The organism is Streptomyces sp. NPDC059785 (genome assembly GCF_042732375.1).
Lineage (GTDB): Bacteria > Actinomycetota > Actinomycetes > Streptomycetales > Streptomycetaceae > Streptomyces.
Window position 1 is genome coordinate 1 of record NZ_JBHWHV010000054.1, and the last position, 57,671, is coordinate 57,671.

The 57,671-nt window shown below is 71.4% G+C and carries 44 protein-coding genes, 1 pseudogene and 1 riboswitch (1 of these 46 running past the window's edge); of the genes and pseudogenes, 13 read left to right on the plus strand and 32 right to left on the minus strand.

Features of this window, described 5'->3' with window-relative positions; all coding sequences use genetic code 11:
* Positions 1-1,765, minus strand: a 1,765-nt coding sequence (locus tag ACFV6E_RS32280; protein WP_385466461.1) for a GNAT family N-acetyltransferase, incomplete at its 3' end; no start/stop codon positions are given.
* Between the two features lie 193 nt (positions 1,766-1,958).
* Between ACFV6E_RS32280 and ACFV6E_RS32285 the strand changes: the two genes are divergently transcribed.
* The gene (locus ACFV6E_RS32285) at positions 1,959-2,240 is read left to right on the plus strand and encodes an HPr family phosphocarrier protein (protein ID WP_385159725.1); all 282 of its coding nucleotides are present in this window, start codon (positions 1,959-1,961) and stop codon (positions 2,238-2,240) included.
* Between the two features lie 193 nt (positions 2,241-2,433).
* Here the strand turns inward: ACFV6E_RS32285 and ACFV6E_RS32290 are convergent, their stop codons facing one another.
* The 4 genes from ACFV6E_RS32290 to ACFV6E_RS32305 all read right to left on the minus strand — a co-directional run bounded on the left by ACFV6E_RS32290 (position 2,434) and on the right by ACFV6E_RS32305 (position 7,289).
* Positions 2,434-3,138 (minus strand): GntR family transcriptional regulator, encoded by a 705-nt coding sequence (locus ACFV6E_RS32290; RefSeq protein WP_385159723.1) that lies wholly within the window; start codon positions 3,136-3,138, stop codon positions 2,434-2,436.
* Positions 3,139-3,364: 226 nt separating this feature from the next.
* Positions 3,365-4,129: a M23 family metallopeptidase gene (locus tag ACFV6E_RS32295; protein WP_385159721.1), complete on the minus strand. Its 765-nt coding sequence runs from the start codon at positions 4,127-4,129 to the stop codon at positions 3,365-3,367.
* A 12-nt stretch (positions 4,130-4,141) separates the two neighbouring features.
* Positions 4,142-4,302, minus strand: a riboswitch (cyclic di-AMP (ydaO/yuaA leader).
* A 237-nt stretch (positions 4,303-4,539) separates the two neighbouring features.
* Positions 4,540-5,928, minus strand: coding sequence for a M16 family metallopeptidase (locus tag ACFV6E_RS32300; RefSeq protein WP_385466464.1), 1,389 nt, complete (start codon positions 5,926-5,928; stop codon positions 4,540-4,542).
* Complete coding sequence (locus tag ACFV6E_RS32305) at positions 5,925-7,289, minus strand: M16 family metallopeptidase (RefSeq protein WP_385159717.1); 1,365 nt, start codon at positions 7,287-7,289, stop codon at positions 5,925-5,927. Before ACFV6E_RS32305 ends, ACFV6E_RS32300 begins: the two co-directional genes overlap by 4 nt.
* Before the next feature lie 420 nt (positions 7,290-7,709).
* On the opposite strand from ACFV6E_RS32305, the gene ACFV6E_RS32310 reads away from it, so the two are divergent.
* Complete coding sequence (locus ACFV6E_RS32310) at positions 7,710-10,166, plus strand: DNA topoisomerase (ATP-hydrolyzing) subunit A (protein WP_385159715.1); 2,457 nt, start codon at positions 7,710-7,712, stop codon at positions 10,164-10,166.
* 25 nt (positions 10,167-10,191) lie between these two features.
* On the opposite strand, the gene ACFV6E_RS32315 is transcribed toward ACFV6E_RS32310, so the two are convergent.
* On the minus strand, positions 10,192-11,367 hold the full coding sequence (locus ACFV6E_RS32315) for a CobW family GTP-binding protein (protein WP_385466467.1): 1,176 nt from the start codon (positions 11,365-11,367) through the stop codon (positions 10,192-10,194).
* 233 nt (positions 11,368-11,600) lie between these two features.
* Entirely contained in the window at positions 11,601-12,749 is a 1,149-nt protein-coding gene (locus tag ACFV6E_RS32320; protein WP_385159712.1) for a citrate synthase/methylcitrate synthase, read from the minus strand.
* A 124-nt stretch (positions 12,750-12,873) separates the two neighbouring features.
* Between ACFV6E_RS32320 and ACFV6E_RS32325 the strand changes: the two genes are divergently transcribed.
* From ACFV6E_RS32325 to ACFV6E_RS32340, 4 genes are all read left to right on the plus strand, one after another.
* Positions 12,874-14,136 (plus strand): citrate synthase, encoded by a 1,263-nt coding sequence (locus tag ACFV6E_RS32325; RefSeq protein WP_385159710.1) that lies wholly within the window; start codon positions 12,874-12,876, stop codon positions 14,134-14,136.
* A 138-nt stretch (positions 14,137-14,274) separates the two neighbouring features.
* The gene (locus ACFV6E_RS32330) at positions 14,275-15,219 is read left to right on the plus strand and encodes a sucrase ferredoxin (RefSeq protein ID WP_385466470.1); all 945 of its coding nucleotides are present in this window, start codon (positions 14,275-14,277) and stop codon (positions 15,217-15,219) included.
* A 156-nt stretch (positions 15,220-15,375) separates the two neighbouring features.
* Entirely contained in the window at positions 15,376-17,067 is a 1,692-nt protein-coding gene (locus ACFV6E_RS32335; RefSeq protein WP_385466473.1) for an ATP-binding protein, read from the plus strand.
* The gene (locus ACFV6E_RS32340) at positions 17,067-17,747 is read left to right on the plus strand and encodes a response regulator (protein ID WP_385466475.1); all 681 of its coding nucleotides are present in this window, start codon (positions 17,067-17,069) and stop codon (positions 17,745-17,747) included. Before ACFV6E_RS32335 ends, ACFV6E_RS32340 begins: the two co-directional genes overlap by 1 nt.
* Before the next feature lie 19 nt (positions 17,748-17,766).
* Here ACFV6E_RS32340 and ACFV6E_RS32345 read toward each other — a convergent pair whose 3' ends face one another.
* The 3 genes from ACFV6E_RS32345 to ACFV6E_RS32355 form a co-directional block, all read right to left on the minus strand.
* Positions 17,767-18,831, minus strand: a complete 1,065-nt coding sequence (locus ACFV6E_RS32345; protein WP_385159702.1) for an ABC transporter substrate-binding protein — start codon at positions 18,829-18,831, stop codon at positions 17,767-17,769.
* Positions 18,832-18,916: 85 nt separating this feature from the next.
* Positions 18,917-19,810, minus strand: coding sequence for an ABC transporter permease (locus tag ACFV6E_RS32350; RefSeq protein ID WP_385159700.1), 894 nt, complete (start codon positions 19,808-19,810; stop codon positions 18,917-18,919).
* Positions 19,800-20,615 carry an ABC transporter ATP-binding protein gene (locus ACFV6E_RS32355; RefSeq protein WP_385159698.1) on the minus strand — a complete coding sequence of 272 codons (816 nt, stop codon included), beginning with the start codon at positions 20,613-20,615 and terminating at the stop codon, positions 19,800-19,802. Before ACFV6E_RS32355 ends, ACFV6E_RS32350 begins: the two co-directional genes overlap by 11 nt.
* A 160-nt stretch (positions 20,616-20,775) precedes the next feature.
* Here ACFV6E_RS32355 and ACFV6E_RS32360 point away from each other — a divergent pair, with 160 nt between their 5' ends.
* Complete coding sequence (locus ACFV6E_RS32360; protein ID WP_385159696.1) at positions 20,776-21,468, plus strand: response regulator; 693 nt, start codon at positions 20,776-20,778, stop codon at positions 21,466-21,468.
* Between the two features lie 23 nt (positions 21,469-21,491).
* Here the strand turns inward: ACFV6E_RS32360 and ACFV6E_RS32365 are convergent.
* The 5 genes and pseudogenes from ACFV6E_RS32365 to ACFV6E_RS32385 all read right to left on the minus strand — a co-directional run.
* Positions 21,492-22,446: pseudogene (locus ACFV6E_RS32365) on the minus strand (cation acetate symporter); the annotation flags it as partial.
* Positions 22,447-22,632: 186 nt separating this feature from the next.
* Positions 22,633-23,310, minus strand: coding sequence for a response regulator (locus tag ACFV6E_RS32370; RefSeq protein WP_385159694.1), 678 nt, complete (start codon positions 23,308-23,310; stop codon positions 22,633-22,635).
* Positions 23,307-24,458: a sensor histidine kinase gene (locus ACFV6E_RS32375; protein WP_385466478.1), complete on the minus strand. Its 1,152-nt coding sequence runs from the start codon at positions 24,456-24,458 to the stop codon at positions 23,307-23,309. The genes ACFV6E_RS32370 and ACFV6E_RS32375 overlap by 4 nt, the downstream gene beginning before the upstream one ends.
* Positions 24,455-25,069 (minus strand): DUF1453 domain-containing protein, encoded by a 615-nt coding sequence (locus ACFV6E_RS32380; RefSeq protein WP_385466481.1) that lies wholly within the window; start codon positions 25,067-25,069, stop codon positions 24,455-24,457. Before ACFV6E_RS32380 ends, ACFV6E_RS32375 begins: the two co-directional genes overlap by 4 nt.
* 333 nt (positions 25,070-25,402) lie before the next feature.
* A complete protein-coding gene (locus ACFV6E_RS32385) occupies positions 25,403-27,526 on the minus strand; it encodes a type IIA DNA topoisomerase subunit B (protein WP_385466483.1) in 2,124 nt (707 codons plus the stop codon).
* Positions 27,527-27,965: 439 nt separating this feature from the next.
* Between ACFV6E_RS32385 and ACFV6E_RS32390 the strand changes: the two genes are divergently transcribed.
* A complete protein-coding gene (locus ACFV6E_RS32390; RefSeq protein WP_385159686.1) occupies positions 27,966-28,196 on the plus strand; it encodes a hypothetical protein in 231 nt (76 codons plus the stop codon).
* 110 nt (positions 28,197-28,306) lie between these two features.
* Here ACFV6E_RS32390 and ACFV6E_RS32395 read toward each other — a convergent pair whose 3' ends face one another.
* From ACFV6E_RS32395 to ACFV6E_RS32425, 7 genes are all read right to left on the minus strand, one after another.
* Positions 28,307-29,131 carry a serine protease gene (locus ACFV6E_RS32395; RefSeq protein WP_385466486.1) on the minus strand — a complete coding sequence of 275 codons (825 nt, stop codon included), beginning with the start codon at positions 29,129-29,131 and terminating at the stop codon, positions 28,307-28,309.
* Positions 29,132-29,263: 132 nt separating this feature from the next.
* Positions 29,264-30,802 carry an RNA polymerase sigma factor gene (locus ACFV6E_RS32400; protein ID WP_385466489.1) on the minus strand — a complete coding sequence of 513 codons (1,539 nt, stop codon included), beginning with the start codon at positions 30,800-30,802 and terminating at the stop codon, positions 29,264-29,266.
* Between the two features lie 429 nt (positions 30,803-31,231).
* Positions 31,232-32,119 carry a FadR/GntR family transcriptional regulator gene (locus ACFV6E_RS32405; RefSeq protein WP_385159680.1) on the minus strand — a complete coding sequence of 296 codons (888 nt, stop codon included), beginning with the start codon at positions 32,117-32,119 and terminating at the stop codon, positions 31,232-31,234.
* Positions 32,120-32,281: 162 nt separating this feature from the next.
* Complete coding sequence (locus tag ACFV6E_RS32410; protein ID WP_385466492.1) at positions 32,282-34,036, minus strand: ATP-binding cassette domain-containing protein; 1,755 nt, start codon at positions 34,034-34,036, stop codon at positions 32,282-32,284.
* Positions 34,037-34,165: 129 nt separating this feature from the next.
* On the minus strand, positions 34,166-34,924 hold the full coding sequence (locus ACFV6E_RS32415; protein ID WP_385159676.1) for an NUDIX domain-containing protein: 759 nt from the start codon (positions 34,922-34,924) through the stop codon (positions 34,166-34,168).
* Between the two features lie 129 nt (positions 34,925-35,053).
* A complete protein-coding gene (locus tag ACFV6E_RS32420; RefSeq protein ID WP_385159810.1) occupies positions 35,054-36,967 on the minus strand; it encodes a glycogen debranching N-terminal domain-containing protein in 1,914 nt (637 codons plus the stop codon).
* 551 nt (positions 36,968-37,518) lie between these two features.
* Positions 37,519-39,108: a DUF4192 family protein gene (locus ACFV6E_RS32425; RefSeq protein ID WP_385159674.1), complete on the minus strand. Its 1,590-nt coding sequence runs from the start codon at positions 39,106-39,108 to the stop codon at positions 37,519-37,521.
* Between the two features lie 460 nt (positions 39,109-39,568).
* Between ACFV6E_RS32425 and ACFV6E_RS32430 the strand changes: the two genes are divergently transcribed.
* On the plus strand, positions 39,569-41,749 hold the full coding sequence (locus tag ACFV6E_RS32430) for a RecQ family ATP-dependent DNA helicase (protein ID WP_385466495.1): 2,181 nt from the start codon (positions 39,569-39,571) through the stop codon (positions 41,747-41,749).
* 223 nt (positions 41,750-41,972) lie between these two features.
* A complete protein-coding gene (locus ACFV6E_RS32435; protein WP_385159670.1) occupies positions 41,973-42,608 on the plus strand; it encodes a hypothetical protein in 636 nt (211 codons plus the stop codon).
* A 289-nt stretch (positions 42,609-42,897) separates the two neighbouring features.
* Here the strand turns inward: ACFV6E_RS32435 and ACFV6E_RS32440 are convergent, their stop codons facing one another.
* From ACFV6E_RS32440 to ACFV6E_RS32450, 3 genes are all read right to left on the minus strand, one after another.
* Positions 42,898-43,518, minus strand: a complete 621-nt coding sequence (locus ACFV6E_RS32440; protein ID WP_385466498.1) for a hypothetical protein — start codon at positions 43,516-43,518, stop codon at positions 42,898-42,900.
* 68 nt (positions 43,519-43,586) lie between these two features.
* Complete coding sequence (locus ACFV6E_RS32445; RefSeq protein WP_385159658.1) at positions 43,587-44,288, minus strand: ribonuclease HII; 702 nt, start codon at positions 44,286-44,288, stop codon at positions 43,587-43,589.
* Positions 44,289-44,613: 325 nt separating this feature from the next.
* On the minus strand, positions 44,614-45,237 hold the full coding sequence (locus tag ACFV6E_RS32450; RefSeq protein WP_385466501.1) for a TetR/AcrR family transcriptional regulator: 624 nt from the start codon (positions 45,235-45,237) through the stop codon (positions 44,614-44,616).
* Between the two features lie 171 nt (positions 45,238-45,408).
* On the opposite strand from ACFV6E_RS32450, the gene ACFV6E_RS32455 reads away from it, so the two are divergent.
* The gene (locus ACFV6E_RS32455; RefSeq protein WP_385159654.1) at positions 45,409-46,956 is read left to right on the plus strand and encodes an MFS transporter; all 1,548 of its coding nucleotides are present in this window, start codon (positions 45,409-45,411) and stop codon (positions 46,954-46,956) included.
* A gap of 115 nt (positions 46,957-47,071) precedes the next feature.
* On the opposite strand, the gene ACFV6E_RS32460 is transcribed toward ACFV6E_RS32455, so the two are convergent.
* From ACFV6E_RS32460 to ACFV6E_RS32475, 4 genes are all read right to left on the minus strand, one after another.
* Complete coding sequence (locus ACFV6E_RS32460; RefSeq protein ID WP_385159808.1) at positions 47,072-48,529, minus strand: DUF4153 domain-containing protein; 1,458 nt, start codon at positions 48,527-48,529, stop codon at positions 47,072-47,074.
* A 612-nt stretch (positions 48,530-49,141) separates the two neighbouring features.
* On the minus strand, positions 49,142-50,047 hold the full coding sequence (locus ACFV6E_RS32465) for an ADP-ribosylglycohydrolase family protein (RefSeq protein WP_385466504.1): 906 nt from the start codon (positions 50,045-50,047) through the stop codon (positions 49,142-49,144).
* Between the two features lie 11 nt (positions 50,048-50,058).
* Positions 50,059-50,718: a histidine phosphatase family protein gene (locus tag ACFV6E_RS32470; RefSeq protein WP_385466506.1), complete on the minus strand. Its 660-nt coding sequence runs from the start codon at positions 50,716-50,718 to the stop codon at positions 50,059-50,061.
* Between the two features lie 113 nt (positions 50,719-50,831).
* A complete protein-coding gene (locus ACFV6E_RS32475) occupies positions 50,832-51,437 on the minus strand; it encodes a DUF4937 domain-containing protein (protein ID WP_385159648.1) in 606 nt (201 codons plus the stop codon).
* Positions 51,438-51,591: 154 nt separating this feature from the next.
* Here ACFV6E_RS32475 and ACFV6E_RS32480 point away from each other — a divergent pair, with 154 nt between their 5' ends.
* Positions 51,592-52,125, plus strand: a complete 534-nt coding sequence (locus tag ACFV6E_RS32480) for a TerD family protein (protein WP_385159646.1) — start codon at positions 51,592-51,594, stop codon at positions 52,123-52,125.
* Between the two features lie 84 nt (positions 52,126-52,209).
* Here ACFV6E_RS32480 and ACFV6E_RS32485 read toward each other — a convergent pair whose 3' ends face one another.
* Positions 52,210-55,119: a vitamin B12-dependent ribonucleotide reductase gene (locus ACFV6E_RS32485; RefSeq protein ID WP_385466509.1), complete on the minus strand. Its 2,910-nt coding sequence runs from the start codon at positions 55,117-55,119 to the stop codon at positions 52,210-52,212.
* A gap of 161 nt (positions 55,120-55,280) precedes the next feature.
* A complete protein-coding gene (nrdR, locus tag ACFV6E_RS32490) occupies positions 55,281-55,832 on the minus strand; it encodes a transcriptional regulator NrdR (RefSeq protein ID WP_385466511.1) in 552 nt (183 codons plus the stop codon).
* A 585-nt stretch (positions 55,833-56,417) separates the two neighbouring features.
* Between nrdR and lexA the strand changes: the two genes are divergently transcribed.
* The gene (gene lexA / locus ACFV6E_RS32495) at positions 56,418-57,191 is read left to right on the plus strand and encodes a transcriptional repressor LexA (RefSeq protein WP_385159640.1); all 774 of its coding nucleotides are present in this window, start codon (positions 56,418-56,420) and stop codon (positions 57,189-57,191) included.
* 149 nt (positions 57,192-57,340) lie between these two features.
* Here lexA and ACFV6E_RS32500 read toward each other — a convergent pair whose 3' ends face one another.
* Positions 57,341-57,671, minus strand: the final stretch of a protein-coding gene (locus ACFV6E_RS32500) for an ATP-dependent DNA helicase (protein ID WP_385159638.1). The gene runs 1,646 nt beyond the window's last position; the window shows 331 of its 1,977 coding nt (coding positions 1,647-1,977); its start codon lies beyond the right edge, outside the window; it ends in the stop codon at positions 57,341-57,343.

Sequence of the window (57,671 nt, forward strand, 5' to 3'; positions counted from 1 at the left end):
GCAGCGCCTCGGCCAGCGCTGCGTCGGCCGCCGAGGTCTCCCCCACCGCCGGGATGGCGGTCACCACGACCGCGTCGCAGGCGTCGTCGGCGAGCGCCCCGGCCAGCGCGCGGTGGAAGTCCTCCGCCGAGGCGGCCGTGGTCAGATCGGCGGGCGGCAGCGGCCGCAGCCCCTCGGCGAGGCAGGCGTCGTAGGTGAGCAGTCCCAGGGACTCCGAGTTCCCGAGGATCGCCACCCGGGGGCCGCGCGGGAGGGGCTGGCGGGCCAGCAGCAGGCCCGCGTCGACCAGCTCGGTGATCGTGTCGACGCGGATGACGCCGGCCTGGCGCAGCAGCGCGGAGACGGTCGCGTGCGGCAGCCGCGTGGCCCGGATCGCGTGTCCCTGGGGGGCCGCTCCGTGCCGTGCGCCCTGGACGACGACGACCGGCTTGACCGCCGCGGTCCGCCGCGCGAGCCGGGTGAACTTGCGCGGGTTGCCGATGGACTCCAGGTACATCAGGGCGACGTCGGTGTCCGGGTCCTCGTACCAGTACTGGAGTACGTCGTTGCCCGAGACGTCCGCGCGGTTGCCGGAGGAGACGAACGTGGACACGCCCGTGACGCCCGTGACGCCGCCGCCGCGGCGGTGCAGCCGGGAGAGCAGCGCGATGCCGATCGCGCCGGACTGGGCGAACAGGCCGGTGCGGCCGGTGCGCGGCATCTGAGGCGCGAGGGAGGCGTTGAGCCGCACGGTGGGCGAGGTGTTGATGACCCCGAACGCGTTCGGCCCGATGATGCGCATGCCGTACGTGCGGGCCTGGCGGACCAGGGCCCGCTGGCGCTCGCGTCCCTCGGGGCCGCTCTCCGCGTACCCGGCGGAGACGACCACGAGTCCTTGCACCCCGTGGGCGCCGCACTCCGCGACGGTCTCGGGCACCTGCTCGGCGGGGACGGCGACGACCGCGAGGTCGACGGGCTCGGCGATGTCGCGGACCGAGCGGTGCGCGGGGACGCCGTCGAGCTCCTTGTCCGCCAGCGCCCGGTTCACCGCGTACAGGCGGCCCGTGAAGCCGGCGTCGCGCAGGTTGTCCAGGACGCTGCGGCCCACCCCGCCGGGTGTGCGGCCCGCGCCGATGACGGCGACCGAGCCGGGGGCGAGCAGCCGCTGCACGGAACGGGCCTCGGCGCGCTGCTCGCGGGCCCACTGCACGGCGCGCGAGCGGTCGGTCGGCTCCAGGTCGAACTCGAGCCGTACGACGCCGTCCTCGAAGCTGCGCTTCTGGGTGTACCCGGCGTCCGTGAAGACCTTGATCATTTTGGTGTTGGCGGGCAGGACCTCGGCGGCGAAGCGGCGGATGCCGCGCTCCCGGGCGACGGCCGCGATGTGTTCGAGCAGGGCGGAGGCCACCCCGCGGCCCTGATGCGCGTCCTGCACGAGGAAGGCGACCTCGGCCTCGTCGGCGGGCGCGGAGGCGGGCAGGCCCTGGGCGTTGATCCGGTCGTAGCGCACGGTCGCGACGAACTCGCCGCCGATGGTGGCCGCGAGGCCGACCCGGTCGACGAAGTCGTGGTGCGTGAAGCGGCGCACGTCCTTGGCGGACAGCCGCGGGTAGGGCGCGAAGAATCGGTAGTACTTGGACTCGTCCGAGACCTGCTCGTAGAAGCTGACCAGGCGGTCCGCGTCGTCGACGGTGATCGGCCTGACGCGCGCGGTGCCGCCGTCGCGCAGCACCACGTCGGCCTCCCAGTGGGCGGGATACTCGTGCCGGTCCGACGAGGTCTGCATGGGCCCCAGAGTACGGCTCGCGTATGACAACGGCGCGGGGCAGGCTGGGGAGGCCCGGTCCCCCCGGGCGCGTACGCGGAGTGGACCCGCGCGGCCGGCGGCGGCCGGGAGCCCGCTCGGGGGCCGTCCGGGCATGCCGTACGGTATGGAACACTGGTCTAGACAACTTGAGTCACCTGAAGGGCAGCATCACATGGCTGAGCGCCGCGTCAACGTCGGCTGGGCCGAGGGCCTTCACGCCCGCCCCGCCTCCATCTTCGTCCGGGCGGCCTCGGCCTCCGGCGTCCCCGTGACCATCGCCAAGGCGGACGGCAACCCCGTCAACGCCGCGTCGATGCTCGCGGTCCTCGGCCTGGGCGCCCAGGGCGGCGAGGAGATCGTCCTCGCCTCCGACGCGGACGGGGCGGACGCCGCCCTCGACCGTCTCGCCAAGCTGGTCGCCGAGGGACTCGACGAGCTCCCCGAGACCGTCTGAGGCCGGACGCGGCACCGGCCGGGAAACACCGGCCGCACGCACGGCGAAGGGCCCGCCCGAATTACCGGGCGGGCCCTTCGCTTTTCCGCGCACCGGACGCACTTCCCGGCGAAAAGCGGACGAACGCAGAGCGGGAAAGGGCAGCAGAAATTATCCCCCGCGAATTACTTCCCCTTTGTATACGGCGCTTTTGTTAATGCCGCAGACCCGTCATGTTTACGCCAGGTTGCGAAGTCCTCACACGGTCCTGGCGGTCCGCGGCGTCGCCCCTGCCGGTGAAGCGGAGCCGGTGCGCGGCGCTCGCGCGCTCCGTGTGCAGCGCGGTCGCCGCCCGCGCCCGCTCGCTGTCCCCGCGCGCCACGGCGTCCACGATGCCGCCGTGCTCCGTCCAGGACTCCGCCGGGTCGGCGGGCGTCTCCACCGCGTACATCCAGGCGATCTTGCGCCGCAGCTGGGCGAGCGTCGCGGTCAGGGCGGGGCTCCCGGACGCCTGGGCGAGCGTCTCGTGGAACCAGTTGCCCAGGGAGCGCAGATCCTCGCTGTGGCCCCGCCTGGCCCGCTCCTGCCCCAGCCTGACCAGGCCGCGCAACACCTTGAGGTGCGCCTCGGTGCGGCGCTGGGCGGCCCGGGCGGCGGCCAGCGGCTCCAGCAGGATGCGCATCTCCAGCAGGTCGGTGCCCTCCTGCTCGGTGGGTTCGGCCACGCACGCGCCGGCGTGCCTGCGGGTCACGACGAAGCCCTCGGCCTCCAGGGTGCGCAGCGCCTCGCGCACGGGCACCCGGGAGACGCCGTAGCGGCGCGCCAGCAGTTCCTCGGTCAGGCGGCTGCCGCGCTCGTAGACACCCGCGACGATGTCATCACGGATCGCCGTGCATACCGAGTGCGCCGGAATGCGCATGAGCGGACCTCCGCCTTAATCCCCGCGAAACGCGGTCGATTGACGCTTGTTCGGCGACTCTATTGCAACGTCGCGGTATTTCCGATGGCGGGCTTGAATCCATGGATATTTTTTGGACATTCGGCGGCCGGAAACGACGAGGACCCCGGCCCAGGGGGCCGGGGTCCTGCGATGTCGTCCACGCGCGCGTGGGCGGGTGCGGGGCACCCGCGCGTGCGGCCGTGCGTCAGAGGGACACGCCGTGCGAGCGGAGGTAGGCGACGGGGTCCACGTCGGAGCCGTACTCGGCGGTCGTCCGGGCCTCGAAGTGGAGGTGGGGTCCGGTGACGTTGCCGGTGGCCCCGGAGAGGGCTATCTGCTGGCCGGCGGTGACGGTCTGCCCGACGGAGACGCCGATGGACGACAGGTGCCCGTACATCGTGTACGTGCCGTCGTGCATCTTCAGGACGACCTGGTTCCCGTACGCGCCGCCCCAGCCGGTCGTGACGACGGTGCCCGCGCCGACGGCGTGCACGGCGGTGCCGGAGGCGGCGTGGAAGTCGACGCCGGTGTGGGTGCCGGAGGACCAGAGGCTGCTGCTGCTCTGGTAGGCGGTGGAGACGTACGATCCGGTGATCGGCAGCACGAAGGTGTTCAGGCGCTTGCGCTCGGCGGCGCGGGCGGCCCTGGCCTCGGCCTCGAGCTTGCGCTCCGCCTCCGCCTCGGCCCGCTTCCTCGCGGTCTGCTCGGCCTTCTCCACGGCGGCGGCCTGCTCGGCGGCGTACTGCTGGGCGGTGGCCTGCGCGCCGACCTCCTCGGCGACCGAGTCGCCGATGGTGACGGCCTTCGTCAGCCCGGTCTGCTGGACCGACTCGCTCGCGGCGAACGCGGGGGCGGCCAGGGTTCCGATGACACCGGTGGTGGTGAGCGCCGCGACGCCCGCCGCACTCTTGGTCGTGCGGTTGATCCGGCTCGGACGACGATGCTTCCCGGTGACACGGGTGAGCGCCATGTAGGGGCTGGTCCTTTCCTTCCCTCTCGCCTACCGGGTTAGCTGACGGGTTCGGAGCAGGAAGGTCTCCTACGGGCCCCCTGTGGGGAGGGTGCCCGATTCACCCCAGGGACGTGATGCGGGTCCCCGGCTCCCCTGGCTCGCGCCGTACGGGGACTCGGCGATGACTGTCCGGTGCCGCGGGTGCGGCGCACTGCCCGACGAACAGCCGGACTGACGCTAAGCGAGGCGCCTTTCGATCAACAAACGGATCAGCGTTTTTGTAGCGCACGCCACAGGGCGGAAAGGCAACTCCCCTGCCAATACGGACAAAGCGAGGGCCCGGCCCGGGCCCCATTCCGGGCAGAACGGGGCCCTGGTGACCGATCGGTCACCAGGGCCCCCGGGGGACGGCGTCTTCCCGGCGGCTCCTACTCTGCCGTCACGACGCTCACTTCGCCGATGCCGAGCGCCCTGACGGGCTCCGCGATCTGCACGGCGTCGCCCACCAGGACGGTCACCAGGCGGTCGACCGGGAAGGCGTTCACGACGGCCGCGGTGGCCTCCACGGTGCCCGCCGCGGCCAGCTCCCGGTACAGCGCCGACTGGTAGTCGTCCGGCAGGTGCTGCTCGACCTGGTCCGCGAGCGTGCTCGCCACGGCCGCCGCCGTCTCGAACTTCAGGGGCGCGACACCCACCAGGTTCTGCACGGCGACGTCCCGCTCCGCGTCGGTCAGGCCCTCGGCCGCCAGGGTGCGCAGCACCTTCCACAGGTCGTCGAGGGCGGGACCGGTGTTGGGCGTGTCCACGGAGCCGCTGATGGCGAGCATCGCGGCGCCCGAGCCGTCCGGGGCCGAGCGCAGCACCTGGCCGAACGCCCGCACCCCGTAGGTGTATCCCTTCTCCTCGCGCAGGACGCGGTCGAGCCGCGAGGTGAGGGTGCCGCCGAGGCAGTAGGTGCCGAGCACCTGCGCGGGCCACACCCGGTCGTGCCGGTCGGCCCCGACGCGGCCGATGAGGAGCTGCGTCTGCACGGCGCCCGGACGGTCGACGATGATCACGCGGCCCCGGTCGTCGGCGGTCACCGGCGGCACCGGGCGCGGCTGGGCGGACGAGCCGGTCCAGCTCCCCAGGGTGTCGGCGAGGAGCGCGTCCAGGTCGACCCCGGTGAGGTCGCCGACGACCACGGCGGTGGCCGTGGCCGGGCGTACGTGCTTCTCGTAGAAGGCGCGCACGGCCGCCGAGTCGATGTTCTTGACGGTCTCCTCGGTGCCCTGGCGGGGGCGCGACATGCGCGAGCCGGCCGGGAACAGCTCCCGGGAGAGCTCCTTGGCGGCGCGGCGGGCCGGGTTGGCGGTCTCGTGCGGGATTTCGTCGAGGCGGTTGGTCACCAGCCTCTCGACCTCGCCGTCCTCGAACGCCGGGGCCCTGAGGGCGTCGGCGAGCAGACCGAGGGCCTTGGGCAGCCGGGAGACCGGCACTTCGAGGGAGAGCCGCACACCCGGGTGGTCGGCGTGCGAGTCGAGCGTGGCGCCGCAGCGCTCCAGCTCGGCCGCGAACTCCTCGGCGGAGTGCTTGTCGGTGCCCTCGGAGAAGGCCCGCGCCATGATCGTGGCCACGCCGTCGAGACCGACGGGCTCGGCGTCCAGGGGCGCGTCGAGAAGCACCTCGACGGCCACGACCTGCTGGCCCGGGCGGTGGCAGCGCAGCACCGTCAGGCCGTTGTCCAGGGCACCACGGCCCGGGGCCGGGAACGCCCACGGCCTGGCCTCGCCGGCCTGGGGCTCTGGGTGGAAGTCCATGCTCGCGAGCTCGGTCACTTGGCCGACTCCTCGTCCTCGTCGGTGGCCTCGGCAGCTGCCGCCTCGGCCTCTTCCGCGGCGACCGGCTCGTAGACGAGCACCGCGCGGTTGTCGGGGCGCAGCCGGGCCTCGGCGACCGCGCGCACCTCTTCGGGCGTCACTTCGAGGACGCGCTGTACGGCCGTCAGCGCGAGCTGCGGGTCACCGAACAGGACGGCGTACCGGCACAGTTCGTCGGCGCGCCCCGCGACCGTGCCGAGGCGGTCCAGCCACTCGCGCTCCAACTGGGCCTGGGCGCGCTCCATCTCCTCCGCCGTCGGGCCCTCCGCGGCGAACCGGGCGAGCTCCTCGTCGACGGCGGCCTCGATGACCGGCACCTCGACGTCGCCGGAGGTCTTCACGTCCAGCCAGCCCAGGGACGGCGCCCCGGCCAGCCGCAGCAGCCCGAACCCGGCCGCGACGGCGGTGCGGTCGCGGCGGACCAGCCGGTTGTACAGCCGGGAGGACTCGCCGCCGCCGAGGACGGTGAGCGCCAGGTCGGCGGCGTCCGACGCGCGCGTGCCGTCCTCCGGGAGCCGGTAGGCGGCCATCAGCGCGCGGGCCGGGACCTCCTCCTCGACGACCTCGCGCAGCTCCTGGCCGATGACGTCCGGCAGGGAGCCGTCACGCGGGGCGGGCTTGCCGTCGTGCCCCGGGATGGAGCCGAAGTACTTCTCGATCCAGGCGAGCGTCTGCCGCGGGTCGATGTCACCGACCACCGACAGGACGGCGTTGTTGGGCGCGTAGTACGTGCGGAAGAACGCGCGGGCGTCCTCCAGGGTGGCCGCGTCCAGGTCCGCCATCGACCCGATCGGGGTGTGGTGGTACGGGTGGCCCTCCGGGTACGCGAGCGCCGTCAGCTTCTCGAAGGCGGTCCCGTAGGGCACGTTGTCGTAGCGCTGGCGGCGCTCGTTCTTGACGACGTCGCGCTGGTTCTCCATCGACTCGTCGTCGAGCGCGGCGAGCAGCGAGCCCATGCGGTCGGCCTCCAGCCAGAGGGCGAGCTCGAGCTGGTGGGCGGGCATGGTCTCGAAGTAGTTGGTGCGCTCGAAGCTGGTGGTGCCGTTGAGCGAGCCGCCCGCGCCCTGGACCTTCTCGAAGTGGCCGTTGCCGTGCACCTGGTGAGAGCCCTGGAACATCAGGTGTTCGAAGAGGTGGGCGAGGCCGGTGCGGCCCGCCACCTCGTGGCGGGAGCCGACGTCGTACCAGAGGCACACCGCCGCGACCGGGGTCAGGTGGTCCTCGGAGAGCACCACGCGCAGGCCGTTGGCCAGGCGGTGCTCGGTCGCTGTCAGGCCGCCGGAGCCTGCCTCAGCTGTGGCCGTGTGACCCATGGGCATGTACGTCCCTTCGATCGCGGGAAACTGCCGAATCCCTGTCGGTCCTGCCACTGTATGCAAGCGCGCGGACGGCTGGCGAAGTTCCCGCACCAGCTACGCCGTGAGCGAGACCCGGGTGCCCCGCGAACAGGACTCACGTACGACCGCGGCGGGACGCGCCTACGCGCGCGCAGGTGCCTCCGGGGCGTTCCGGAGGCGGGTGCCGGGGGCTCGGTCGGGGGCGGGGACGGGTTGGTCCGGGGGCGTGGCCGCCGGACGTGGAGGGACGGGTTCCGGGAGGCGGTCCGGGGTGGGAACGGACGGGTTCCGGGAGCCGGTCCGGGGTGGGAACGGACGGGTCGTGGTCCGCGTTGTCAGTACGGCGGTCCACAATGGTGCGCGTCAGATCCCGTTCATGTTGGTGAAGGAGCCGCAGCAGCGATGGCCCGCCGCAGCACGAAAACCCCGCGACCCGACGACGACGCTGCCTTCGAGGAGCGGATCCTCGACATCGACGTCGTCGACGAGATGCAGGGCTCCTTCCTCGAGTACGCCTACTCGGTCATCTACTCCCGAGCCCTGCCGGACGCCCGCGACGGCCTCAAGCCCGTGCACCGCCGCATCGTCTACCAGATGAACGAGATGGGCCTGCGCCCCGACCGCGGCTACGTGAAGTGCGCCCGCGTCGTCGGCGAGGTCATGGGCAAGCTGCACCCGCACGGCGACGCGTCGATCTACGACGCCATGGTGCGCCTCGCCCAGCCCTTCTCCATGCGCCTGCCCCTGGTCGACGGCCACGGCAACTTCGGCTCGCTGGGCAACGACGACCCGCCGGCCGCCATGCGGTACACCGAATGCCGGATGGCCGACGCCACGTCCCTGATGACGGAGTCGATCGACGAGGACACCGTCGACTTCGCCCCGAACTACGACGGCCAGGAGCAGGAGCCCGGCGTCCTCCCCGCGGCGTACCCGAACCTGCTGGTGAACGGCGCCTCGGGCATCGCCGTCGGCATGGCGACCAACATGCCGCCGCACAACCTGGGCGAGGTCATCGCGGCCGCCCGCCACCTGATCCGCCACCCGGGCGCCGACCTCGACACGCTGATGAAGCACGTCCCGGGCCCCGACCTGCCCACGGGCGGGCAGATCGTCGGCCTCCCCGGCATCCGGGACGCGTACGAGAAGGGCCGCGGCACCTTCAAGATCCGCGCCACGGTGGCGGTGGAGAACGTGACGGCGCGCCGCAAGGGCCTCGTCGTCACCGAGCTGCCCTTCACCGTCGGCCCGGAGAAGGTGATCGCCAAGATCAAGGACCTGGTCGGCAGCAAGAAGCTCCAGGGCATCGCCGACGTCAAGGACCTCACGGACCGCGCGCACGGCCTGCGCCTGGTCATCGAGATCAAGAACGGTTTCGTGCCGGAAGCGGTCCTGGAGCAGCTCTACAAGCTGACGCCGATGGAGGAGTCCTTCGGCATCAACAACGTCGCCCTGGTGGACGGCCAGCCCCTCACCCTGGGCCTCAAGGAGCTGCTCGAGGTCTATCTGGACCACCGCTTCGACGTCGTGCGCCGCCGCAGCGAGTTCCGGCGCACCAAGAAGCGTGACCGGCTGCACCTGGTGGACGGCCTGCTGATCGCCCTCCTCGACATCGACGAGGTCATCCGGCTGATCCGCTCCAGCGAGAACTCCGCGCAGGCGAAGGAGCGCCTGATGGGCCGCTTCTCGCTCAGCGAGGTCCAGACGCAGTACATCCTGGACACGCCGCTGCGCCGGCTCACCCGGTTCGACCGCATCGAGCTGGAGAGCGAGCGCGACCGGCTGAACGGCGAGATCGACGAGCTAACCGGCATCCTCGAGTCGGACGCCGAGCTGCGCAAGCTGGTCTCCGGGGAACTGGCGGCGGTGGCCAAGAAGTTCGGCACGCCGCGGCGCACGACCCTGCTGGAGTCCTCCGGCGTCCCCGCCGCGACCGTCCCGCTCCAGGTCGCCGACGACCCCTGCCGGGTGCTCCTGTCGTCCACGGGCCTGCTCGCCCGTACGGCCAACGGGGACCCCTTCGAGAAGGGCGGCAAGCGCGCCAAGCACGACCTGATCGTCTCCGCCGTCCCCGCTACGGCGCAGGGCGAGATCGGCGCGGTCACCTCCGGCGGGCGGCTGCTGCGGATCAACGTCATCGACCTGCCCCAGCTCCCCGAGACGGCCACCGCGCCGAACCTGTCGGGGGGCGCGCCGATCTCCGAGTTCCTCACGCTGGAGGGCGACGAGAGCGTGGTCTGCCTGACGACGCTCGACGAGTCGTCGCCGGGCCTGGCCCTCGGCACGCAGCAGGGCGTCGTCAAGCGCGTGGTGCCCGACTATCCCTCGAACAAGGAGGAGCTGGAGGTCATCACGCTCAAGGACGGCGACCGGATCGTCGGCGCGGCCGAGCTGCGCACCGGCGAGGAGGACCTGGTCTTCATCACGGACGACGCCCAGTTGCTGCGCTACCAGGCCGCACAGGTCCGCCCGCAGGGCCGGCCCGCCGGTGGTGTGGCGGGCGTCAAGCTCACCGAGGGCGCCAAGGTGATCTCGTTCACGGCGGTCGACCCGGCGGTGGACGCGGTCGTGTTCACGGTGGCGGGCTCCCGCGGCACCCTGGACGACTCGGTGCAGACGACCGCGAAGCTGACGCCGTTCGACCAGTACCCGCGCAAGGGCCGTGCCACGGGCGGCGTGCGCTGCCAGCGGTTCCTGAAGGGCGAGGACTGCCTGTCGCTGGCCTGGGCGGGACCCGCCCCGGCGCGGGCCGCGCAGAAGAACGGCGCGCCGGCCGAGCTGCCCGAGGTGGACCCGCGCCGCGACGGCTCCGGGGTGTCCCTGGCGAAGACGGTGTCGGTGGTGGCGGGACCGGCGTGACCGGCAGGGCCGGCGTGACCGGGGGTCAGCCCTCCGGGTCCGGCTCGGCGCCGTCTTCCGGCTCCGCGCCGCCGGGCTCGTGTACGTCCGGCTCCTGAACGTCCGGCTCCTGAACGTAGCGGAGGACGCCCCACATGCTGTGCTCGTCGGCGTGCGGGACGTCCTCCTTGCATGCCTGGAGTCCCTTGAGGAGGGCATCGGCGTCGATGCCGGAGCCGATGAGCACGAGCTGGGTGACGCGCCCGGCGGCGCCGTGGGGGTCACGGGCGCTGCTCCAGGGCTCCGGGTAGAAGCGCAGGAACCGGCCGACGGCGTGCACGGCGTAGCGGTTGCGGGGGTCGTGGGCGCCGAAATCGACGTACCCCTTGATGCGGTACAGGCCGCCGGGCCGGCTGTCCAGGAAGTCCATCAACCGGCGCGGGTGCAGCGGCACTTCCGAGGTGAAGGAGACGGCGTCGTACGCGCTGTGCAGATGGGCGTGGGAGGCGTGCACGCCCTCGTCGGGGCCGGTGTCACCGGGTCCGGGGCCGGTCCCGCCGGGCTCGTCGCCGTGGAGGTGCAGGTCGTCGAAGGAGAGCTGCCCGATGCGCTCCCGGGACGGCCGGCAGTCGAAGAGGAACTCGGGGTCGATACGTCCGTAGGTGGCGGGGACGACGGCGGCGCCCGCGGTCAGCTCCCGGACCAGCCGGAGCACCGCGTCGCCGTCCGGCGCCCGGTCGACCTTGTTGACCACGACGAGGTCGGCGATGCCGAGGTGGCGTTCGATCTCCGGGTGCCGCTCGCGCGTGCTGTCGAACTCCGCGGCGTCCACGACCTCCACGAGCCCGCCGTACACCACTCGCGGGTTCTCGCTGGCGAGCACCATCCGCACCAGTTCCTGCGGCTCCGCGAGTCCGCTCGCCTCGATGACGACGACGTCGACACCGGCTGACGGCCGGGCCAGCCGCTCCAGGTAGACGTCGAGCTCACTGGCGTCGACGGCGCAGCACAGGCAGCCGTTGCCGAGGGACACGGTGGAGTCGCCGAGCGCCCCGGCGACCGCCATCGCGTCGATCTCGATGGCTCCGAAGTCATTGACGATCGCGCCGATCCGGCTGCCTCCGCTGCGGTGCAGCAGTTGGTTGAGCAGCGTGGTCTTGCCGGAACCGAGGAATCCGGCGAGGACCACGACGGGGATCTGATGCGGACTCGGCTGGCTCAACGTGCGCCCTTCCCGTGCCGCTGCGTGCACCGGCTCGTGTACCTGTGCCCGTGCACGGGAAGCTCCGTGTGCCTGTTTCCGCGCGCGGGACGTATGCCGACCAAGGATACGAGGGCGGAGCGGGCGCGAGACGGGCGCGAGGCGACGGAGTGCCAGGGGCGGCGCCGGGCGGCGTCAGGGGCGTCGAGGCATGTCAGAGGCGTTGAGGCGGTCAGGGCGTTGAGGGCGTCGGCTCATGCCGCCGGTACGGCGGTCGGCGCGCTCGGGCCCACGTAGCGGGCCGCCGGGCGGATGATCTTCGAGTCCTCGGCCTGTTCGAGGATGTTGGCGCTCCAGCCGACGACCCGGGCGGCGGCGAAGGTCGGCGTGAACATCTCCCGGGGCAGCCCGCACAGCTCCATGACCACACCGGCGTAGAACTCCACGTTCGTGTGCAGCTCACGGCCGGGCTTGAGCTCGGCGAGGATCGCCTCCACCTGGCGTTCGACCTGGACCGCGAAGTCGACCAGCGGGCCGCCGAACCGCTGGGCGATCTCCCGGAGCATGCGGGAGCGGGGGTCCTCGGTGCGGTAGACGGGGTGGCCGAAGCCCATGATGCGGTCACCGGCGAGGACGCGCTCGCGGATCCAGGGGTCGATGCGTTCGGGGGTGCCAATGGCGTCGAGCGTGTCCAGGGCGCGGCTGGGAGCACCACCGTGGAGAGGCCCTGACAGTGCCCCGACCGCGCCGGTCAGACAGGCGGCGACGTCCGCTCCGGTGGAGGCGATCACCCGCGCGGTGAAGGTGGACGCATTGAACCCATGGTCAATGGTTGAGATGAGATATTGCTCGACCGCACGCGCACGCTCCGCGTCCGGCTCCGAACCCGTCAACATGTACAGGTAGTTGGCCGCGTACGACAGGTCGTCACGCGGCTCGACCGGCTCCAGCCCCTGCCCCAGCCGGTACAGCGCGGTGAGCAGCGTCGGTACGGCGGCGGACGCGGCGAGGGTGTCCGCGCGGCGCCGGCCGGCGTCGATGTCGTACAGCGGCCGGAAGCCGAGGGAGGCGCCGAGCAGCGACAGCGCCGTGCGCATGGCGGCGAGCGGGCCGCTCCGGCCGCCGGCGGCGGCGAGCGCGGGCAGTGCCGCCCGTACGTCGTCGGGCAGGCGGCGCAGCGCGGCCGTCTCGCGGGTGAACACGTCCCGGCGGGCGGCGTCGGGCAGTTCGCCGAGGACCAGCAGGTGCCAGACATCCTCGAAGCAGCGGGTGCCGGCGAGTTCGACGGCGGAGTACTGGCGGTAGTGGTAGAAGCCCTCGAGTCCTCTGACGTCTCCGAGCACGGTGTCGGTGACGACGACGCCGGCGAGTCCACGGGGCACGTCGACTGTGTGGTTCGGCATTGTTTCTCCTCCTCGACTTGATCAGACTGTCCATCCTTGACTAAATTGCTGTCAATATTGATTGAATCAATGCAAATAACTGGACAGGCAAGACAGTGCACCTCGACATGGATACGGTGGCGCCATGAGGGATCAGGAAGCGTCGCCCCACGCCCGCGACACGGCACGGCGGCTCACCACCAGAGAGACCGCCGACCTGCTCGGCGTGAAGCCCGAGACCGTGTACGCGTACGTGAGCCGCGGCCTGCTCGGCAGCCGACGCGACCCGGGCGGCCGGGGCAGCACCTTCGACGCCAAGGAGGTCGAGGCGCTGGCCCGGCGCAACAGGCGCGAAGTGTCCGGCGGTTCGGGCACGGGCGGCGAACTGTCCGTCCGTACGCGCATCACGCTGATCGACAAGGACCGCTACTACTTCCGCGGCGTGGACGCGACCGAGCTGGCCGCGCGGCACTCCTACGAGGAGATCGCGGAGTGGCTGTGGACCGGACGGCTGCGCCCCGGCGTCACCTTCACCGCGCCCGAGGCGTCCGTCGCCGTGGCCCGGCGCGCCGTGCAGGCCCTTCCCGAGCACAGCGGTCCGACCGACCGGCTGCGGGTCGCGGCGATCGCCGCCGCCACCGCGGACCCGCTGCGCTTCGACCTGTCCGAGGACGTGGTCCTCGGTACCGCGCGCGCCCTCATCCCCACCCTCGTCCACGCCCTGCCGCCGCTGCGCCACGACCACCGCGACGAGGGCCCGCTGGCCCGCCGCCTGTGGGCGCGGCTCACCGGCCGGCTGCCCGACGAGAAGTCGCTGCGGGTGCTCGACCTGGCGCTCGGGCTGCTGGTGGACCACGACCTCGCCGCGTCGACCCTGGCGGTCCGCGTCGCCGCCTCGGCCCGTGCCCACGCCTACGCGGCGGTGTCCGCGGGCCTCGGCGTCATCGAGGGGCCGCTGCACGGAGCGGCCAGCGGGCTGGCCCACCGGCTGCTCCTGGACGTCCTCGACAGCGGCGACGCGGTTCCCGTGATCGCCGAGGAGCTGCGGGCCGGCCGCCGCATCCCGGGGCTCGGGCACCGTCTCTACCCCGGCGAGGATCCACGCGCGCGTGCCCTGTTCGCCGCCCTGGAGGACCTCCCGGAAGCCGCTTCCGCCCTGGCCGCCGCCCGGGACATCGTGGCCACGGCCGCCCGGCGCACGTCCCTGCACGCCAACGTGGACCTGGCTCTGGCCGTCCTCACCGTCGCCTCCGGCATGCCCGCCAGCGCCGGCGAGACCGTCTTCGCCGTCGCCCGTACGGCCGGCTGGATCGCACACGCCCTGGAGGAGTACGACGAGCGGCCGCTGCGGATGCGGCCGAGCGGCGTCTACGTGGGAAACAGGCCGCCGCAGCCGCTGCCGGAGTGAGCGGCCGTCCCTCAGCGACCGCCCTCCTCCCCCTCGGCCGGGCGCCCGCACCGCTCCCACCTGCCGGTTTCCTCGCGGTCTTGGCCCGGTGCCCGCCCCGGGAGGCCGAGGCTCGCGAGTCAGGTTAGGCTCACCTATGTGAGTACGTGCACGGCCGCGTCGCAAGGGCTCGACGAGCCTCTCGCGGGGACCGCGGCCACCGCGAGGACATGGCTGCTGATCGAGCAGCCCGGGCCGTGGGGCGTCAAGGCGCTCACCTCGAGCCGTCTCGACCCGGCGATCGGCCGCGCGCTCGAAGCCGCCGCGGCGGGCACCGGCGTACGCGTCGCCCTCATCCGGCGTTCCGGCCGCCACGCCGACCGCGGCGCCACGGCCCGACGGCAGGTGTACGCGGCCCACACCGTTCCCGGAAACGTATGGCTGCACGGCGCTACGACGGCCGACCCCGAGCGCCTGCTCGACCTCGACTTCCACGCGCTCGGCATGGGCGACCGGCACACCTTTGACAGCGTGCTCCAGGGCGCGCCGCACACCGGCGACCCGCTCGCCCTCGTCTGCACCAACGGCAGACGCGACCGTTGCTGCGCCCTGCTGGGCCGCCCGCTCGCCGCGGAGCTGGCCGCCTCCGACGTGGAGGGTGTCTGGGAGGTCACCCACCTGGGCGGCCACCGCTTCTCACCCACGCTGCTCGTCCTCCCGTTCGGCTACGCCTACGGGCGGGCCGAGGCCCATCACGTCAAGGAGGTCCTCCAGGGCGTGCGCGAGGGCCGTGTCGTCGCCGAGGGCTGCCGCGGCCGCTCGGCCTGGCAGCGCCCCGCGCAGGCGGCCGAACTGGCGGTCCGCACGGTTGCGCGGGAGTACGCGGCCGACAGGCTGACCGTGGTCCGCACCGACGGCGCAGCCCCGCGCTGGGAGGTCACGGTCGCCCACACCGACGGCCGTCTCTGGCGGGTCGCCGTGGCCCAGGGCGAGTCGCTGCCGCCCCGCCCGGAGAGCTGCGGCTCCGCCCTCGGCTCCCCGGCCCGGATGGACGTGACGGGCGTCAGGGAGCTCCAGGAGACGGCGTTGGCCGTACCGGCCTGACGCGGGTCGGGTACCGCGACTGCCGCGTGCGGTGAGGCGGAGCCGCCACGTCCGGTGAGGCGAAGCCGCCGTGTCCGTGAGGCTCGGCCGCCCCACCGCGAAGATCCGCGCCACGCGCGCGCGAGGTCGCCGCCCCGCCCCCGTACCGTCGTACACATGAGCCCCACCGCCCCTGCCCGACGGCTGCGCCCGCATCTGCCCCGGCGGATGTTCTCGCAGGTCCTGCTGATGCAGCTGGCGATCGCCGCCGGGGTCGCCGTGCTCGCGACCGGGCTGTTCCTGGCGCCGCTCAGCGCGCAGCTCGACGACCAGGCGATGCGGCGCGCGCTCGCGATCGCGCAGACCACGGCCGCCCAGCCGCAGATCGCCGAGGACCTGCGGTCCACCCGGCCGACGGCCGGCGGACCCGTGCAGCGCGAGGCGGAGCGGATCCGCAGGGCCAGCGGGGCCGAGTACGTCGTGGTGATGAACATGGATGGCGTGCGCTGGTCGCACACCGACCGGACGCAGATCGGCAAGGTCGTCTCGACGGACCCGAGCCGGGCCCTGGCCGGCCGGGACGTCATGGAGATCGACAGCGGCACCCTGGGCCGCTCGGCCCGCGGCAAGGTACCGCTGCGGGACAGCGCCGGCACCGTCGTCGGCGCCGTCTCGGTCGGCATCGAGTACGACAGCGTGCGCGCCCGGCTGATACACGCGATCCCCGGCCTCTTCGCGTACGCGGGAGGAGCCCTGGCCGTCGGCGCGCTGGCCGCCTATCTGATCTCCCGCAGAGTGCAGCGACAGACCCGTGACCTGGCCTTCTCCGATATCTCGGCGCTCCTGGCGGAGCGTGAGGCCATGCTGCACGGCATCCGCGAGGGGGTCGTCGCCCTGGACCGCGGCGGCCGGGTACGGCTCCTCAACGACGAGGCGCAGCGCCTGCTGGGGCTGGGCACCGAGGCCATCGGACGGCCGCTCGACGACGCCCTGGGGCCCGGCCGTACGACCGACGTCCTGGCGGGGCGGGTCACGGGCACCGACCTGCTCACCGTCCGCGGCCAGCGCGTCCTGCTCGCCAACCGGATGCCCACCGACGACGGCGGCGCCGTCGCCACCCTGCGGGACCGCACCGAACTGGAACAGCTCGGCCGGGAACTCGACTCCACCCGCGGTCTCATCGACGCCCTGCGCGCCCAGGACCACGAGCACGCCAACCGCATGCACACCCTCCTGGGACTGCTGGAACTGGAGATGTACGACGACGCCGTGGAGTTCGTCGGCGAGGTGGTGGGCGATCACCGGGCCACCGCCGAGCAGGTCACCGAGAAGATCCACGATCCGCTGCTCGCCGCTCTGCTGGTGGGCAAGGCCACGGTCGCGGCGGAGCGCGGGGTCGCGCTGTGGATCGCGGACGGGACGCTGCTGCCGGACCGGCTGATCGATCCCAGGGGGCTGGTCACCGTCGTCGGCAATCTCGTCGACAACGCGCTGGACGCGGTCGCGGGCACACCGCACGCGCGCGTGGAGGTCGAGTTGCGTGCCGAGGGACGTACCGCCGTGCTGCGGATCCGGGACACCGGGCCCGGCGTTCCGGCCGATCGCCGTGAGCTGGTCTTCACCGAGGGCTGGTCCACCAAGGAGCCCCCGGCACACGGGAAGCGCGGTATCGGTCTCGCGATGGTCCGCCGGCTCGCCGAACGACAGGGCGGCAGCGCGCGGGTGACGGAGGCGGCGGGCGGCGGCGCGGAGTTCGCCGTGGTGCTGCCGGAGGCGCTGGCAGCGGACATTGACAAGTCAACAGGCACTGTGGACACCACAGGCACCGCAGACACAAAGGGCATCGCAGACACCGGAGAGAAGTCCTGATGATCGAGGTACTGGTCGTGGACGACGACACCCGGGTGGCCCGGGTCAATGCCGCCTACGTGGGCAAGGTGGCCGGCTTCCAGGTCGCTGGCGAGGCCCACACCGCCGCCGAGGCGCTGCACCGGATGGAGACGCTGCCACGTCTCGACCTGGTGCTCATGGACCACTATCTGCCGGACGACACGGGGCTCTCGGTCGTCCGGGAGATGCGCCAACGCGGCCGGCGGACCGACGTCATCATGGTGACCGCGGCACGGGACGTCGCGACCGTGCAGGAGGCCATGCGGCAGGGCGCGTTGCAGTACCTCGTCAAGCCGTTCGCCTTCGCGGGCCTGCGCGCCAAGCTGGAGGCGTACGCGGAGCTGCGCCGGACCCTCGACGGCGGCGGCGAGGCCGAACGGGCCGAGGTGGACAGGTTGTTCGGCGCCCTCTCGACGGGCGCCGAGCCCGGCCTGCCCAAGGGGCACTCCCCCACCACGGCCGAACTCGTCCGCCGGGCCCTGGTGAGCGCCGAGGGGCCGCTGTCGGCTCAGGAGGTCGCGGAGGTCACCGGACTCAGCCGGCAGACGGCGCAGCGCTATCTGAAGCTCCTGGAGCGCACCGGCCGGGCCAGGCTGACCCTCAGGTACGGCGAGGCGGGCCGCCCGGAGCACCGCTACGTCTGGGCGACCCGCGCCTGAGCACCGGCGGGGCGGCTGGTCAGCCGGAGGTGTCCGGCGCCGCTTCGACGAACTCCGTGGTGTAGGTCCTGTCCAGGTCGACGTCGGCGTTCTTGATGTTGGGGTTGAACGCCTTGAGCACCCTCTCGACGGTCTCGGGACCGTTCTCGGGCATCACGCCGTCGTCGGTGAACATGGGCAGCGTGCTCTGGATCGCCTCGGCGTACAGCGCCTTGTCGCCCTGCTGGTAGTCGGCGGGCATCTCGGCGGCGATCTCGTCGGCGCTGTGCGAGGACATCCACCGCAGTGTCTTCACGAAGGCGTTGACGAGCTTCTGGACCGTCTTCTTGTGGTCATTGACCCAGTCCGTCTGCATGTAAAGACTTGACGACGGATAGGGGCCGCCCAGCGCCTTCTGTGACCCCTCCGGGGTGCGCATGTCGACGAGGACCTTGCCGAGCTTCTTCTCCATGATCGTCGCGACGGTCGGGTCCGTCGTCATCCCGCCGTCGATGGCCCCCTTCTCCAGGGCGGAGATGAAGGTGGGTCCGGCTCCCACGGCGACCGGTGTGAACTCGCTGACCTTCACGCCGTTCTTGACCGCCAGGTACTTGGTGAGGAAGTCGGTCGACGAGCCGAGCCCGGTGACACCGAGCTTCCGGCCCGCGAAGTCCCCGGGCGAGGTGATGTCGTCCGCCCGCCGGGTGCCGACGATCTCCACCTCCCCGGGGGCGTGCGAGAACTGCACCACGGACTCCACGTGCTTGCCCTTGGTCTGGAGGTCCAGCGTGTGGTCGTAGAAGCCGACGGCTCCCTGGACCTGCCCCGAGACGAGTGCCGTCTCGGCCTGCACACCGGCCGGCTCGCTGAGGAGTTCGACGTCCAGCCCCTCCTTCTCGAAGTAGCCGAGCCGCTGGGTGAGCATGGCTGGCAGGTAGATGACCTTGTCCAGGCCGCCGACCATGATCTTGACGTGTTCTCCCTTGCCGCTGCCCCCGCCGCCGGAGTGGGCCGTCGAACTGGCCTTGTCGGCGCAGGCGGTGAGCGAGGAGAGGGCGAGCAGACCGGCGGTGGCGAACGCCGTGAATCTGACGGACTTGCGCATGTTCGGTCACGTCCTTGCGGTAGAGGCACGTCTGACGGGGTGCTCTCGGTGGGGGCGGGGCGAGCGGGTGAGGCGTACGTCCGGGTCAGCGCTCGGCGTCCGAGGGCTTCCAGCGGAAGATGCGGCGCTCGGCGAAGGTGAGGATCCCCTCGGCCAGCAGTGCGACGACGGCGAGGATGACCATGGCGGCGTACACACCGGCCGCGTTGAAGGTGCCCTGCGACTGCGCGACGAGCAGACCGATCCCCTTGGTGGCGCCGATGTACTCGCCGACGATGGCGCCGATGAGCGCGAAGCCGAAGCTGACGTGCAGGCTGGTGAAGATCCACGAGGTGGCGGACGGGATCACCACCTGGAACGTCACCCGGCGGTCGCTCGCCCCGAGGATCCGCGCGTTGGCCACCAGGTTGCGGTCGACCTCCCGGGCGCCCTGGAAGGCGTTGAAGAAGACCGGGAAGAAGACGAGGACCACGGCCGACGCGACTTTGGAGGCGGGACCGAGCCCGAACCAGATGACAAAGATCGGCGCGAGGACGATCCGCGGTATGGAGTTGAGCACCTTGATGTATGGACCAAGAACGTCGGCGAGCAAGGTGATCCGCCCCAGAGCAATGCCCAGCACGACACCCGCCACCACACCGATGAGCCAGCCGAGCAGTGCCTCGTAGAGCGTGTACCAGATCTGCTCACCGAGGGAGCCGAGGGCGGTTCCCTGAGTCACCCAGGTCCATATCTGGTCCCAGATCTTCGACGGCATCGAGAAGTTGAACGGATCGATGACCTCGGTGCGCGAGAGCAGTTCCCACAGACCGAGCACGGCGACGAGGAGCAGCGCGCGGACGGCAGAGACGAGCACCTTGCGTCGGCGGGCGGCCCTGGCGCGGGAGCGGGCGCGCTCCGGCTTCCCCGCCCCGTCCGCCTGGGTGACCGCGTCGGCGGCCGGCGTCATGACGCCCCCGGGTACCAGTTCAGGCGACATCGGCGGCGCCTCTCTCCCGGGTGATGCGGACCTCTTCGCCGAGGGACTCCCAGATCTCGCGGTAGATCTCGATGAACCGCGGCTCCAGGCGCACCGATTCGACCTTGCGCGGCCGCGGCAGGTCGATGTCGAAGACCTGCTTGACGGTGGCGGGTCCCGCGGTCATGACGACGACCTTGTCCGCCAGTGCGATCGACTCCTCCAGGTCGTGGGTGACGAAGACGACGGAGGCGCGCGTGCCCTCCCACAGCTCCAGCAGTTCGTCCGACATCAGGGCCCTGGTCTGCACGTCGAGCGCCGAGAACGGTTCGTCCATGAGCAGGATCTCGGGGTCGTTGACGAAGGTGGCGGCGAGGGCGACCCGTTTGCGCTGGCCACCGGAGAGCTGGTGCGGATAGCGGTCCTCGAAGGCTTCGAGCCCGACCCGCCCGAGCCATTCCCGGGCCCTGCTCCTGGCCTCGGCCTTGGCCACACCGCGGAAGCGCGGGCCGGCCATCACATTGGACAGGACCGTGCGCCACGGGAAGGTGGCGTCCTGCTGGAAGACGAAGCCGATCTTGTCACCGACGCCGGTGACCGGTTCGCCGGCCACCAGCACCTCGCCTTCGGTGGGCTCCTCCAGACCGCTGACGAGGGTCAGGGTGGTCGACTTGCCACAGCCGGTGGGACCCACGACGGCCACGAACTCCCCGCGGCCCACCGTCAGATCCAGCCCGCTGACGGCCGTGTGCAGTCCCCCTGACGGAGTGGCGAAGACCTTGCTCGCGCCCCGCAGTTCGATGGCGGGGCCGGTGTCCGGTTTCATGGCCGGGACCGTAGACGTGGCACGCGCCACAGCAGCAGTCTTCTGTGCACAAGGTCTTCTTCTGCTTGCAAGAGTCTGTTGTGCTCGTTCTGCTCGCGCTACAACAACGGAGCCGAAACACGGGCGCAACGCTCGGACGGCCTTGACGGAAAGAGGCCCGATGATTGACGTCCTGGTCGTGGACGACGACTTCCGCGTCGCTGAGATCAACGCGAGATACGTGGGCAGGGTTCCCGGATTCCGGGTGGCCGCCCGCGCGCACAGCGCCTCCCAGGCACTGACCGCTCTGGAACGCGCCCCCATGGACCTGGTGCTGCTCGACCACTACCTGCCCGACCGTACGGGCCTCGAACTGGTCCACCAGATGCGCGAACGCGGCCACGGCACCGACGTCATCATGATCACCGCGGCCGGTGACGTGGAGACCGTACAGGCGGCGATGCGCGTGGGCGCCCTGCACTATCTGATCAAGCCCTTCACCTTCGCCGCCCTGCGCACCCGCCTCGACTCCTACGCCGCGCTGCGCCGCACCGTCGCCCGGGTCGGCGGCCAGGGCACGGCCGGACAGGAACAGGTCGACCGCATCTTCGGCGCGCTGCGCACGACGTCCGCACCCTCCTCCCCCGGCCTGCCGAGCGGCCACTCCGAACCGACCACGGACCTCATCTGCGGCGTACTGCACCGCGCCGAGCACCCGCTGTCGGCCCACGAGGTCGCCGCCGAGACCGGCCTCAGCCGCTCCACCGCCCAGCGCTATCTGCGCCATCTGGAACAGGCCGGCCGGCTCCGCCTCTCCCTCAAGTACGGTGAGACGGGCCGCCCCGAGCACCGGTACGCGTGGGTGGCGCCATAACCGGCGGCCCTTCGCCGGTGCCGTCAGGCCGCTCCGGCTCCGGTGAGCGACCGGACCTCGATCTCCGCGTGTTTCGCCTCGTCCGGCGGCTCCGCCGAGGTGACCGTGCCCAGCCAGCCCGCGAGGAAGCCCAGCGGGACGGAGACGAGACCGGGGTTCTCCAGCGGGTCAACCCCGGGGAGAGCGATCCGGGGCTGCCCGACACCACCGGTGACAGCACCACGAGGAGCACCGCGGGCACCAGACCGCGGTACACGGCCCACACCGCGCCGCGCGTGGTGAAGCTCCGCCAGAACAGCGAGTACAGCAGGACCGGCAGGTTCGCGGACGCGGCCACCGCGAAGGCGAGGCCGACCACGAAGGCCACGTTCAGGTCGCGCGCCGGCAGTCCGAGGCCGATCGCGACTACGCCGATGCCGACCGCGGCGACGCGCGCCGCCGCCACCTCGCCGCGCGGCTCCGCACGCTTCCGGCTGAACGACGCGTACAGGTCGTGAGCCACGGACGCCGAGGAGGCGAGCGTGATCCCGGCGACCACCGCCAGGATCGTGGCGAAGGCGATCGCCGCCACCACTGCGAACAGAACCGTTCCTCCAGTGGAAGCCGCACCGCCGCCGAGATCGAGCGCGAGGAGCGGGACGGCCGTGTTCCCGGCCTCGTTCGACGCCCGCACGGCCCGCAAGCCGACGATCGCGGCCGCCCCGAACCCCAGCACGATCGTCATCAGGTAGAAGCCGCCGATCAGCCCGATCGACCAGACCACCGAACGGCGCGCGGCCCGAGCGGTCGGCACGGTGCAGAAGCGGGACAGGATGTGCGGCAGCCCGGCCGTGCCGAGCACCAGGGCAAGGCCCAGGCTGATGAAGTCCAGCCGCGCCCGTCCAGTCCCCGCCGTACTTCAGGCCCGGCGCCAGGAACGCCTCCCCCGTGCCCGCTCCGCGCCGCCGCCGTACGCAACAACTGGTCGAAGTCGCCGTACCCCGCGTCCCGGGTCTCCGCCGCACGGTCAGGGCCTTCACCACCCCCGTCAACCCCCTCGGCCGGACTCACAGGATCCTCGCCGCTCACACCACGACGGCCGGTCGTCGACCGCATGCCCCAGGATGGGCAGAGCGGGCAGATCCCGGACTCTTCAATCGGGGCGCTTCACCCCATCAGGTGACTTCACTTCCGCGGCGGCCGCACCAGCCCCTTCCCGTAGGCGTAACGGACCGCCTGCGCACGGTCCTTGAGCCCTGCCTTGGCGAACAGATTGTTGATGTGGGTCTTCACCGTGGCCGTGGACACATGCAGCCGCCGGGCGATCTCCTGGTTGCTGAGGCCGTCGGCGATCAGCACGAGCACCTCAGCCTCCCGCGCAGTGAGCCCGTCCGGCGCCTCTTCCACCACCGCCGGTTCCGGCTCCGACAGCCGCTCCAGCAGCCGCCGTTGAATGCTCGGCGACAGCCCCGCGTCCCCGGACAACACGCTCTCCACCGCCCGTACGATCTCGTCGCCGCCCGCGTCCTTGGTGAGGTAGCCCCGGGCTCCGGCCCTGATGGCGGGGAACAGCGACTCGTCGTCCGCGTAGGTGGTCAGCACGACGACCTGCGTACCGGGGTGCTCGGCTCTGATGCGCCGGGTCGCCTCGACGCCGTCGCACCGCGGCATCCTCAGGTCCATCAGGACGACATCCGGCGCGAGCTCGCCGACGAGCGCCAGGGCCTCGTCCCCGTCGCCGGCCGCGCCCACCACCTCGATGCCGGGCAGCAGCCCCAGCAGCATCACGATGCCCTCACGGACCACGGTCTGGTCGTCCGCCACGACGACCCGTGCCGGCTTCCGCTCAGCCTCCTGCGTCATACCGGCACCTTCAGTGTCACCGCGAACCCCTCCTCCTGCGGCCCCGCCTCCAGAGAGCCGCCCAGCAACTCGGCACGCTCCCGCATACCCAGCAGACCGTATCCGGCGCCGGAGCCGGCCAGTTCCCCCGGCGGGCCGCCCGAGTCCCGCACGTCCAGCCGCACTTGATGCTCGCCGTACTCCAGCCGGAGGTGGACTCTGGCGCCCGGCGCGTGCTTGCGGGCGTTCGTCAGCGACTCCTGCGCCACTCTGCGTACCGCCTGTGACGCCTCCGCCGACATCGGTCTCCTCTCACCCGTCACGGTGACGTCCGCTCCGTCGGCCGTGGCGACGAGTTCGCTCAGGAAGTCCTCCAGGGGAGACAGTTCCCCGCGCAGCGCGGAGAGCGCCTGCCGGGTCTCGGCCAGGCCCTCCCGGGCCATCCCCCGAGCCGCCACCACACGGTCGAGGATCTTGTCCCGGTCGGCGTCCCGCTCGATCAGCAGGCGGGCCGCTTCCAGGTGTACCAACTGCGCCGAGAGGCTGTGCGCCAGCACATCGTGGATCTCGCGGGCAATTCTCGCCCGCTCGGCGAGCGCGGCGGACTCCGCCTCGGCCACCCGCGCCGCCCGCTCCTGCGCGAGCAGCCGCTGAGCACCGCCGCGGGCCTCCGCGTCCAGGCGCAGCACGTAGCCGGCCAGGGCCAGCCCGGCCGTCGTGGCCACAGTCGTGAGCCATCCGTCGTCGGCGGCCGCCGCGTACACGCTCAGCGACACGGCCGTGACGGGCAGCGCGGCCATGAGCGGCAACCGCTCGATGGCGATGACCGCGCACCCGCACCACAGGACGAAGGCCGGCGACCGGAACCCCGATGACAGGGCCACCACGGCCATGACGAACAGCAGGACCAACAGCCCCAGCGAGGGCGGCAGACGATGCTCGAGCGTGGTCCGGAAGTAGGCCACGACAGCGGCCCCGCACAGAACCACTCCCAGGATCGCGGTGGCTACGCCCCAGCCCTCCAGGTGGCTGTCGGAGAACGTCGCCCACAGGAAGAAACCGAGCGTGATCAGACGCGCCGCCAGGCCGAACGCACGCCTGGCCGGGGTCACGCCCACGCCGGACAATGCCTCGCGGCTCGGCCAGCGCGTCCAAGCGTTCTCCGTCACAGGCGGTCCTTCCACGAGCCCCGCGCCACGCGGTCACCGTACGCCGAGCTCCGTGCGTACGCCGCGCCCGGTGCCGACGCGGCGCCCGGTACGAACGCCGTGCCCGGTGCGGGCGCCCCAGCCTGCGCGGGTGCCGGGGTCTGTACGGGCGCCGGGCGCACCGACTGCGAGCGCCAGGTCAGCAGTCCGGCGCGGACGAGCAGAGTGGCGGCGAGGGTGAGCAGCAGGCCGGATGTGTCCTGGCGGACGCCGAGCAGCAGGCCTATTCCGTAGAGCCCTCCGCGCAGGCCCATGCCGGCGAACCAGACGGCGACACTCGCTTTGGTGCCCTTGCTCCACACGGTTCCGTCGGGGTCCGCCCATATCCGCGTGGTCCATGCCCAGCCGGCTCCCATGGCCAGGCCGATGAGCACTTCGATGCCGAGCAGGAAGATCGCCAGTATCCGGTGGTGGGGGTCGATGATGTCCGGCTCGCGCAGGGCCAGGAAGGCCAGGACGACGGGCAGGACCCACCAGCGCCTGTCCTCGCCGAGCCTGCTCGTGCGGAACTGGCGCGCGATCATGAGGACGACGGCGGCGGCGACGGCCAGAGCGGTGACGAGCCCGGACATGCGGACCTCCGAGGGCGACGAGGGCGGCTGTCGGCAGCGGGAGCTGTCGACGCCTTCGACGCTACGGAAAACGGCTGGTCGGCAGATCGGCGCACGGGTGGACCGGAGGTGGATCTCTCCACGGCCTGTCTCTCCACCCACGGGTGGAGACGTCCTCTACCGGGCCGGTCGGCACCGCCGGACCGACCGCTTCCGGTGCCCGCCCCCCGCCTGCCCACGCGAGTCCACCCGCCACGGCCGGCGAAATCCCCGGCGTCCACCCGGCACCGTATCCGCACTGATCGGCCCCCGTCCGAGCTCGGACGGGGGCCGATCCGCAAACCGCGAAGATCCCTACGCGTCGATCCGCGACCGGTCCAGCGTGGCCGCGGAGTTGGAGATGAACTCCTTGCGCGGCGCGACGTCGTTGCCCATCAGCAGGTCGAACACCCGCTCGGACGCTTCGAGGTCGGCGATGTTGATCCGGCGCAGGGTGCGCTGGCGCGGATCCATCGTGGTCTCGGCCAGCTGGTCCGCGTCCATCTCACCGAGGCCCTTGTAGCGCTGGATGGAGTCCTTGTAGCGCACGTTCTTGCGCTGGAGCTCGAGGAGCGTCTCGCGCAGTTCCCGGTCCGAGTACGTGTAGATGTACTTCTCCTGCCCCTTCTTGGGCTGGCTGAGCTCGATGCGGTGCAGCGGCGGCACCGCGGCGAACACCCGGCCGGCCTCGACCATGGGCCGCATGTAGCGCTGGAACAGGGTCAGCAGCAGCGTGCGGATGTGGGAGCCGTCCACGTCGGCGTCGGTCATCATGATGATTTTGCCGTAGCGGGCCGTGTCGATGTCGAAGGTCCGGCCGGACCCGGCTCCTATGACCTGGATGATCGCTCCGCACTCCGCGTTCTTGAGCATGTCCGTGACGGACGCCTTCTGAACGTTGAGGATCTTGCCGCGGATCGGGAGCAGTGCCTGGAACTCGGAGTTCCGGGCGAGCTTGGCGGTGCCGAGCGCGGAGTCTCCCTCGACGATGAAGAGCTCGCTGCGCTCCACGTCGTCGCTGCGGCAGTCCGCGAGCTTCGCGGGCAGCGACGAGGACTCCAGGGCCGTCTTGCGGCGCTGCGCGTCCTTGTGCTGACGTGCGGCGATGCGCGTCCGGGCGGCGGCGACGGCCTTCTCCATCACGACCCGCGCCTGGGCGGCGGCGTCCCGCTTGGTGGAGGTCAAGAACGCCTTGAGCTCCTTGGCGATCACGTTCGCCACGATGCGGCGGGCCGCCGACGTGCCGAGCACCTCCTTGGTCTGGCCCTCGAACTGCGGCTCGGCGAGACGCACGGTGACGACGGCGGTGAGGCCCTCCAGGGCGTCGTCCTTGACGATGTCGTCCTCGGCGACGCGCAGCAGCTTCTTGGTCCGCAGCGCCTCGTTCATGGTGGTGGCCACGGCCTGCTCGAAGCCCGCGACATGGGTGCCGCCCTTGGGGGTGGCGATGATGTTCACGAACGACTTGAGGGTCGTGTCGTAGCCCGTGCCCCAGCGCATGGCCACGTCGACGCCGAGCTCCCGGGTGACCTGGGTGGGGGTCATCTGACCGTGCTCGTCCAGGACGGGGACGGTCTCTCTGAAGGTGCCCTGCCCGGAGAAGCGCAGTACGTCGCAGATGGGCCTGTCGGAGGCCAGGTACTCGCAGAACTCGCTGATGCCGCCGTCGAAGCGGAAGGACTCCTCGCCCTTGCTGCCGCCCTCGCCGAGCCCGTACTCGTCGCGGACGACGAGGGTCAGGCCCGGTACCAGGAAGGCGGTCTGGCGGGCGCGCTGGTGCAGGTTCTCCAGGGAGAGCTTCGCGTCCTTGAGGAAGATCTGGCGGTCGGCCCAGTAGCGCACGCGCGTGCCGCTGCGCGTCTTGGGGATCTTCTTGGCCTTGCGCAGACCGCTCCCGGCCTCGAACTTCGCGTCGGCCCCGGTTCCGGCGAAGGCACCCGGCACACCGCGCCGGAAGCTGATCGCGTGGGTCTGCCCGCCGCGGTCGACCTCCACGTCCAGGCGTGCGGAGAGCGCGTTCACCACGGAGGCGCCCACGCCGTGCAGACCGCCGGAGGCCGCGTACGAGCCGCCGCCGAACTTGCCGCCGGCGTGCAGCTTGGTCATCACGACCTCGACACCGGAGAGGCCGGTCTTGGGTTCCACGTCCACGGGGATGCCGCGGCCGTTGTCCCGGACCTCCACGGAGCCGTCGTCGTGGAGGATCACCTCGATGTGGTCGCAGTAGCCGCCGAGGGCCTCGTCCACGGAGTTGTCGATGATCTCCCAGAGGCAGTGCATCAGGCCGCGGCTGTCGGTCGACCCGATGTACATGCCGGGGCGCTTGCGTACGGCTTCGAGCCCCTCAAGGACGAGCAGGTGCCGCGCGGTGTAGTTGGAACCGTCCCGGTCTGCTCCGGTCAGCAGCGCTGTGGACGGCACGGACGTTTCGGCGGTCACGCGGTTCGCTCCTCGCTGAATTTCAGATGGGGCCCCATTGGGTAAGGGCGCGGCTTCATTCGCCGCTCAGAGGGTACCGAGGCCTGGTAGAGCCGATGTAACGCCACCCTCGTTGGAAGTCAGAGTAGTCCAGAGTCGCATAAGCGTTCGATCCCTCGATGGAGTGAAGTACATATCACGTTCCCTTCGGGGCATGAACCATTTAGGCTCCGGGCACGTCCTCATGAACAACCGGCAAGCCAGCCGGGAGGACCGACACTGACAGACAACGCGAACCCGTAAGACGCGAACCACGTAATACGGCACATTCGCCGCCAACCGGCAGCAGACAGCCACCTCGGAGAAAAACTTTCGAGGAGAAGCCACGAGCGGGAACGTTTTCGGCCTGGTTGGATGTTGACCCTGGTACGACAGCTCGTCGAGCTAGAGAAGAGGCGACGTGACTACTGTTCTGACCCCCGCGAGCCCGCTGACGGCCGCTGACCGCTGCGACCGTTGCGGCGCCCAGGCATATCTGCGCGTCGTCCTCCTGAGCGGCGGAGAACTGCTCTTCTGCGCCCACCACGGTCGCAAGTTCGAGCCGGAACTCAAGAAGATCGCCGCTGAGATACAGGACGAGACGGAGCGGCTGACGGCCGTTCCGGCAAGCGCCAACGACGAAGAGCGCTGACACTTCGCGTCGACGACGAGCGAGTGCCGGCATCAGGCCGGTAGTGGGCGGCCACCCCCTCGATACAGGGAGTGGCCGCCCGCTCTCGTCAGTCACGTGTAAACACGCGCTCAGAGACCGTCGCGATCACCGAGCGCCTCGACGGCCGCCGAGACCCGGGTGTACACACCGGGGCTGTCGGGCCGTCCACAGCCGCTTCCCCAGGACACCAGGCCGATCAGCCGCCCGTGGGCGACCAGCGGGCCCCCGCTGTCCCCCTGGCAGGCGTCCCGCCCTCCGGCCACCCGTCCCGCGCACAGCATGGACGAAGCCTGGTAGGTGCCCTCCGCGGTACCCGGATATGCCTCGTCGCAGGCGCGGTCGTCAAGCACCTTTATGCGCGCCGCCCGCAGGCTGTGCGCGTAGTCCCCGCCGCCCGAGGTGTCCCCCCAGCCGTAGACCTCGGCCTCGGTCCCCGGCGCGTACGCTGAATCGCCCGCCGCGGCCGCACGGATGGCGTAGCTCTCCGGGAGCGGTGAGGCCAGTGTGACGAGCCCGAAGTCTCCGACGTTCGTATAACTGTCGTAGTCGGGGTTGACCCAGACGTCGCGTACCGCGACCTCCCTGCCCCCGCTCGACAGCAGGTCCCCCCGGCCCGCGATGACTTTCAGATCCTGAATCTGCCGGGCCGGTGCCCCCAGGACGTCCGCGCTGAGGCAGTGCGCCGCTGTGAGGACCGTCGAGCGGCCGATCACCACGCCTCCGCAGAACTGCCCCGCCCGCGTACCTCCGAACCGGTCACGGCTGGACAGTGCCACCGTCCACGGGCTCTGGGAGATCTCGACGGGGTAGCCACCGACGACAACGCTGTCGGCCGCCGAAGGGGCGGGCGACGCCAGCGGTATCACGGCCGCCGCGGCCGCAAGGGCCAGGACTCGGGAGAAGGGACGACGCATACACGCTCCTCACTCAGGGGTGGTCGTGGAAGACCCAGAGTGATCCAGTCGGAGCAGACGCGCACCCGCGCGCAGACGACGGAGCCCGGCTCCCCGAGGGGAGCCGGGCTCTTCGCGCCGTACCGGTGGGACCTAGTCGAGGTAGTCGCGCAGCACCTGCGAACGCGACGGGTGACGCAGCTTCGACATGGTCTTGGACTCGATCTGACGGATCCGCTCACGCGTGACGCCGTACACCTTGCCGATCTCGTCGAGGGTCTTCGGCTGACCGTCGGTGAGACCGAAGCGCATCGAGACGACGCCCGCCTCGCGCTCGGACAGGGTGTCGAGGACCGAGTGGAGCTGCTCCTGGAGGAGCGTGAAGCTGACCGCGTCGGCCGGCACGACGGCCTCGGAGTCCTCGATGAGGTCACCGAACTCGCTGTCGCCGTCCTCGCCCAGCGGGGTGTGCAGGGAGATCGGCTCGCGGCCGTACTTCTGGACCTCGATGACCTTCTCCGGGGTCATGTCGAGCTCCTTGGCCAGCTCCTCCGGGGTGGGCTCGCGGCCCAGGTCCTGGAGCATCTGGCGCTGCACGCGCGCGAGCTTGTTGATGACCTCGACCATGTGCACCGGGATACGGATGGTGCGGGCCTGGTCGGCCATCGCGCGGGTGATCGCCTGCCGGATCCACCAGGTGGCGTACGTGGAGAACTTGTAGCCCTTGGTGTAGTCGAACTTCTCGACCGCGCGGATCAGACCGAGGTTGCCCTCCTGGATGAGGTCCAGGAAGAGCATGCCGCGGCCGGTGTAGCGCTTGGCCAGGGAGACCACCAGACGGAGGTTGGCCTCCAGGAGGTGGTTCTTGGCGCGGCGGCCGTCCTCGGCGATGATCTCCAGCTCGCGCTTGAGCTTGGGGGCGAGCTTGTCGGCGTTGGCCAGCTTGTCCTCGGCGAACAGACCGGCCTCGATGCGCTTGGCGAGCTCGACCTCCTGCTCGGCGTTGAGCAGCGGGACCTTGCCGATCTGCTTGAGGTAGTCCTTCACCGGGTCGGCGGTGGCGCCGGCCGCGGCGACCTGCTGCGCCGGGGCGTCGTCCTCGTCCTCGTCGGACAGGACAAAACCGGCGTTCTCGGTGCCCTCGGGCTCCTCGCCGGCCTTGCCAGGTGCGGGGGTCTCCTCGGCCGCCTCGTCGTCGATCAGCTCGACGTCGTCCTTCTTGGCGGTGGTCTTCTTGGCCGCCGTCTTCTTGGCGACGGTCTTCTTGGCGACCGCTTTCTTGGCGGTCGTCTTCTTGGCGGCGACCTTCTTGGCGGACGCGTCGTCACCCGGGGCGTCGGCGGCGGTGGCCGCCGGAGCGGCCGTGGCGGTCGCCTTCTTGGCGGTCACCGTCTTCGCCGCGACGGTCTTGGTGGCGGTGCGCTTGGCCGGGCTCTTGGCTGCGACGCTCTTCCGGGTGCGCTTGGGCTCCGCGGCACTGACCATCAGCGTCACACCCTCTTCCTCGAGGATCTGGTTGAGGCTGCGCAGTACGTTCTTCCACTGAGTGGCCGGAATCTGGTCAGCTTCGAAGGCCCGACGCACGTCATCGCCGGCGATCTGCCCCTCAGCCTTTCCCCGCTCGATGAGCGCCATGACAGAGACGGACTCGGCGATCTCCGGCGGGAGCGTACGGGATGTGCTGGCCGACACGAACAACCTCTCGGAACGTTGGAAAACGGCTTCCGGCCCCGTCCAGTGTGGACCGGAGCCGACGACCGCCGACTGGGGATGGGCCGACGGCGCGGGCGGGGGCCGGGGAGATGCACAGCGCCATGAATGGCGTCCGTATTCCTTCCTCGGCTGTCACCTCTTAGGTCATCGCGTTGTTCCGAGGAGCGTTACGCCCAATCTACGTGGCCCGAGTCACACCCCGTAAGCGCTCAAAAGCGCCTTAATGCGGTCAGATGTGGTCATCCTGCGGAATCCGCGACCCGTCGACCGCCAGCCCCCGTCGGATCCGGGAGGGATCCGACGGGGCTCGGCCGGTTCTGCGGGGGCTGTGCGGCCCGGCGGGGATCAGTCCGGGCCGGCCGGCGCGGCGGGACCGCTCTTCCGGCCGCGCCGCCCCCGGCGCCCGCGTCAGTGCTCGCGCGGGGCGGGCACCACGCGCTCCACCTCGGGGTGGACGGTGAGCAGTTGACGCATGGCCGCTTCGGCCGCGGAGCCGTCGCCCGCCGCGAGGGCGTCGACGATGCGCGCGTGGTGCGCCAGGGACGCCTCGTTCGGCCGGTCACAGCCGGTGACCGGGCCGCCGGAGACCTGGAGGGCGGCCGAGACGATCCCGGAGAGGTGCTCCAGCATGCGGTTGCCCGCGACCTGGATGAGGAGGGAGTGGAACTCGGCGTCGGCCCGCGAGAAGGTCAGCGCGTCGCCCTGCCCCATGGCGTGGCTCATGATCTCGACCATGTCGGTGAGCCGTTGCTGCACCTCCTCGCGGCCGTGTCCCGCGGCCAGGCGCGCGGCGAGCGGCTCGATCGTCCAGCGCAGCTCGCTCAGCTCACGGCGCTGGTCGTCGCGCTGCGGCCCGAAGGCGCGCCACTCGATGATGTCCGGATCGAGGAGGTTCCAGTCACTGACGGGGCGCACGCGTGTGCCGACGTTGGGCCGCGCGCTCACGAGCCCCTTCGCCTCCAGGACACGGAGCGATTCGCGGACGACGGTCCGGGAGACCTCGAAACGCTGACCGATCTCCTCCGGCACGAGCGGGCGGTCCGCGCCCAGATCCCCGGAGACGATCATCTGGCCGAGCTGTTGGACGAGTTGGCCGTGCAGTCCGCGTCCGCGGCTGCCCGCGGCGCGCCGGCCCACGCGGCCCAGCTCGGGGTCCGTGCTCTCCCAGGAAGGGACACCGACGCGGTCGGCGCCGGGGGCGTCGGCATAGGGGTAGCGGTCGAGTTCGCCCGGGCCGGCCAGGCCGGAGTCTGCGGAGCGGGCGGCGGTCATCATGGTGTGCGCAAGGGTACTCACGGATCAGTTGTCGGCGTCCCGATCAACTCCCTTGAGGTCTTTGGTGAAAAGCACACGAAAGGGTGATCGCTCACTCCGTCGCAATTGACGCCTTATCGGAAAGAAATGGGCGTTCTCAGGGGAGTTGTGCGCAGCGGCGGCTCGGACCGGCGTGACCGGTCGTCATCGGACTCTGCCGCGCGAAGTCGTGAGCAGAAACGCGCAGAGCAGAGCGGTCAGCGACAACATCAGTGCCCCGCCCACGGGTTGGGCGATCAGCCGCGCCCCGGCCGCCAGGAACCGTTCACCTCCGAACGGCCACTGCATGAGCAGCAGCTCCCGCAGCCGTACGGAGAACCCGACCGCGGCCCGCACGGACGGCCCCTCGAAAAGCCTCTGTACGAGCGGTACGACGACGACCGGCACGGTCAGTACGGCGGCGAGCCCTGCCGTGGTGGACCGGAAGAGGCCGGCGGCCAGCACGCCCGCCCAGGAGCACCCGATGACGAAGCCGAGCCAACTCGCGCCGAGCGGCAGCCAGTCCGCGGGAACTCCGGCGAGCTCCCGTCCGTACACCAGATACAGGGCGGGCACGTCGCAGGCCACGGTGAGGCAGGCGAGGAGCAGGCCGGTGGCTGCGGCGACGAGGAGTTTGGCGGCGAGCAGCCCCAGGCGGCGGGGCACGGTGCCGCGGTCCGCGGCCAGGGCGGGGTGGCGGAACTCGTCGCCGAAGGCGATCGCGCCGAGCAGGCCCGCGCCCACGGCGGCGGGCGGCAGCGGGAACTCCCGCGGCCAAGCGGCCAGAAGGCGCGCCTGCGGAGTGTGGCCGATCCGCGCCAGCAGCACGGAGAGCAGTACGGAGGTGACCAGGACGACGGCCGCGGTGATGTAGCCGGTGCCGACACCGGTCGCGCGGCGCAGCTCGTAGCGCAGCGGACGGAGCGGGCTGGGTGCCGGGCGGACACCGATGGACGGCAGCAGGGGGGACAAGGAATCGGTGGCCCCGGAATCCGCCGTGTCAGGCGTCTCAGGGGCGGGCTCGGTGGCGGACGAACCTTTTGGAGCACCCATGTCACCGGTCTCGTCGGCCAGTTGATGTACAAGGATGCCGTTGCGGAAGGCCGTTTCGCCGATGTCGGCGCACGTACTGCCGTAGACCGAGAGCCGGTTGCCGTCCTCGGACACGACCTCCACCGAACGGCGGGCGGCTCGCGCTTCCTTGGTCAGCGCGGCGCTGAGCCGGGGGGCGTGCGGACTGCGGACGGCGACCCGGGGCCGCAGCCGGGTGCGGGCGAAGTCGGCCGCTTTCTGATCGGCCACGAGCCTGCCCTGATCGACGGTGACGACCCGGTCGGCGGTGCCGGCCGCCTCCTTGGGGTCGTCGGTGGTGAACAGCACGGCGCCGCCCTGGTCGGCGTGCGTGCGCAGGATCCCGTGCAGCCAGCGGGCTTCACGCACAGCGAGACCGGCCGTGGGCTGGTCGAGCACGAGCGTGTGCGGGTCGGGCAGGAGGGCACACGCGAGACCGAGACGGCGGTCCATGCCGCGGGAGAGAGCGCCCAGGCGTTCCTCGCGCAGGCCGTCGAGCCCCATGGCCTCGATGACTTCGTCGGCGCGGCGTACGGGTACGCCCGCGGCGGCGCACAGCATGCGGAGTTGGCCGCGCACCGTGCGGGCCGGGTGGCCCGGTACGTCCCCGAGCTGGACGCCGACCTCCCGGGACGGATGGGGGATGCGGTGCAGCGGGCGGCCCCTGAAGTAGGTGACTCCGCGGCCCCGTTCGAGTTCGAGCATGAGTCTCAGCGCCGTCGTCTTGCCGGCGCCCGGGGCTCCGAGGAGCGCGGTGACGTGCCCCGCCCGGGCTTCGAAGGACACGTCGTCGAGGGCGGGCGGCAGCTCCTTGCGAGGGCTGCTGGTCAGTCCGATGGCCTGGATCACGCGATGCAATTTAGCGCGACATGTCGCATTTTGCGGGCACCTTGAGCATGCCTCGGCCTCACCAATCCGCGTGCTGCCTCGGATCGCCCGGCTTCCGAGGGCCACCCTTGCGGTATCCGGCGCCCGGCGTCAGACCTCGGGACGCAGCATGGGGGGATTGAGCAGCGTGGCACCGCCCGCGCGGAAGAGCTGCGCGGGCCGCCCGCCCTGCCGGGTCGTCGTGCCCCCGGTGGGCACGAGGAAGCCCGGGGTGCCCGTCACCTTGCGGTGGAAGTTGCGCGGGTCGAGCGCCACGCCCCATACCGCCTCGTACACCCGGCGCAGCTCGCCGACGGTGAACTCGCTCGGGCAGAAGGCCGTGGCCAGCGACGAGTACTCGATCTTGGAGCGGGCCCGCTCCACACCGTCCGCCAGGATCTGCGCGTGATCGAAGGCGAGCGGCGCGGCCTGCTCCCCGTCGCGGCCGTAACCGCCCTGCTGCAACAGCTCGTCGACGGGGGCCCATCGCGCGCTGTTGGCGTCGCCGCCCGCCCGGGGCGCCGGCAGGTCCGGGGCCAGCGCGAGATGGGCGACGCTGACCACCCGCATCCGGGGGTCGCGCTTGGGGTCGCCGTAGGTCGCGAGCTGCTCCAGGTGCGCCCCGTTGTCCTGTGCGGGGGCGGACGGGTCGTGGGCGCACAGCCCGGTCTCCTCCCCGAGCTCGCGCGCCGCCGCCTGGGACAGGTCCTCGTCGGCCCGTACGAAGCCTCCTGGGAGCGCCCACCGTCCCTGGAACGGTGTCTCGCCCCTCTTCACCGCCAGCGCGCACAGGGCATGGCGGCGCACGGTCAGCACGACCAGGTCCACGGTCACGGCGAAGGGCGGAAAGGCCGACGGGTCGTAGGACATGCCGCGATCATAGTCGTCTGCCTGACGATAAACACTCCCTTCGCCGAGCGCTTCCCGGTTGATCCAGAACCCGCCGGTGCACGGACCGGCGCATCCGCGAAACTTCGCGCCGTACCGGTTCCCGCCTGGTCACATGCCCAACTGCAGTCCGTCCGCCGCCTCCTCGACCATGGCGAGACCCAGTCGGCTCACGCGCACGGAGAAGGGCTCCTCGGCCACCCGCAGACCGGTGAGCCCGATCTCTCCCAGCGGTGCGCCGCGGACAGGGCGCAAGGCGACCGTCCCCGCCGGGACATCGGGGCGGATCCCGGCCAGAGCGGTGAGCAGCCACACCGCCGCGGCCGCCGCGGTGGCCGCAGGCCGGCAGGCCGCCGGGTGCGGCAGCGGGGCGCCGCCCCGCGTGCGCTGCTCGCCCGCGTACATCTCGGGCAGCCGGAAGCCGAAGGTCTCGGCCGCCGCCAGCACGCCCCGCAGCAGCGAACCGGCCTCCTTCTCGTACCCTGCGGCGTTCAGCCCCGCGATCGCGATCGCCGTCTCCTGGATCCGGACCGCACCGCCACGGTGCCCGAACGGGTTGTACGCCGTCTCCTGGGCCCCCAGGCTCCGCAGCCCCCATCCCGAGTCCATCGCCGGGGCTCCGAACAGCCGCGCGAGCTGCTCCGTCTGTACCTTGTCGAGCAGCCCCGGCGCGAGCACTCCCCCGCTCAGCAGGCCCGGGTCGAGGAGGTGCGCGGCGCCCGCGCCGAGGTGGGACACGAGACGTCCGTCGGGTGCGCGGGCGGCGGCGGGTCTGCCGCCGCCGCGGTCCTCGGCCCAGAAGTCCTCGCGGAAGGCGCCGCGCAGCTCCTGGGCCCACTGCCGCAGTCCGGCACCGCCCGGTCTGCCGCAGGCGTCCAGCAGATCGGCGCCCAGCAGCGCGGCACGGTGGGCGTGCGCCTGGGTCTCGCAGCGCTGAGGGCCGCCCGCGGATGGATCAGGCAGGTAGAGGCCGTCTCCGGCGGCACCGCGCAGCCACTGCAGGCAGCGCTCCGCGACGGGCAGCAGTTCCTCCGTGTCCTGCTCGGGCAGCCCCCACAGCCGGGCCTCGGCAAGCAGCGCGGGAAACAGCAGAGTCGCCTCGGTGGCCGTGCAACTCGGCGGCAGATGCGGGCCCGCGTCCCGGCGCGGCCCCGGGATCATGCCGTACTGCTGTCCTGGGCGGACCAGTTGCGTACGGGCGAGTGCGCGCAGCGTGCCCCCGGCGAGGCGGGTACCGAGCGGCAGCGCCATCCGCGCCGACACGAGGGCTTCTACGGGTGCGAGGCCGCAGCGCCACGGAACTCCCGCGGCAAGGTAGGCGTCGGAGGGGTGTCCGGGGTCGCGCACCAGCAGCGCCCCGAGGTCTTCGACGCAGGTGTCCAGGAGCTTCTGGGCTCTGGTGTCGTCGCCCGCGGCGCGGGCCCGGGCGAGCGGGTTCGGCGCGCCTCGCCCCGCGCCGCGGCCGAGTCCGCCGTCCGTCCGGATGCGCAGTTCGATGCTTCTGGAACCGCCCGGGGGCAGTTCCAGGTCCCAGCGCAGCAGGCCCGCCGACGCCAGTGCGTCGACCGGCGGCGGGTCCGCGGTGACGGTCGAGTGACCGGCGGCGCAGGACCAGCGCAGGCCAGCGTCGTGGACGGTGGCGGGCAGCTCCGGTCCCGCTGTGCCCGAGGCGACCGCCCCGAGTTCGGCGAGGTCGGTGCCGAGGGAGACCTCGACGGGCAGCCGCAGGGGACGGAGCGCCGCGCTGCGCAGGGTGATCCGCTCCGTGCCGTCCGCGTGCCTGATCCGTTCGACGACGACGTCCGGGTCGGGACCGCTACCGGCCGACGCGCGCAGGGTGCCCACGAATCTGGCCCGGTCCGCGGCGGCCATCCGGGCCTGTACGGCGAGCGGCTCCCGGCCCGCCACCCGTAGCTGGCAGCGGGAGAGCAGGCGCCGTCCCGCACGGTAAAAGCCGTCCAGGCCACGGCCGGTCAGCTGCCCCTGCTCCGTGGAGATCGCCACCCCCGGGAGGGCGACGCACATCAGCGATCCGTGGGTGGGCGGGAGATCCACGATTCTGCCCGGCGCGGGCAGCGGTACGCCGCGGGCAGCCGGACCGCTTTGGCCGGGGGCGGCCGGGCCGCTCGCGCCGGGAGCGCGAACGGGCGGGCCGGGCATCTCTCTGCGGGGCGGCGGCGGGCCGAGCCCACCGGCGTACCGGGGCGTCGTCCTGTCGGTCGCCTCGGCAGGCGGGCCGGTGCCTTCGGCGGGGGTCGGCGGGCCGCCCTTGTCCGGCACCGGATTCGCGGGCCTGCCGAGGGGCTGGGGGTCGTCGTCGGGATGGAAGGACGGGTTGGGCAGCGGCATGGGACGACTTCTCCTGCGCTCGATACGCCTGGGGCGCGCTCGGCGCCCGGCAAAGGCTGCTGAGGTGGAGCAATGCGACGGGGCGCCTGACACGGGCTCCGCCACTCAGGTGAACGGGGCGGGAGTGTGCGGGGTCACGCGCGACGGCCGGTAAGCAGCCGAATGGCGGTGGTGGGCCGCCCTGCGGTGACCTCGCCATTCACGCTTCCGCACTCACACCTCCTGGTTCACGCCTCCTCGTTCGGGCGTCCTGATTCACGCCTCCTTCCCGTGCCGGGCTGGGTGGCTCGCCGAGGTGTCTGTGACCGGCCCCTGACAGCTCCGCCAGGGCTAGCCGGTTCGCTGCTGTCTGCGCGGCGGGCCGGGCGCGTCCCGGCTCCGTCCGCCGTCCGCGCCCTGCGGTGCCGCCGTCGAACGGTCGTCGAGGGCGGCGCCGGCCGGGGGGACGGTCCGGCGCACGACGACTCGCGCGCGGCGAGACCGGGACCGGCGTCCGGCGGGGACGGATTCGAGGCGGCCGTGTCAGAGGAGGGTGGGTTCGAGACCGCGTCGGAGAACGGGGTCGAGGCGGTGTCGGGTGAGCACAGGTGCGGGGCCGTATCGAGCGAGGGTGGGCTCAGGGCCGTATCGGGTGAGCACGCGGGCTCGGCCGGGGCCGAGGCGGTGGTCTCGGGGCCGACGCGGACGTGCCGTTCGGCTCGCAGACAGCGGCGGATCGACTCCGGGTCGATGCCCTCGTTGCACGCCTGGTGCAGGAGACGGGCGAAGAGGTAGTCGGGGTCCGCGCCGAGGGCCATGGCCAGCGCCTCCCGGGCCTCGATCTCGTCGCCGGACGACCAGGCGACCCAGCCGGCAAGGGTCAGCGGCGCCGCCGCGTGCTCGCCGTAGACGCCCACGCAGCGGCGGGCGAGTGCGCGCCAGAGGCGCAGCGCCGGTCCGGCTTCGTCGCCCTCCATCCACTGAGCCGCCCGGTCGCGGGTCGTACGGTCCTGGAGGGCGAGGATGAGAGCGGCGGCCTCGTCGTGCGCGAGCAGTTCGTCGTCGCGGAGATCGGCTTCGAGCGGCCCCTGGGCGGGACGGGCGTCGGTGAACCGCCTGATGACGGTGCGTGCCAGGTCGAGGGCTGTTTCGGCGACCTCGGCGCGGTGGGCCGCGTCCAGAATCCTGGGGACGATGGCCCTGTTCGCCGCATCGAGTACGGCCTGCTGCTCCAGCGCCGCCGCGGTCTCCCAAGGGCTGAGCCTGGCCCGGAACTCGCGCAGGCTGCCCCGGATCTGCAGTCCCGCGTAGGTCGCTGCGGCCGCGAGGACGGAGGTGCCCGGCAGCCCCATCGGCTCGCCCTCCGGACAGCAGCACTGCTCACTGGGGCAGCAGTACGACCAGTAACGGCCGTCGGAGATGCACAGGGCCTCCACCACGGCCACGTCCAGGTCGCCGCAGCGTGTGCGCATCAGGTGCGCGAGTGGACGCAGGCGTGCCATGACATCCCGCCCCGTCTCGCCGCTCCGCGGTTCCTGGCAGAGGTAGACGATCATGCTCTCGGGCCGGCCGCCCCTGCGCTCGCTTCCCGTGATCAGACCGCGTGCCAATTGTTCGGCCGCCGCGGGCCAGTCGTCCGTCCGGGCGGGGATGCCGAGCCGCGCGCGTCCGCCGAACCGGCCCTGCCGCTCCTTCTCGTGCACGGCGACCAGCACGATGCTGTCCTCCGGGCGGTAGCCCAGCAGATAGGGCAGCGCGTCGGCGAGCTCGGCGGGCGTGCGCAAGGTGACCTGCTGGTCGGCGCCCGCGTTCGCGAGTACGCCGTGTCCGTGTCCCATGAGGGCAAGCGGCTCGGCACCACCGCTGTGTCCCGTCAACGGCTCGGCGCCTTCGCCGTCTCCCGTAACCGGCTCGTCGCCACCGCCGTCACCGGTAACCGGCTCGTCGTCTCCGGCGTCTCCCGCTCGGCCGTTCCCGCGTTCGGCCGCCGAGTCCGCCCGCTTCACCGGTCCCGGACGCCGACGGCCGTCGTGCCTCTGTCCTCGCTCTTTTTCACGCTCCCCTCCTCGCTCGTGTCCTCGCCCATGTCCTCGCTCGCTGATGTCGCCTTCGCCGGACGGGCCGGTCGTTTCGCTGTGCTTCGTCATGCCGGGACCATCCCGCGAATCGGGCGAGTCCGCTGCGGCCTGTGGATAACCTTGATCGTGGGCACGACACAGGACAGGCACGGCGGCCCGGTTGTCCACAGTCCGACGTCGCCGTTCGCGCGATGTCCGACCCATCGGGTTGCATGGAGCCATGAGCAACGAAGACCCGCGATCCACGACCGGCGAAGACCTGCGCTCCGCCGCCGATGCCGTACTCGCCCGTCTGGTGGGCGCCCCGGCCGGCGGGGCCCGGCTGCGCGAGGACCAGTGGCGCGCCATCGAGGCACTGGTCGCCGACAAGCGCAGAGCCCTGGTCGTGCAGCGCACCGGCTGGGGCAAGTCCGCGGTGTACTTCGTCGCGACCGCGCTCCTGCGTGAGCGGGGCGCCGGACCGACGGTCATCGTGTCCCCGCTCCTCGCGCTCATGCGCAACCAGGTCGACGCGGCCGCCCGCGCCGGGATCCGCGCGCGCACGATCAACTCGTCCAACACCGAGGAGTGGGACACCGTCCAGGCCGAGGTCGCCGCGGGTGAGGTGGACGTGCTGCTGGTCAGCCCGGAGCGGCTCAACAACCCCGACTTCCGCGATCAGGTGCTGCCGAAGCTGGCCGCCGCGACCGGCCTGCTCGTCGTCGACGAGGCGCACTGCATCTCCGACTGGGGCCACGACTTCCGGCCCGACTACCGCAGACTGCGCACCATGCTGGCGGACCTCCCGGCCGGGGTCCCCGTCCTGGCCACCACGGCGACGGCCAACGCGCGCGTGACGGCCGACGTGGCCGAGCAACTGGGTACGGGCGGCGGCACCGACGCCCTGGTGCTGCGCGGACCGCTGGACCGGGAGAGCCTGAGTCTCGCCGTACTGCGGCTGCCGGACGCCGCACACCGGATGGGCTGGCTCGCCGAACACCTCGACGAGCTGCCGGGATCCGGGATCATCTACACGCTCACAGTGGCCGCCGCCGAGGAGGTCACCGCCTTCCTGCGGCAGTGCGGTCACACCGTTGCCTCGTACACGGGCAAGACGGAGAACGCGGACCGGCAGCAGGCCGAGGAGGACCTGCTCGCCAACCGCGTCAAGGCCCTGGTGGCCACGTCGGCGCTGGGCATGGGCTTCGACAAGCCCGACCTTGGCTTCGTCGTGCACCTCGGGTCGCCGTCGTCGCCCATCGCCTACTACCAGCAGGTCGGGCGCGCGGGCCGTGGTGTGGAGCACGCGGAGGTGCTGCTGCTGCCGGGCAAGGAGGACGAGGCGATCTGGCAGTACTTCGCGTCCGTCGCCTTCCCCCCGGAGGAGCAGGTCCGCCGCACCCTGGACGTCCTGTCGGCAGCCGGCCGCCCGCTCTCCCTGCCCGCCCTGGAGCCTCAGGTGGAGCTGCGCCGCTCACGCCTGGAGACGATGCTCAAGGTTCTCGACGTGGACGGGGCGGTCCGGCGCGTCCAGGGCGGCTGGATCTCCACGGGCTCCCCATGGATGTACGACAGCGAGCGTTATGCCTGGGTGGCCAAGCAGCGGGCCGCCGAGCAGCAGGCGATGCGCGACTACGTGACGACGACCGGCTGCCGCATGGAGTTCCTGCGGCGGCAACTGGACGACGAAGAGGCGGCGCCCTGCGGTCGTTGTGACAACTGCGCCGGGCCGCGGTTCACCGACTCCGTCTCCGCCGCGGCGCTGGACGGGGCCCGTGGTGAGCTGGGGCGCGCGGGGGTCGAGGTCGAGCCCCGCAAGATGTGGCCCACCGGTCTGCCGGCGGTCGGCGTCGAACTGAAGGGGCGCATCCCCGCCGGTGAGCAGTTCGCCCCCGGGCGGGCCCTGGGACGGCTCTCGGACATCGGCTGGGGGAACCGGCTGCGGCCCATGCTCGCGCCCCAGGCCCCCGACGGCCCGGTGCCCGACGACATCGCCCGAGCCGTGGTCGGCGTACTGGCCGACTGGGCGAAGGGACCCGGCGGCTGGGCCACGGGGCAGCCGGACGCACAGCCGCGCCCGGCCGGTGTCGTCACCATGGCCTCGCGCACTCGTCCCCGGCTCATCCATTCGCTGGGCGCGCGGATCGCGGAGGTCGGCCGGCTGCCACTGCTGGGCTCGGTGGAGTACACCGGCGAGGTCTCCCGGCTCTCCCGGAGTAACAGCGCGCAGCGGCTCAAGTCGCTCGACGGCGCCCTGGACGTACCGTCCGCGCTGGCCGCGGCGCTCAAGGAGGCGGGCGGCCCCGTGCTGCTGGTGGACGACCTGACGGAGACCGGCTGGACCCTCGCGGTGGCCGCGCGCCTGCTGCGGCGATCCGGGGCGGAGGGGGTGTTGCCGCTGGTCCTCGCCGTGCAGGCCTGACGCACGCGTCGCCGACAAGAACACTGGGCAGGGATATAGAAGGCCTTTCACCACAAACCCGTCAGCAGCTCCAATTGCTCGTTGCCGCAACCAAGTTCGACAGGAAGAATTGAACTCCGCTCCCCGCACGGCCCGCCCGTGATCCGGTAGGGCTCTGCTGCGGTGCGCGCTCCCCCAAGTCCGACCCCGCCCGCAGTGCGGGCGCGTAGCCGAAGGGAGGACCGTGACCTTCGGATTCGCTCCGTCCTCGACGGCATCGACATCGACGTCTGCCGACCTGTCCGCCGCTTCCGCCAACCCGCTGACCCGAATCCTCGAGCCGGCCGAGTGGGCCGCCGCGGGGATCCCGCTGCTGCGTGATCCCCGGGAGGTCGTGAGCGGGCTGCACTCCCGGCACCGGCCGAGGCCCGCGACGGCCGTCGTGGCCGTGCTGGACCCCGAGGAAAAACTCCGGGCGAGCGCTTCCTTCACCCGGCGTCCGGCACCCGCCGACGGCTGGATGTTCCGCAACACGCTGCTCGCCCAGCTCCGCCGGGTCATACCGCACGATCTGCGCCGACGTACGCCGGTCCGTACGGCCGTGCTGCTCTACTGCCGTGAGGGCGACGCGCGTTGGACGGAGGAGGACGGGGCGTGGATGTGGGGACTGCGGGACGCCTGCACGCTCCACGGACTGCGCTGCGGCGCGTACATCACGCTGACCCGCGACGGCTGGCAGGTCCTCGGTGAGCAGCGGGGCGGACGCCGCCCCAACGCCGATTCGGTGCCGGAGCCGATAGCCATGGCCGACATGCCGCCTCCGCCGCCGCGCACGGGAGGCGTCGCGTCGGAGGTGCTGCGCCGGGCGGTCGCCCGCTGACCCGATCCGGTCAGCGGTCCGGCGTCCCGGCCGGGGACTAGGAGCCGAACGGTGCCCCGACCCGGCACTCCACGCCGACGGGCGTCCCGTACCGGCGTACCGCTGTACCCGCGTATCGGATCCACGTAGCGGATCACGTATCGGATCCACGTAGCGGATTCATGTACCCGCTCCGCGTGTCCGCGGATCCGGGCACAGCGAATCGATCACCGTGCGGGTGCCGCTGTCGCGGCACCCTGAGCACCCCGGACGGGATCCGAGCCGGTCCCGGGCAGGGCCCGGAACCGGCTCAGACCCCCGCGCCCAGAACCGAGTTGATCTGCTGCGGATCACCGCAGACGATCAACAGGGCCCCGGCCCGGCCGAGAGCCAGCGGCAGGGCGGCGGCAGCGTCGGCGTCGGAGCCGCCGTTGACGGCGACCACGACCACGGGACGGATCGCGGCCCGGCCCGCGACGGAGGCGTCGGCGTAGAAGACGTCGTCGCCCGCGTCGTGCTGGGCCCAGTAGGCGGCCTCTCCGAAGGAAAGCTCGTGCGCGGCCCACGGGTGCGGTTCGCCGGTGGTGATCACCAGCACCTCACCCGGGGCGCGGCCCGATTCCAGCAGCAGGTCGACCGCCCCCTCCGCGGCGTCCATCGCACCCGCGGCCGAGGCCGGGATGAGCTGGATCTGCGGGGCGGAGTCGGCCGGAGCGGCAGCCGGAGCCGACGGTCCGGGCTTGGGCGCGGCATGCGGGGTGCGTTGGGCCGGCATCGGCCGGACAGGACCGGGACGTCCGGGACGCGGCGGGGCCGCGGGACGGGGTCCGGGTACGGGGCGGGGGGTCGGCGCGGTGCGGCCACTGGCCTGCGTGGCGCGGGGACCCTGGGCACTCTCGTGAATCTGAGGCTCCTCGGGAATGAGAGGCATGAGCTGATGTTTATCAAACGCCGGTACGAGACGCGTCGGCGGGTGGCACATGAGTGCGAACGATGACGTCAGAATTCGAAGCCGAGCTGACCTTCGATCTCCGGAACGCTTCCGTCCGCCCAACTGCGGACCTTCTTGAGGTGCCGCCACTGGGGCAGCGCATCAAGATACGCCCACGACAGCCGGTGGTACGGGGTGGGTCCCCGCTCCGCCAGTGCGGCCTTGTGCACCGGGGACGGATACCCGGCGTTGGCCGCAAAACCGAAGTCTGCATGGTCGATACCCAGTTCGGCCATCATTTTGTCGCGCTGGACCTTGGCAATCACAGATGCCGCGGCGACAGCCACGCAGGACTGGTCCCCCTTGATCACCGTACGGACCCGCCAGGGCGAGCCCAGGTAGTCGTGCTTCCCGTCGAGGATGATCGCGTCGGGGCGGACCGGCAGGCTTTCCAGCGCGCGCACCGCGGCAAGCCGCAGCGCGGCCGTCATGCCCAGCTCGTCGATCTCCTCCGGGGCGGCGTGCCCGAGTGAGTACGACGTCACCCACGTCCGCAGCTCCTCCGCGAGCACGGTACGGCGCTTGACGGTGAGCAGCTTGGAGTCGGTGAGACCTTCGGGAGGCCGGCGCAGTCCGGTGATCGCGGCGCAGACGGTGACGGGCCCGGCCCAAGCGCCGCGTCCCACCTCGTCGACACCGGCAATGATCTTCGCTCCGGTCGTGGCGCGAAGGGAGCGCTCGACGGTGTGGGTGGGCGGTTCGTACGGCATGACCCCCTTAGCCTACGCCGCCCGCAACCCCGTGCGACACCCAGGTTTCGCCTGGCGGACGCGAATCCGCGATTCGCCGCGGTTTCCCGCGCTCGCCCGCCCACCGCTCTACCGTTCTGCGCGCTCGCCTCCCAACGGCTTGTGCACACTCGGCCGCCCACCGCTCCACGCGCCCGCACGCGCGAACCTGTGCGCCACCTCTGCGGATCACTTGACGGTCCGGCCCACGGATCACCTTCGGCCCGATCCAGCGGACCAGGCAGGACCAAGCAGGATCAGGAGGGATCAGGCAGGACCAGGAGGGATCAGGCAGGACCAGGGGGGATCAGGCCGGGTCCGGCCGCAGCAGCGGGACCATCAGCTGGTCGATCATCTCCTCGAGATCCACCTCGCTCCATTCGCTGGCGCACACTTTGGAGCGGTACATCATCATTGCCGGGATCGCGTCGAACACGTACCCGTTCGCGGCATCGGATCGCACCTCTCCCCGGGAGATACCACGGCGAATGATCTCGCGCAGGAGCCGCATGGTCGGCTCGACGACTCCGCCCAGGATCACGGTCTGCAATCGTTCCGCCTGCGAGGCATCGCATTCGTGAAGCACTGCGCGAAGGGCGAATCCGGGACGCGAGTACATCGCCTCGCGGAAACGGCGGCACAGTTCCAGCAGATCCGCCCGGACCGTCCCGAGGTCGGGGGCCTCCGTCAGTTTCGGCAGTCCGACCCGGAGCGCGTCGGCGACGAGGTCCTCCTTGCTGGGCCAGCGACGGTAGACCGCCGCCTTGCCGGTCTGGGCACCCGCGGCCACCCCCTCCATGGTCAGACCGTTCCAGCCGACGGTACTGAGCTGTTCGAGGGCGGCGTCGAGGATCGCGCGTTCGAGCACGGCACCACGCCGACGAGGGGAGGCCGCCTGAGCGGAAGCGGCCGTCCAGCGCGAAGCAACCATGTGACTTTCTCCGGTGAGCAGTTGAGCTTGGAGCGACGGGGAGCGTGCCGTCGCGGGGAACGCCAGCGGACAGCGACTTCAGTGAACGCTTGCGTTCACTGTTGGGGACTCACTACCGTTGACGCGACAGTGAACGCGAGCGTTCACTAACGTACTTGTGGGGGACCCATTGTGACGACCTCTCAGTTAGTTCCAGATCAGAAGCCCGGAGCCGCGCGTCGGGAAGGACACCCCGGCATCGCGCTCACGGTCATCGCGGCCTGCCAACTCATGGTGGTACTCGACGCGACGATTGTGAACATCGCGCTCCCGCACATTCAAGACGCTCTCAAGTTCAGCACGACCGATCTGACGTGGGTGGTCAGCGCCTACACGCTCACCTTCGGCGGCCTGCTGCTTCTCGGCGGCCGGGCCGGTGACATCCTCGGCCGGCGCCGGGTCTTCATGACCGGAATCCTGCTGTTCACGCTGGCCTCGCTGCTCGGTGGTCTGGCCCAGGAGCCCTGGCAACTGCTGGCCGCGCGTGCCTTGCAGGGGATGGGAGGCGCGATCGCGTCGCCCACATCGCTGGCGCTCATCACCACCACCTTCCCCGAGGGCCCGGAACGGAACCGGGCCTTCGGTGTGTTCGCCGCGGTCTCCGCGGGCGGCGGCGCCATCGGCCTCCTGACCGGCGGCATGCTCACCGAGTGGCTCGACTGGCGCTGGGTGCTCTTCGTCAACGTGCCCATCGGAGTGCTGATAGCCGCGGTCGCACCGCTGTACATCAGCGAGTCGGAACGCCATCCGGGCCGCTTCGACATAGCGGGCGCGCTCACCTCGACGGTCGGCATGGCCTCGCTGGTGTACGGCTTCATCCGAGCCGCGGAGGAGGGCTGGCGGGACAGCCTCACCGTCGCGTCGTTCGGCACGGCGCTGGTGCTGCTGCTCGCCTTCGGCTTCATCGAGATGCGGGCGAAGGAGCCGATCACACCGCTGAGGATGTTCGCCGACCGCAACCGCTCCGGTACGTACGTGATCATGCTCAGCCTCGCCGCCGCGATGTTCGGCATGTTCTTCTACATCGTGCTCTTCGTGCAGAACGTGCTCGGGTACAGCCCGATCCGGGCCGGGGTGGCGTTCCTGCCGGTGACCGTCGCGATCGTGACGGGTGCGGGTCTGTCCCAGCGGTTCCTGCCCGTGCTCGGCCCCAAGCCGTTCATGGTCGGCGGCTCCTCGCTCGTCTTCGTCGGCCTGACCTGGCAGAGCTTCATCAGCCCCGACAGCTCGTACGTCGGCGGGGTGCTCGGCCCGATGCTGATCTTCGGCTTCGGCATGGGCCTGAACTTCGTGACGCTGACCCTGACCGCCGTCTCCGGGGTGGCGCAGCACGAGGCGGGCGCGGCCTCCGGTCTGCTCAATACGACGCAGCAGGTCGGCGGCGCGCTCGGGCTCTCCATCCTGACCACGGTCTTCGGCACCGCCAGCCGCGACGAGGCGGCGGAGCAGCTGCCGAAGTTCCTGGCCGAGGCGTCGCCCGAGCAGAAGGCGGAGTTCGCCAGGACACACCAGCTCCCCGCCCCCTGGGGTCACGAGGTCCTCTCGGAGGGCATCGCGACCGCCTTCGTACCGGCGGCGGCCATGGCCGTGCTCGCCCTGTTGACCGCCGCGGTGGTGATCAAGGTCCGCAAGCGCGACCTGGACGCCCTCGCCGGTACGGCGGGACCGGCCGCGGGCTGACGGGCGTACCGCGGGACCGGCCGGCCCGCGCCGAGCAGCCACCCGGCATCGGCGCGGGCCCGCCTTGTCCCGATCCCCCGGCGGGCCCGCCCTTCCCGCGGCGGGCAGACGGTGCTCAGCGGTGGGCGACCTCGCTGTTCGCCCGGTGGCACGTCGTCCAGTCGGCCTTCGCAGAGAGCGGCCGCTCCTCGAGAATCCGCCGGGCGCGCGCCTGGCCCCAACTCGTCGCGTACCACGGGTCGTCCGTGCTCTCCAGCGTGTCGGCGACGGTCCGCAGCGCGCAGGACCGCAACGGCTCCTCCAGCTTGTCCAGGGCCGGTACGGCGTCGGCGGACAGGTCCTGCATGTAGTCGAGGTCGAAGGTGCCCTTGTCCTGGTACCGCTGGACGCTGTTCCCGGCGATCAGCGCGTCCGGGGACAGCAGTCCGAAGGCGAGCACTCCCGCAGCGGCACTGGCGGCGACGGCACGCGGCAGCCAGCGCGCACCCCAGACTCCGGCCGCCATGATGAGCACGATGACGAGACCGAGCCAGAGCTCGACGGCGACGACCGAGATCCTCAGTCGGGTCAGTCCATAGGCCTCCACATACATGTCCATGCGGCGCACGGCGGATGCCACGACAACGAGCGCGAGCGCGCACAGAGTTCCCAGCACGCCCCGTACCAGCGTCCGGTCGCGGGGTCCGCCGCGCGGTGCCCAGCGCAGTGCGACCACGATGACGACCACGGTCAGCACGGTCGCCATGAGCAGTTGCCAGAAGCCCTGCCGCGCGTACTCGGAGTAGGTCTGGTGCGTCTGCTCCAGTACGGCGTCGTAGCCGCCGAAGAGCACCGTGAGCTGGACGGCGTTGAAGGCCGCGAAGAGCGCCGCCAGCACGACGAGCGGCAGCGCCCACTCGACCCGGCCGCGCGCCCGGCCCTCCGGTATCTCGGCCCGGTCCCAGTGCACGGGCGCGGCCGCCGTGTACGCGGCCGCCAGCGCCAGCACGAGACCCACCACCAACAGCAGCAGGCGCCACGGCCCGCCCGAGACCGAGGTGTCCGGCAGCAGGTCGCCGAGCAGGTCCGCGAAGGCCGCGTCGGCCCCCGCGAACAGCGCGCCGAAGATCAGCAGCAGCACCGCGGTCACCACCAGCGCGCGCAGCAGCGGGCCGATGCGTCCGCGCGCCCCGCCCGACCGCTCCCGCAACCCCTGCCAGCCCCACATGGGGCCGGTCACCACGGAGTTGACGACCCCGAGCGGGCTGAGCAGCACGGAGAGCCAGCTCCGCCCGCCGTTCAGGGCGAGCGAACCCAGCGCGATCGCGGCGACGACGGCGAGGAAGGACGGCCAGTCGGCGTCACGCAGCGCGGGCACCACGAGCATGGCCAGTCCGCCGATGCCCCAGACGAGGGTCCACGCGCGCGTGCGGCGTCCCGCCTCCCGGGCGGCGAAGTACGCGGCCAGCGTGACCGGTACGGCGACCAGCAGCAGGTTGATCGCCAGGCCCTCGCCCAGGAGCAGCATGCTGAGGACGCCGCTGGCGAGCACCGCCCACAGGGTGGCCGTGCGCACGGGGGCGGGCGACTCGATCCGGAGACCGGCGAGCCACGGCGCGGGGCTGGGCGCCGGCGTGGCCCAGCTGCCGGCCTGACCCGACTCGACGCCGCCTCCGCCCTCGCCTTCGCCTTCCCCCTCGCCCTTGCCTTCCCCCTCGCCCTTGCCTTCCCCCTCGCCCTTGCCTTCTCCCTCGCCCTCGCTCTCCTCGTCGTCGCGAGCCTGTTCCGGCTCAGGCACCGACTCCGGCCCTCGCTCAGGCACCGACTCCGGCCCCCGCTCAGACTTCTGACTCTTCTCCGGCTTCGACTCCTGCTCCGGCTCCGGGCCCTCTGGCTCCGGTTCTCGCGGCTCGGACGCGGACGGTTTGTCGGACACGGGACCCCCTCCAGCCGGCCATCGGACAGCCCAGGGCACGCCGTTACGGCGGAAAGGCTGGTGACCGGTGTCTCGTCGGCGCTCGCCCGGCATGATCAACAGGCGGCGTGGCGGCAAGGCTATACAGCGCCGACGCATCCCCGAACAGGGCGATCACCCTGTGACAAGCCTGTGACAGAAGAGGCCGGAGTCGCGAAAGAAGAGGTCGGAGTGGCGGCCGGAGTGGCTCCAACCCCGGCCGGAGCGGCTCTGAGCCCGGCCGGAGCGGCGCTAAGCCGCGTCCCGCACCCACTCCGGCAGCCGTTCCGTCCGCTCGTCCCAGGCGGCGGGCGGCGCTCCGGCCTTGCCCGCGGCGATCACGCCGCCCACGATCGCGCAGGTCGTGTCGATGTCGCCGCCCGCCCGGGCGGTCGCCCAGAACGCCTTCTCGTAGTCGCCGAGAGAACGGGCCGCCGACCACAGCGCGAACGGCACCGTGTCGTGCGCCGAGGTGCGCCGGCCGCAGCCCAGTACGGCCGCCACCGTCGCGGTGTCGGCGTAGTCGAGCATGTCGCGGGCGCGGCGCAGGCCCGCGCCGACGGCGCTGCGCGGGACGAGGGCGATGACGCCGTCGAGCAGCGCCTCCGCGCCGGGCGGGCCGGCCGGATCGGCCGCCAGGGCGGCGGCCGCGGCGACGGCCATGGTGCCGACGACGGCCTCGCGGTGCTGGTGCGTGGTGTACGCGGAGATCTCCGCCTGGTGGGTGGCCTGCTCGGGGTCGTCCGCGTACCAGGCACCCAAGGGGGCGATCCGCATCGCGGCGCCGTTCCCCCAGGAGCCCTGTCCCTGGAAGAGGGCGGACGCCAGCTCGCGCCAGTCGCCGCCCTCCCCGATCTGCCGCAGCAGCCGGTCGACCGCGCGGCCGTAGCCCCGGCCCGCGTCGTGGTGCTCGGCGAAGGAGCGGGCCAGATCGTCCTGGTCGATGCGGCGGCGCGCGGCCAGGACGGCCACCACGGAAGAGGCCATCTCGGTGTCGTCGGTCCACCGCCAGGGGCCGGGCGGCAGCTCACGCCGCTGGAGCAGGGGGTAGCTCGCGGGCACGAAGAACTGCGAACCGAGTGCGTCGCCCACCGCCAGCCCGCGCAGGCTCGCGAGCGCGCGGTCCAGGCGCTCGGGGTGAGAGGAGTCAGCGGTCATCGCCCTGCACTTTATCCGGTGACTCCGTACGGTTCGGGATCACGCCAGCGTTCGAAGGGCCGGTCGAGGATGTACTTGCCGTTGTCCTGCCGAACGAGCATGCGCGTCTCGCCGTTCCCCGGGTTCGACAGGGATTCGAAGTCCGCGACCGACCAGTGGAACCAGCGCATGCAGAACAGCCGCATGGTCAGCCCGTGCGTGACCAGCAGGACGTTCGGCGGATGGTCCGGGGCCTCGAAACTGCGGTAGAGGCTCTCCAGGAAGGCGCCCACCCGGTCGTACACGTCGGCACCCGATTCGCCCTGGGCGAAGCGGTAGAAGAAGTGCCCGTAGGCGTCGCGGTAGGCCTTCTGCAACCGTACGTCGTCGTGGTCCTGCCAGTTGCCCCAGTCCTGCTCGCGCAGGCGCGGCTCCTCCCGGACGCGGACCCGGTCGGGGTCGAGATGGAAGGCCCGGAGCGTTTCGTGCGTACGGCGGTAGGGAGAGACGTAAACGCTTACGCGCTCCCGGCCGAAGACCTCCCGCAGCTGCTTGCCCGTCTCCTCGGCCTGCCGCCAGCCGGTCTCGGTGAGCGCCAGGGCATGGTCGGGCTCGCGCTCGTACACGGTGTCATCGGCATTGCCCACGGACTCGCCGTGCCGGACCAGTACGATGCGCCGTGGTCGTGCCATGCCAAAACCCTAGATCGGGTGACGCCCGAACGAGCACTCGCGCGGGCTCCATACGGCGTAGATCACACAAAATCGGCACCAGGGGCCACCACCGTGCGGAACCCGGGGTGCCCTCAGACCGTCCAGGAAGGTTCCAGCTCGACTATGTCGCCGGCCAGGGCGGCGACGTCCGCCTCGGTCTGGGCGCGCAGGGCGAGCCGTTCCACCCGCTCGGCCCGGTACTTTCCGTGTTCGGCGGCCGACTGCCACATGGACAGGATCAGGAACTCGTTGCCCGGGGCCTCGCCGAAGAGGCCGCGGACCATCCCCGGGGAGCCCGCCATCGCCGGGTTCCACACCTTCTCCTGCATCAGCGCGAAGTGCTCGGCGCGCTCCTCCCGGACGCGACAATGCGCCACCCGTACGAGGTCGGCGTCGGTGAAGCGCGGCTCGAAACCGGTCTTCACATCGAACCGGTGATCGAACAGTTTGGCCTGGGCGTCCTTGAAGGTGCCCGACTGGGCGGCGGCGAGCCGGTCGTGGGCGCGGGCCATGAAGGAGTCGTAGAACGCGCGGCTCTCCCAGAACGTGAAGACATGCGCGACTCCGGGGCGGCTTCTTCCCCAGCCGCCGCCCTGCCCCCGGAAGCCCGGTTCCCCCGGAAGCCCCGCCCACTTCCGCTGCCCCCGTTCGAAACCACGACGGTCCACCACGGTGCAGCGAATCCACTTGACCAGCACCGCGCCATCGTAAGGCCACGGAGCGTGGCGCCGGTCACGCTCCGGTGGAGTACACCCGCGCGTGCGCCCCCGGGTACATGACACGATGGGCAATCTGCCTTGAACGAAGCTCAGTTGGGGCAGAAGGCAATGGACAACGGGGAGGGGAGATCTGGTGAACGGCCTCAACAAGGGCATCCGTAAGGTCGAGTTGTCGGTGAAGTGGGATCCGAGCCCTCCCGGGGAGCCGGACACCGATCTCGACATCGTTGCCGCCACCTATGAGTCGGCCGATCCTTATGGTGCGCCCGCCTATGTGGTGCACTTCGGCAGCCGCTCCCCCGACGGCACGATCTATCTCAACCGGGACAGCAAGGACGGCAAGGGCTTCGGCTGGGACGAGGTCATGACGCTGGAGCTGGACCGGCTGCACAACCGCTACGCGCGCGTGGTGGCCGGTGTGGTGATCCAGCAGCGCTCCGGCCACCGGGCGTTCGTCAGCGTCCGCAACCCCGGACTGCGGATGCGCGAGGGCTACACCGTGCTGGCCGAGGACGACTTCAGCGGGGTCCTGGGAGCCACGGCGGCGACCGTCGCGGAGTTCGAGCGCGACGACACCGGACAGTGGACGTACCACCCGGGCATCCGCGGATTCGACACGGACCTGGACGATTTCACCGGCATCATGGGCAGCCGCCAGGGCTCCTGACGCGGGAGCGCGGCACACACCTGGAGGGCGGTACGGCCGGTGGCCGTACCGCCCTCCAGGGCTTCAGATCAGCGAGTCAGCGGATCAGCTGCAGCCGCTCGTCGAGCCGCAGCCCTCGCAGATGTAGCAGGAACCGGCCCGCTGCATCTTCGTGCCGCAGGAGAAGCAGAGCGGGGCGTCCGCCTGGATGCCGAGCTGCATCTCCACCAGTTCGGCGCTGGTGTGCGCCTGCTTCGGGGCGGGCTTGGCCGCCTCGGCCTCGGCCTTCGGCGTGGCCACGGCCTTCAGCTCCTGCGCGAGGGGCGCGGACTGGGCCAGACCCTCGGCGTCGAGCTCGGCATCGTCCATGGACGGCTCGTACGAACCGGTCTCCAGGTGGCGCTGACGCTCCTCGGCGGAGTGGATGCCGAGCGCCGAGCGGGTCTCGAAGGGCAGGAAGTCCAGCGCCAGGCGGCGGAAGATGTAGTCGACGATCGACTGCGCCATCCGCACGTCCGGGTCGTCCGTCATACCGGCCGGCTCGAAGCGCATGTTGGTGAACTTCGAGACGTACGTCTCCAGGGGCACGCCGTACTGGAGGCCGACCGAGACGGCGATGGAGAAGGCGTCCATCATGCCCGCGAGGGTGGAGCCCTGCTTCGACATCTTCAGGAAGACCTCGCCGAGACCGTCGTCCGGGTAGGAGTTGGCGGTCATGTAGCCCTCGGCGCCGCCCACCGTGAAGGAGGTGGTGATGCCGGGACGCCCCTTGGGCAGCCGCTTGCGGACGGGACGGTACTCGACGACCTTCTCGACCGTCTCGCGGATGGTCGCCTCGGCCTTGGCCGTGACGGCGTCGGTCGCGGACTTCTCCTTCTCCTTGGTCTTGGCGGAGAGGGGCTGGCCGACCTTGCAGTTGTCGCGGTAGATCGCGAGCGCCTTGACGCCCATCTTCCACGCCTCGAAGTAGATCTCCTCGACCTCTTCGACGGTCGCCGACTCCGGCATGTTGACCGTCTTGGAGAGCGCACCGGAGATCCAGGGCTGGATCGCGGCCATCATGCGGACGTGGCCCATCGCGGAGATGGAGCGCTCGCCCATCGCGCAGTCGAACACCTCGTAGTGCTCCTGCTTGAGGGCCGGCGCGTCGACCACGTTGCCGTGCTCGGCGATGTGGGCGACGATCGCCTCGATCTGCTCCTCCTGGTAGCCCAGGCGGCGCAGGGCCTGCGGGACGGTGCCGTTCACGATCTGCATCGAGCCGCCGCCGACCAGCTTCTTGAACTTGACCAGCGCGAGGTCGGGCTCCAGGCCGGTGGTGTCGCAGGACATCGCGAGACCGATGGTGCCGGTCGGGGCGATGACGGACGCCTGCGCGTTGCGGAATCCGTTCTTCTCGCCGAGCCGGACCACGTCCTGCCAGGCCTCCGTGGCGGCGGCCCAGATCGGCGTGTCCAGGTCGTCCATGCGGACGGCCGTGGTGTTGGCGTCGGCGTGCTGCTTCATGACCCGCAGGTGCGGCTGCGCGTTGAGGGCGTAACCGTCGTACGGGCCGACGACCGCGGCGAGCTCGGCGGAACGCTTGTACGAGGTGCCGGTCATCAGCGAGGTGATGGCACCGGCGAGGGCGCGGCCGCCGTCCGAGTCGTAGGCGTGGCCGGTCGCCATCAGCAGGGCGCCGAGGTTGGCGTAGCCGATGCCGAGCTGGCGGAAGGCGCGGGTGTTCTCGCCGATCTTCTGGGTCGGGAAGTCCGCGAAGCAGATGGAGATGTCCATCGCGGTGATGACCAGCTCGACGACCTTGGAGAAGCGCTCGACGTCGAAGGACTGGCGACCCTTGCCGTCGTCCTTGAGGAACTTCATCAGGTTCAGCGAGGCGAGGTTGCAGGACGTGTTGTCCAGGTGCATGTACTCGCTGCACGGGTTCGAGCCGTTGATCCGGCCGGACTCCGGGCACGTGTGCCAGTGGTTGATGGTGTCGTCGTACTGGATGCCCGGGTCGGCGCAGGCCCAGGCCGCCTCGGCCATCTTGCGGAAGAGCGCCTTGGCGTCGACCTCCTCGATGACCTCGCCGGTCATCCGGGAGGTGAGGCCGAACTTGCCGCCCGCCTCGACCGCCTTCATGAAGGTGTCGTTGACGCGGACCGAGTTGTTGGCGTTCTGGTACTGGACGGACGTGATGTCGTCGCCGCCCAGGTCCATGTCGAAGCCCGCGTCACGCAGGGCGCGGATCTTCTCCTCCTCCTTGACCTTGGTCTCGATGAAGCCCTCGATGTCGGGGTGGTCGACGTCCAGGATGACCATCTTGGCCGCGCGCCGCGTGGCGCCGCCCGACTTGATCGTCCCGGCGGAGGCGTCGGCACCGCGCATGAAGGAGACGGGACCCGAGGCGTTACCGCCCGAGGAGAGGAGCTCCTTGGAGGAGCGGATGCGGGACAGGTTCAGGCCGGCGCCGGAGCCGCCCTTGAAGATCATGCCCTCTTCCTTGTACCAGTCGAGGATCGACTCCATGGAGTCGTCGACGGACAGGATGAAGCAGGCGGAGACCTGCTGGGGCTGCGGAGTGCCCACGTTGAACCACACGGGGCTGTTGAAGCTGAAGATCTGGTGCAGGAGGGCGTACGCCAGCTCGTGCTCGAAGATCTCGGCGTCGGCGGGCGAGGCGAAGTACTTGTAGTCCTCACCGGCCTTCCGGTACGTCTTCACGATGCGGTCGATGAGCTGCTTGAGGCTCACCTCTCGCTGCGGAGTACCCACCGCGCCGCGGAAGTACTTGCTGGTGACGATATTGACCGCGTTCACCGACCAGAACTCGGGGAACTCGACGCCACGCTGCTCGAAATTGACCGAGCCGTCGCGCCAGTTGGTCATGACGACGTCACGGCTCGCCCACTCGACCTCGTCGTACGGGTGCACCCCGGGGGTCGTGTGGATCCGCTCGATGCGCAGTCCCTTGCTGGCCTTGGTGCCCTTCGTGCGGGAACCTCGTGCCGGACCGCTCGCCGTCTCTGTCATGCCGCCTCCCTGTATCGGGCTAAAACGCCCTGAAGTGCCTCGTTCTTCCCGTGGCACGGTGTGTGTCTTGTACTGCGCGCTCCGCGTGCGCGGTCGCTCGCAGCAGGTCTTCGGTCGCCGCCGACCGGGGCCGGACGCTCCGTCCGGGCCCGGCCCGCCGGTCAGTCGGCGGCGGTGGCGGGTTCGGGGACCTGGACCGTCCCTCCGGATCCGCGATCACCCGCCGGACGCTCCGCGTCCGCGTCTTCTTCGTCCACGGCAGGGCGCTGCGTGTCTTCCCTGAGTTCCGCGATGGCGGCCTCGAAATCCTCGAGCGAGTCGAACGCCCGGTAGACGGACGCGAACCGCAAGTAGGCGACGAGGTCGAGCTCCTGCAACGGGCCGAGTATGGCCAGCCCCACGTCGTGCGTGGTCAGCTCGGCGCTGCCGGTGGCGCGCACCGCCTCCTCGACCCGCTGGCCGAGCTGCGCGAGCGCGTCCTCGGTGACCGGCCGCCCCTGGCACGCCTTGCGCACGCCGTTGATGACCTTGGTGCGGCTGAAGGGCTCGGTCACGCCGGACCGCTTGACCACCATCAGCGAGCACGTCTCCACGGTCGTGAAACGACGGGAGCAGTCGGGACACTGGCGGCGCCTGCGGATCGACGTGCCGTCGTCCGTCGTACGGCTGTCGACGACGCGGCTGTCGGGGTGCCTGCAGAAGGGGCAGTGCATGGCTCCAACCCTCCTTCACAGCACGACTCATAGGCCTCAAGAGCCCCTTGGGCCCCTCGAAGCAGCCCTAAGCATAGGCGATGCGCTGGAGTCCGAAAGACCGGGGGACCACAACTTCTGGGCCGCTTCTGCAATCCAACCACTACATGTGGTGCTGGCCACGGAAATCCACATCTAGCCCGCGTGTCGTGCACGAAACGGTCCACGGCGCGCGGCGTACCGCGGGGAGGCGCGCGGGGATACGGTGGGCGCCGCACCGGAAGGGGGCCGGTCACGGGCCGGCCGGGCACCTGATGGCAGACTCGGCGGCGGTCCCGCGGCACTCGGCGCGACCTCGGCGAAGGCGGCCGACGGCTTCCGCTCCGGCGGTGGAACAGCTTCCGCCCCGGCGGTGAAACGGCCTCCGCCCCGGCGGTGAAGAGTACAGCAATCAGCCTTTTTGTCCGTCGGCCACGGCCTGGGCTATACACCTGTGTCCGTGATCGCGTCAGTTAATCCGCGGTTTTTCACTCGAACGTGTGTTTGGCGCAACCTTTCGAAAGCAACTACCGTTGTCCAGCAGGGAGACCATCGAGAGGGGCCGACGTGACCACCACCGCAGACAGTGCCACCATCACTGCCCAGGACCGCTCGCAGGGCCGACTCGAGCCGGTGCACGCGATGAACGAGACCATGAGCCATGAACCCAAGCGCTCCCTGCCGGGCCGTCCCCCAGGCATCCGGGCGGACAGCTCGGGGCTCACGGACCGCCAGCGCCGGGTGATCGAGGTCATCAGGGACTCCGTGCAGCGGCGCGGCTACCCACCGTCGATGCGCGAGATCGGCCAGGCGGTCGGCCTCTCCAGCACCTCCTCGGTCGCCCACCAGCTCATGGCACTGGAGCGCAAGGGCTTCCTGCGCCGCGACCCGCACCGCCCCCGCGCGTACGAGGTCCGCGGTTCCGACCAGTCCGCCGTGCAGCCCACGGACACCGCGGGCAAGCCGGCCGCGTCGTACGTGCCGCTCGTCGGGCGGATCGCCGCCGGTGGCCCCATCCTCGCCGAGGAGTCGGTCGAGGACGTCTTCCCTCTCCCCCGGCAGCTCGTCGGTGACGGTGAGCTCTTCGTGCTCAAGGTGGTCGGCGATTCCATGATCGAGGCCGCGATCTGCGACGGGGACTGGGTGACGGTCCGCCGCCAGCCGGTCGCGGAGAACGGCGACATCGTCGCCGCCATGCTCGACGGCGAGGCCACGGTCAAGCGCTTCAAGCGCGAGGACGGCCACGTCTGGCTGCTCCCGCACAACTCCGCCTACCAGCCGATCCCCGGCGACGAAGCGACCATCCTGGGCAAGGTCGTGGCGGTGCTGCGGCGAGTGTGACGACCCGCGGCGGACAGACGCGGTGCCGCGTCGTCCGCCCCTGATCGGGCCCCGGGACCACCTGCGCCGGTTCCGGGGCCCTGTGCTGTCCGTGCTCGTCCCTGCCGACAAAACCCGCGACAGGGACGGAGCCCGCGACGGGGGGACGGCTACGCGTCCTCCGTCTTGCGTGCCGCCTCGTCGATCGCGGCCAGCGACCGGCGCACCTGGTTGCGGTCCGTCGTGTACCAGAAGTCGGGCAGGGACGCCTTGAGGTAGCTTCCGTAGCGCGCCGTCGCCAGCCGCTGGTCCAGCACGGCGACCACACCCCGGTCCCCCGAAGCCCGTACGAGGCGGCCGGCGCCCTGGGCCATCAGCAGGGCCGCGTGGGTGGCGGCGACGGCCATGAAGCCGTTGCCCCCCGCGTCCTCCACCGCCTTCTGGCGGGCGCTCATCAGCGGGTCGTCCGGTCGCGGGAAGGGGATCTTGTCCATCACGACG

What these genes read in the sequence shown, in the direction of transcription:
- ACFV6E_RS32295 (WP_385159721.1), bottom strand. Translation starts at nt 4,129, where the DNA reads ATGGCGCTCACCCGTGTCACCGGGAAGCATCGTCGTCCGAGCCGGATC.
- ACFV6E_RS32380 (WP_385466481.1), bottom strand. Translation starts at nt 25,069, where the DNA reads ATGTCCGGGCTCGTCACCGCTCTGGCCGTCGCCGCCGCCGTCGTCCTC.
- ACFV6E_RS32425 (WP_385159674.1), bottom strand. Translation starts at nt 39,108, where the DNA reads ATGGGACACGGACACGGCGTACTCGCGAACGCGGGCGCCGACCAGCAG.
- ACFV6E_RS32465 (WP_385466504.1), bottom strand. Translation starts at nt 50,047, where the DNA reads ATGACCGCTGACTCCTCTCACCCCGAGCGCCTGGACCGCGCGCTCGCG.
- ACFV6E_RS32420 (WP_385159810.1), bottom strand. Translation starts at nt 36,967, where the DNA reads ATGTGCGTCGCCCTCCCGGGGGTGGCGATCTCCACGGAGCAGGGGCAG.
- ACFV6E_RS32290 (WP_385159723.1), bottom strand. Translation starts at nt 3,138, where the DNA reads ATGCGCATTCCGGCGCACTCGGTATGCACGGCGATCCGTGATGACATC.
- ACFV6E_RS32430 (WP_385466495.1), top strand. Translation starts at nt 39,569, where the DNA reads ATGAGCAACGAAGACCCGCGATCCACGACCGGCGAAGACCTGCGCTCC.
- ACFV6E_RS32335 (WP_385466473.1), top strand. Translation starts at nt 15,376, where the DNA reads ATGAGCCCCACCGCCCCTGCCCGACGGCTGCGCCCGCATCTGCCCCGG.
- ACFV6E_RS32485 (WP_385466509.1), bottom strand. Translation starts at nt 55,119, where the DNA reads ATGACAGAGACGGCGAGCGGTCCGGCACGAGGTTCCCGCACGAAGGGC.
- ACFV6E_RS32345 (WP_385159702.1), bottom strand. Translation starts at nt 18,831, where the DNA reads ATGCGCAAGTCCGTCAGATTCACGGCGTTCGCCACCGCCGGTCTGCTC.
- ACFV6E_RS32320 (WP_385159712.1), bottom strand. Translation starts at nt 12,749, where the DNA reads ATGCCGAACCACACAGTCGACGTGCCCCGTGGACTCGCCGGCGTCGTC.
- ACFV6E_RS32440 (WP_385466498.1), bottom strand. Translation starts at nt 43,518, where the DNA reads ATGCCTCTCATTCCCGAGGAGCCTCAGATTCACGAGAGTGCCCAGGGT.
- ACFV6E_RS32450 (WP_385466501.1), bottom strand. Translation starts at nt 45,237, where the DNA reads ATGGTTGCTTCGCGCTGGACGGCCGCTTCCGCTCAGGCGGCCTCCCCT.
- ACFV6E_RS32370 (WP_385159694.1), bottom strand. Translation starts at nt 23,310, where the DNA reads ATGACGCAGGAGGCTGAGCGGAAGCCGGCACGGGTCGTCGTGGCGGAC.
- ACFV6E_RS32445 (WP_385159658.1), bottom strand. Translation starts at nt 44,288, where the DNA reads ATGCCGTACGAACCGCCCACCCACACCGTCGAGCGCTCCCTTCGCGCC.
- ACFV6E_RS32325 (WP_385159710.1), top strand. Translation starts at nt 12,874, where the DNA reads ATGAGGGATCAGGAAGCGTCGCCCCACGCCCGCGACACGGCACGGCGG.
- ACFV6E_RS32395 (WP_385466486.1), bottom strand. Translation starts at nt 29,131, where the DNA reads ATGCGTCGTCCCTTCTCCCGAGTCCTGGCCCTTGCGGCCGCGGCGGCC.
- ACFV6E_RS32355 (WP_385159698.1), bottom strand. Translation starts at nt 20,615, where the DNA reads ATGAAACCGGACACCGGCCCCGCCATCGAACTGCGGGGCGCGAGCAAG.
- ACFV6E_RS32305 (WP_385159717.1), bottom strand. Translation starts at nt 7,289, where the DNA reads ATGCCCATGGGTCACACGGCCACAGCTGAGGCAGGCTCCGGCGGCCTG.
- ACFV6E_RS32350 (WP_385159700.1), bottom strand. Translation starts at nt 19,810, where the DNA reads ATGTCGCCTGAACTGGTACCCGGGGGCGTCATGACGCCGGCCGCCGAC.
- ACFV6E_RS32285 (WP_385159725.1), top strand. Translation starts at nt 1,959, where the DNA reads ATGGCTGAGCGCCGCGTCAACGTCGGCTGGGCCGAGGGCCTTCACGCC.
- ACFV6E_RS32470 (WP_385466506.1), bottom strand. Translation starts at nt 50,718, where the DNA reads ATGGCACGACCACGGCGCATCGTACTGGTCCGGCACGGCGAGTCCGTG.
- nrdR (WP_385466511.1), bottom strand. Translation starts at nt 55,832, where the DNA reads ATGCACTGCCCCTTCTGCAGGCACCCCGACAGCCGCGTCGTCGACAGC.
- ACFV6E_RS32360 (WP_385159696.1), top strand. Translation starts at nt 20,776, where the DNA reads ATGATTGACGTCCTGGTCGTGGACGACGACTTCCGCGTCGCTGAGATC.
- ACFV6E_RS32415 (WP_385159676.1), bottom strand. Translation starts at nt 34,924, where the DNA reads ATGTCCTACGACCCGTCGGCCTTTCCGCCCTTCGCCGTGACCGTGGAC.
- ACFV6E_RS32340 (WP_385466475.1), top strand. Translation starts at nt 17,067, where the DNA reads ATGATCGAGGTACTGGTCGTGGACGACGACACCCGGGTGGCCCGGGTC.
- ACFV6E_RS32310 (WP_385159715.1), top strand. Translation starts at nt 7,710, where the DNA reads ATGGCCCGCCGCAGCACGAAAACCCCGCGACCCGACGACGACGCTGCC.